General features: G+C 60.9%; 40 protein-coding genes and 1 pseudogene (2 of these 41 running past the window's edge). 13 read left to right on the top strand and 28 right to left on the bottom strand.

Features of this window, described 5'->3' with window-relative positions; genetic code table 11:
• Together msbA and BW43_RS04885 are read right to left on the bottom strand one after the other, a co-directional pair.
• On the bottom strand, window positions 1–720 hold the 5' end (the start) of the coding sequence (msbA, locus tag BW43_RS04880; RefSeq protein WP_032890412.1) for a lipid A export permease/ATP-binding protein MsbA. Its footprint begins 1,089 nt before the window's first position; only the first 720 of its 1,809 coding nucleotides appear in the window; its start codon is at window positions 718–720; the stop codon falls past the left edge of the window.
• Window positions 721–729: 9 nt separating this feature from the next.
• Complete coding sequence (locus BW43_RS04885) at window positions 730–1,908, bottom strand: O-antigen ligase (RefSeq protein ID WP_032890410.1); 1,179 nt, start codon at window positions 1,906–1,908, stop codon at window positions 730–732.
• A gap of 147 nt (window positions 1,909–2,055) precedes the next feature.
• Here BW43_RS04885 and BW43_RS04890 point away from each other — a divergent pair, with 147 nt between their 5' ends.
• A complete protein-coding gene (locus BW43_RS04890; protein WP_177326457.1) occupies window positions 2,056–2,622 on the top strand; it encodes a toluene tolerance protein in 567 nt (188 codons plus the stop codon).
• On the opposite strand, the gene BW43_RS04895 is transcribed toward BW43_RS04890, so the two are convergent.
• The 8 genes from BW43_RS04895 to BW43_RS04930 all read right to left on the bottom strand — a co-directional run bounded on the left by BW43_RS04895 (window position 2,611) and on the right by BW43_RS04930 (window position 11,172).
• On the bottom strand, window positions 2,611–3,708 hold the full coding sequence (locus BW43_RS04895) for a glycosyltransferase (protein ID WP_032890406.1): 1,098 nt from the start codon (window positions 3,706–3,708) through the stop codon (window positions 2,611–2,613). The two genes, BW43_RS04890 and BW43_RS04895, sit on opposite strands and share 12 nt — an antisense overlap.
• A 38-nt stretch (window positions 3,709–3,746) precedes the next feature.
• Window positions 3,747–4,511: a glycosyltransferase family 2 protein gene (locus BW43_RS04900; RefSeq protein ID WP_032890404.1), complete on the bottom strand. Its 765-nt coding sequence runs from the start codon at window positions 4,509–4,511 to the stop codon at window positions 3,747–3,749.
• Window positions 4,512–4,561: 50 nt separating this feature from the next.
• Window positions 4,562–5,518, bottom strand: coding sequence for a glycosyltransferase (locus tag BW43_RS04905; protein WP_032890401.1), 957 nt, complete (start codon window positions 5,516–5,518; stop codon window positions 4,562–4,564).
• A 23-nt stretch (window positions 5,519–5,541) separates the two neighbouring features.
• A complete protein-coding gene (locus tag BW43_RS04910) occupies window positions 5,542–6,939 on the bottom strand; it encodes a PIG-L deacetylase family protein (protein ID WP_032890399.1) in 1,398 nt (465 codons plus the stop codon).
• The gene (locus BW43_RS04915) at window positions 6,936–7,832 is read right to left on the bottom strand and encodes an antimicrobial resistance protein Mig-14 (protein WP_032890397.1); all 897 of its coding nucleotides are present in this window, start codon (window positions 7,830–7,832) and stop codon (window positions 6,936–6,938) included. The genes BW43_RS04910 and BW43_RS04915 overlap by 4 nt, the downstream gene beginning before the upstream one ends.
• Complete coding sequence (locus tag BW43_RS04920) at window positions 7,832–8,962, bottom strand: glycosyltransferase (RefSeq protein ID WP_032890395.1); 1,131 nt, start codon at window positions 8,960–8,962, stop codon at window positions 7,832–7,834. Before BW43_RS04920 ends, BW43_RS04915 begins: the two co-directional genes overlap by 1 nt.
• The gene (locus tag BW43_RS04925) at window positions 8,946–10,703 is read right to left on the bottom strand and encodes a carbamoyltransferase (RefSeq protein ID WP_032890393.1); all 1,758 of its coding nucleotides are present in this window, start codon (window positions 10,701–10,703) and stop codon (window positions 8,946–8,948) included. The genes BW43_RS04920 and BW43_RS04925 overlap by 17 nt, the downstream gene beginning before the upstream one ends.
• Before the next feature lie 133 nt (window positions 10,704–10,836).
• Window positions 10,837–11,172, bottom strand: a complete 336-nt coding sequence (locus BW43_RS04930) for a YceK/YidQ family lipoprotein (protein ID WP_032890391.1) — start codon at window positions 11,170–11,172, stop codon at window positions 10,837–10,839.
• Between the two features lie 205 nt (window positions 11,173–11,377).
• Here BW43_RS04930 and BW43_RS04935 point away from each other — a divergent pair, with 205 nt between their 5' ends.
• On the top strand, window positions 11,378–13,477 hold the full coding sequence (locus BW43_RS04935; protein WP_032890389.1) for a TonB-dependent receptor: 2,100 nt from the start codon (window positions 11,378–11,380) through the stop codon (window positions 13,475–13,477).
• Here the strand turns inward: BW43_RS04935 and BW43_RS04940 are convergent, their stop codons facing one another.
• The 12 genes from BW43_RS04940 to glnE form a co-directional block, all read right to left on the bottom strand.
• Window positions 13,478–14,404 (bottom strand): ABC transporter permease, encoded by a 927-nt coding sequence (locus BW43_RS04940; protein WP_032890387.1) that lies wholly within the window; start codon window positions 14,402–14,404, stop codon window positions 13,478–13,480.
• On the bottom strand, window positions 14,401–15,351 hold the full coding sequence (locus BW43_RS04945) for an ABC transporter permease (protein WP_081797839.1): 951 nt from the start codon (window positions 15,349–15,351) through the stop codon (window positions 14,401–14,403). Before BW43_RS04945 ends, BW43_RS04940 begins: the two co-directional genes overlap by 4 nt.
• Window positions 15,344–16,867 (bottom strand): sugar ABC transporter ATP-binding protein, encoded by a 1,524-nt coding sequence (locus BW43_RS04950; RefSeq protein ID WP_032890386.1) that lies wholly within the window; start codon window positions 16,865–16,867, stop codon window positions 15,344–15,346. Before BW43_RS04950 ends, BW43_RS04945 begins: the two co-directional genes overlap by 8 nt.
• Window positions 16,867–17,853: a sugar ABC transporter substrate-binding protein gene (locus BW43_RS04955; RefSeq protein WP_032890384.1), complete on the bottom strand. Its 987-nt coding sequence runs from the start codon at window positions 17,851–17,853 to the stop codon at window positions 16,867–16,869. Before BW43_RS04955 ends, BW43_RS04950 begins: the two co-directional genes overlap by 1 nt.
• Before the next feature lie 805 nt (window positions 17,854–18,658).
• The gene (locus tag BW43_RS04960; RefSeq protein ID WP_032890380.1) at window positions 18,659–20,101 is read right to left on the bottom strand and encodes a lipopolysaccharide kinase InaA family protein; all 1,443 of its coding nucleotides are present in this window, start codon (window positions 20,099–20,101) and stop codon (window positions 18,659–18,661) included.
• Complete coding sequence (locus BW43_RS04965) at window positions 20,101–20,853, bottom strand: lipopolysaccharide kinase InaA family protein (protein WP_032890379.1); 753 nt, start codon at window positions 20,851–20,853, stop codon at window positions 20,101–20,103. Before BW43_RS04965 ends, BW43_RS04960 begins: the two co-directional genes overlap by 1 nt.
• A complete protein-coding gene (locus BW43_RS04970) occupies window positions 20,850–21,584 on the bottom strand; it encodes a lipopolysaccharide kinase InaA family protein (protein ID WP_032890377.1) in 735 nt (244 codons plus the stop codon). Before BW43_RS04970 ends, BW43_RS04965 begins: the two co-directional genes overlap by 4 nt.
• The gene (rfaP, locus tag BW43_RS04975; RefSeq protein ID WP_032890375.1) at window positions 21,584–22,390 is read right to left on the bottom strand and encodes a lipopolysaccharide core heptose(I) kinase RfaP; all 807 of its coding nucleotides are present in this window, start codon (window positions 22,388–22,390) and stop codon (window positions 21,584–21,586) included. Before rfaP ends, BW43_RS04970 begins: the two co-directional genes overlap by 1 nt.
• The gene (locus BW43_RS04980; protein WP_032890373.1) at window positions 22,387–23,511 is read right to left on the bottom strand and encodes a glycosyltransferase family 4 protein; all 1,125 of its coding nucleotides are present in this window, start codon (window positions 23,509–23,511) and stop codon (window positions 22,387–22,389) included. The genes rfaP and BW43_RS04980 overlap by 4 nt, the downstream gene beginning before the upstream one ends.
• Entirely contained in the window at window positions 23,511–24,572 is a 1,062-nt protein-coding gene (gene waaC, locus BW43_RS04985) for a lipopolysaccharide heptosyltransferase I (RefSeq protein ID WP_032890371.1), read from the bottom strand. The genes BW43_RS04980 and waaC overlap by 1 nt, the downstream gene beginning before the upstream one ends.
• Before the next feature lies 1 nt (window position 24,573).
• Window positions 24,574–25,608, bottom strand: a complete 1,035-nt coding sequence (waaF, locus tag BW43_RS04990; RefSeq protein WP_032890370.1) for a lipopolysaccharide heptosyltransferase II — start codon at window positions 25,606–25,608, stop codon at window positions 24,574–24,576.
• A gap of 54 nt (window positions 25,609–25,662) precedes the next feature.
• Window positions 25,663–28,602 carry a bifunctional [glutamate--ammonia ligase]-adenylyl-L-tyrosine phosphorylase/[glutamate--ammonia-ligase] adenylyltransferase gene (gene glnE, locus BW43_RS04995; RefSeq protein ID WP_032890368.1) on the bottom strand — a complete coding sequence of 980 codons (2,940 nt, stop codon included), beginning with the start codon at window positions 28,600–28,602 and terminating at the stop codon, window positions 25,663–25,665.
• A gap of 383 nt (window positions 28,603–28,985) precedes the next feature.
• On the opposite strand from glnE, the gene aceE reads away from it, so the two are divergent.
• From aceE to msrA, 4 genes are all read left to right on the top strand, one after another.
• Window positions 28,986–31,631 (top strand): pyruvate dehydrogenase (acetyl-transferring), homodimeric type, encoded by a 2,646-nt coding sequence (gene aceE / locus BW43_RS05000; RefSeq protein ID WP_032890366.1) that lies wholly within the window; start codon window positions 28,986–28,988, stop codon window positions 31,629–31,631.
• A gap of 11 nt (window positions 31,632–31,642) precedes the next feature.
• Window positions 31,643–33,295: a dihydrolipoyllysine-residue acetyltransferase gene (aceF, locus tag BW43_RS05005; RefSeq protein ID WP_032890364.1), complete on the top strand. Its 1,653-nt coding sequence runs from the start codon at window positions 31,643–31,645 to the stop codon at window positions 33,293–33,295.
• A 303-nt stretch (window positions 33,296–33,598) separates the two neighbouring features.
• Entirely contained in the window at window positions 33,599–36,292 is a 2,694-nt protein-coding gene (locus BW43_RS05010; RefSeq protein WP_032890362.1) for a bifunctional diguanylate cyclase/phosphodiesterase, read from the top strand.
• Between the two features lie 72 nt (window positions 36,293–36,364).
• The gene (gene msrA, locus BW43_RS05015) at window positions 36,365–37,012 is read left to right on the top strand and encodes a peptide-methionine (S)-S-oxide reductase MsrA (RefSeq protein WP_032890360.1); all 648 of its coding nucleotides are present in this window, start codon (window positions 36,365–36,367) and stop codon (window positions 37,010–37,012) included.
• A gap of 125 nt (window positions 37,013–37,137) precedes the next feature.
• Here the strand turns inward: msrA and BW43_RS05020 are convergent, their stop codons facing one another.
• Window positions 37,138–37,974, bottom strand: a complete 837-nt coding sequence (locus BW43_RS05020) for a 23S rRNA (adenine(2030)-N(6))-methyltransferase RlmJ (RefSeq protein WP_016975658.1) — start codon at window positions 37,972–37,974, stop codon at window positions 37,138–37,140.
• A 174-nt stretch (window positions 37,975–38,148) separates the two neighbouring features.
• On the opposite strand from BW43_RS05020, the gene BW43_RS05025 reads away from it, so the two are divergent.
• The gene (locus tag BW43_RS05025; protein ID WP_032890357.1) at window positions 38,149–39,426 is read left to right on the top strand and encodes an O-acetylhomoserine aminocarboxypropyltransferase/cysteine synthase family protein; all 1,278 of its coding nucleotides are present in this window, start codon (window positions 38,149–38,151) and stop codon (window positions 39,424–39,426) included.
• Here the strand turns inward: BW43_RS05025 and BW43_RS05030 are convergent.
• From BW43_RS05030 to putP, 3 genes are all read right to left on the bottom strand, one after another.
• A complete protein-coding gene (locus BW43_RS05030; RefSeq protein WP_032890355.1) occupies window positions 39,412–40,137 on the bottom strand; it encodes a DUF4123 domain-containing protein in 726 nt (241 codons plus the stop codon). The genes BW43_RS05025 and BW43_RS05030 overlap by 15 nt on opposite strands.
• 15 nt (window positions 40,138–40,152) lie before the next feature.
• Window positions 40,153–42,168, bottom strand: a complete 2,016-nt coding sequence (locus tag BW43_RS05035) for a type VI secretion system tip protein VgrG (protein ID WP_032890353.1) — start codon at window positions 42,166–42,168, stop codon at window positions 40,153–40,155.
• A 169-nt stretch (window positions 42,169–42,337) separates the two neighbouring features.
• The gene (gene putP / locus BW43_RS05040; protein WP_032890351.1) at window positions 42,338–43,822 is read right to left on the bottom strand and encodes a sodium/proline symporter PutP; all 1,485 of its coding nucleotides are present in this window, start codon (window positions 43,820–43,822) and stop codon (window positions 42,338–42,340) included.
• 461 nt (window positions 43,823–44,283) lie between these two features.
• On the opposite strand from putP, the gene putA reads away from it, so the two are divergent.
• Complete coding sequence (gene putA, locus BW43_RS05045) at window positions 44,284–48,237, top strand: trifunctional transcriptional regulator/proline dehydrogenase/L-glutamate gamma-semialdehyde dehydrogenase (RefSeq protein ID WP_032890349.1); 3,954 nt, start codon at window positions 44,284–44,286, stop codon at window positions 48,235–48,237.
• Between the two features lie 228 nt (window positions 48,238–48,465).
• Window positions 48,466–50,268 (top strand): acyl-CoA dehydrogenase, encoded by a 1,803-nt coding sequence (locus BW43_RS05050; protein ID WP_032890347.1) that lies wholly within the window; start codon window positions 48,466–48,468, stop codon window positions 50,266–50,268.
• Here the strand turns inward: BW43_RS05050 and BW43_RS05055 are convergent.
• Window positions 50,265–50,555 (bottom strand): cell division protein ZapA, encoded by a 291-nt coding sequence (locus BW43_RS05055; RefSeq protein WP_032890345.1) that lies wholly within the window; start codon window positions 50,553–50,555, stop codon window positions 50,265–50,267. The genes BW43_RS05050 and BW43_RS05055 overlap by 4 nt on opposite strands.
• Window positions 50,552–50,782, bottom strand: coding sequence for a hypothetical protein (locus BW43_RS05060; protein WP_032890343.1), 231 nt, complete (start codon window positions 50,780–50,782; stop codon window positions 50,552–50,554). Before BW43_RS05060 ends, BW43_RS05055 begins: the two co-directional genes overlap by 4 nt.
• A gap of 278 nt (window positions 50,783–51,060) precedes the next feature.
• On the opposite strand from BW43_RS05060, the pseudogene BW43_RS29655 reads away from it, so the two are divergent.
• From BW43_RS29655 to mscK, 4 genes and pseudogenes are all read left to right on the top strand, one after another.
• Window positions 51,061–51,783: pseudogene (locus BW43_RS29655) on the top strand (MCP four helix bundle domain-containing protein); the annotation flags it as partial.
• 30 nt (window positions 51,784–51,813) lie between these two features.
• Window positions 51,814–52,686 carry a methyl-accepting chemotaxis protein gene (locus BW43_RS29650; protein ID WP_370694346.1) on the top strand — a complete coding sequence of 291 codons (873 nt, stop codon included), beginning with the start codon at window positions 51,814–51,816 and terminating at the stop codon, window positions 52,684–52,686.
• Window positions 52,687–52,920: 234 nt separating this feature from the next.
• On the top strand, window positions 52,921–54,663 hold the full coding sequence (locus BW43_RS05070; RefSeq protein WP_032890339.1) for a potassium/proton antiporter: 1,743 nt from the start codon (window positions 52,921–52,923) through the stop codon (window positions 54,661–54,663).
• Window positions 54,664–54,715: 52 nt separating this feature from the next.
• Window positions 54,716–57,671 carry the 5' portion of a mechanosensitive channel MscK gene (gene mscK, locus BW43_RS05075; protein ID WP_032890337.1) on the top strand. The gene runs 428 nt beyond the window's last position, so only the first 2,956 of its 3,384 coding nucleotides appear in the window; the start codon lies at window positions 54,716–54,718; the stop codon falls past the right edge of the window.

Here is a 57,671-nt window from a genome sequence, read left to right as displayed (position 1 = left end):
ATAGTCTTCGCCACCGAAGCTGCGCACCACACGGTAGCCCTGGATGGTCTCGGAGGCGACGTGGGTCACGTCACCCATCGCCACCTGGATCTTCTTGCTCTGCTTGCGGAATTTCTTGCTGGTGCTGCCGACCATGATTGCGATCAGCGGCAGGATCGCCAGCATCACCAGGGTCAGTTTCCAGTTCATCCACAGCAGGTAACCGAACAGGAACACCACCGTCAGGCCTTCGCGGATCACGACCTTGATCGCATCCGTGGCAGCGCCGGTGACCATGGTCACGTTGAAGGTGATGCGTGAGATCAGGTGCCCCGAGTTATGGGTATCGAAGTAGCGGTTAGGCAGCACCAATAGCTTGTTGAACAGCTGGACCCGCAGGTCATGCACCAGCCCCAAGGAAACCTTGGCCAGGTAGTAGTTGCCCAGGAAAGACCCGAGGCCTTGCCACGCGGCGATCAGGATGATCAGCAGCGGCACGGCCATCAGCAACTTCAGGTCCTTGAAAAACGGAACCTTGGGCAGGAACACCACATCGGGATTGCTCAAGCCATCCACGAAGTACTTGAGAATCCCGGCGAGCATTGGCTGGGTCGAAGCAAAGATCACGAAGCCCACGATACTCAGCAGGAACATGCCGAGGTACGGTTTCACATAGCCCAGCAGCCGGAAATAAATTTTCAGGCTGGATTCCTGGTCCGCTTTGGGCGGTGCGTCACTCATGTGTCGAGCTCACTGATTGGGTAGGACGCGAACTTTATCACACACGTCGGGTTTGGCCCGCGCCCAGACCAAAACACTGGCCAGCGCAACCGGCAACCAGGTGATGAACCACTCGGCCCGAGGAGTGCCTGTGAGGCTTGCCGCATCGAATTGCATCGCCAGGGACGAGAACACCCACATGCCGATAATGCCCTTGCCGTACGGGGTGTCGCGCATTTTCAAGGCTTGCCACAGCACGCCGAACCATACCGCCGACCACAGGATCAGGCCTGGCAGGCCCAACTCGATGCTCACATGGGTGAAGAGGTTGTGGGAGTGATCGAAACGGTAGTCCCCCCAGAACAGGTTGTAATCACCACCCAGGCCCAGGCCCGTCCAGGGACGCTCGCTAATCATCTGCACCGCTGCCATAAAAATCTGCGGCCGGAACGACGCGCCACGGGATAGCATCAACGACTGCATCGACAGGAATACCAGCACTGCCGCCACCACTGACGCAATGGCAATCAGGGTGCTGCGCCGGTCTCGGCACCACAGCGGCATGGCCACCACACTCAAAAACAGGGCCAATGCGGCGCCGCGGCTTTGGCTGGCTACTACAAACAGGCCGAGCAAGCCGATCGCCGCCATGCAGGCCACTTGCATCCAGCGCTCACGCGGCATCCAGTGCAGCAACCACACGGCAGCCAGACCAATCACATACGCGCCCAGGATCGGGTGAGACAACTGACCCAGCCCTTCAAGACGCGCGTACCAAACGTTCCCTTCCATGCCATAGAACTTGATCATGGCCAGCAGCGACGACAAGGCAAGACCAAAGCCTCCCCACTGCATCAAACGAATCACGCGCTGGGGCTGTGCTTCGGCGAGTATCGGAAAGAACAACAGGAACACGCCGATATAGAGCAGGCGCTTGGCCTCGCGGGAGCCGTCTTCGGCATTGGTCCACCACAGGCTGATCAAGCCCCATGCCGCCAGCGCGGCGAGTGCCAGACAGATCCAGCGCTGAGCGCGCCAGACTTGTTTGAGTTGCTCACGGGCAGACCAGGCAAACACCAGCGCCGGCAGCCACAGAAAGAGCGCCAGCCCCTGTTGATAAACTTTGTTGGTCGGCGCGAACGCTATCGCCAGCAAAAACCACAACAACCCAAAACACATCCATCCGCGCGCCCAACGACCTGCTTGCATCACCCGCTCCTAATACGGCCAACCTGCCAACCTGGCATGGTTAAAACTAAAAACTTTCGGCATCATTGCCGACCACTGTGCCCGTGACTCCAACAAGGCTTTCCGACGATGCAATGTTCAAGGCTCCCCCAAACCACGCTAAACACGATGATTGAAGGCGCCAGAATCCTGGAAAAGGACAGCTACGGGCCCAAAGTCTACCTGCTGACGGACGGGAACATTCTTAAACTGTTTCGTCGTAAACGTTTTTTTTCGTCGGCACTGTTGCGCCCCTACTCCAAGCGCTTCATCGATAACGCGGTCAAGCTGCAAGAACGCGGTATTCCAACCCTGACCGTCCTTGAGTACTTCCAACTGGACGCTGCAGGCATGACCGCTGTGCTGTATAGCCCGCTGCCGGGCGAGACACTGCGCCAGATTGCCAACAAAGAAGGCTTTGACTGGGAGCAGAACCTGGACCCGCTGGTGGCGCTGATTCGCCGCTTGCACACTGCCGGCATCTACTTTCGCTCCCTGCACCTGGGCAATATCGTCGTCACGCCGGACAACCAGATGGGCCTGATCGACGTAGCAGACATGCGCTTCCTGCGCGCGCCGTTGAGCCCGGCACTGGCGCGGCGCAACCTGCAGCATTTCGCCCGCTATATTGCGCGCGAGAAGCTGAACGAACGCTTTCCAATGCAGGCACTGGAGCAAGCGCTGCTAGGTGCATGAGAACAGACGCCGGGTGGTTTCACTGAATTCATTCCAGGCTTGCTCCGGCGCCAACGCCCGCGACTGAGCCTCGACAACCTCCTCACCCGAACTCGCGAACGCGCGGGTCAGGAGCTCGCCCCAAAACGCGGCATTGTCTGCCGGGGCGTACCAACCGGCATCCCCCAGTTGCTCGCGGAACACTGCCAGTTCACTGGTCAGTACGGGCACGCCGACCATCACCGCCTCTTGCAGAATCAACCCCAGGCCTTCTTCCGTCGAAGGGATGGCAACCCAGTCAAACGCCCGGTAAAGGCTGGCCGCATCAGGCAGATGCCCAGGCAGCGACACTTTGTCCTGCAAGCCAAGCGCTGCAATACGTGCCTCAAGCCCGGGCCTCGCTGGCCCTTCGCCGAGGATCACCAGGCGCGCATCGGGCTGATCAGCCGCCGCACGGGCAAAGGCCTCCAACAAGCAGGCAAACCCCTTGCCGTCTACCAGTCGACCAACCGCACCCACTACGGGAGTGGCAGACAACGGCAAGCCCAGACGGGATCGCGCCTGCTCACGGGAAAGCGCCGCAGCGCGAAAAGCGGCCGGGTCAAAGGCGCTGCGCAGCACCGTCACTGGCCGTTGCAGAGAACGCTCCAGCGAGTGTGCGAGGGTTTTCGAGACGGCCGTCAGCGTCAGTTGGGACGCCGGGAATTGATCGAACAACTGTTGATCTGCACGCCGCAAGCGCGTGGCACCATGAAAAATCACCACCGCACGCACGTTCGGTAAACGCTTGAGCACGGGCAAAAGCACCCGCGCAACACCGACCCCATCAAGAAGCACAACCTGTACATCCTCAGGCAGGGCCTTCTGGAAGCGTGCACGCATCAAGGGCATCAACCATTTCCAGAGGTGCCGCCCCTTGAGCCTGGCGGAAGAGAGGTTCCACTCCACGGCCTGTTCAACCAGGCCGTCACTCGAATCAGCACTGCCTTGAAGCAACCAAGTGTGAATCGGTACGCCGCTGTCGGCGCGGGACAGTATCTGCCGATGAACCTTCTGCACCGAAGCAAATGCAGAACCACCGGCCCACATGATGTTGAGAATACTCATCGCAAAACCTTATGAGGCGTTGTTGTCGCGTGTTGGAATTACCAGGGAATCGCCCACCCGATAACCAGCCCCAGGCTCAGCATGACTGCCAGCTTCACCCGCTCTCTGCGCTTACGCCGTGCTTTGGTCGCGCGCTCTTCTGATGTCGACACATGCAAGCCAAAGCCAGTGTGCAACACCGCATCGCCTTCCAGGGTAACGGCAGGCAGATTCAACTGGGCGTACCGCTTGGAAAGCCCCTTCTCACCCTCGAACCCGGAGTAAGGTGCGCACAACCAGTACTCCTTGATACGCCGCAGGCCGGGGTTGAGAGAAAACCCCTGCCATTCAGGTTTCTCAGACAACAACGGATAACACGGCACGCCACCAATCACCTCGCGTGGCCCACGGTGGATATAGGGGCTGTGCACCTGCAAATCGTAGACAAAGTTACGCAACCAGACTTGCAGGATATCGGGACGCTGCTCCAGCACCACCTTGGAATCTTCGACAAACCCAGGCCGGTAAAACGCCCAGTCATCTTCGCAATGGAAGATGTAGGGGGTTTTGACCGATCCATAGGCCAGGTCGATGGAAGCCAGTTGCCCAAGCTTCGGACGGTTGATCAAAAAAGTGCAATGACTGTGCCAGTGCTCGGGAATCGCGAGACGTACCGCTTCATCGCCAGAGTCTTCAGTAATGAAGACTTCGCGTATGTCTGCGGTATTGAACAGGTCGAAGCTCTCAAGCGTACGCTTCAACAAATCGAAGCGACCGCAACTGGTCACGACGAGGGTTATGTCGCTCTGATCGGAGAATTGCATTCAAGTCTCGATAGGTTGTTTAGCCATCATTGGCTGCCATGCGTCCGATGTCACACGCCCAGTTTCAGGCGCAGCGTTTCCAGCAAACTCAGTGGAGCACGCGGCCGCAACGGCGGCTTCAGGGCTTCGACAATACGCTGCCCGATGCGCGCAAAGCTGAACTGGCTGACGGCGAGGTCTTGCCCGTTGCGCGAAATCTCTGCAGCCAGTTGCGGGTTGGCGCGCAGTTGCGAGAGCTTTTGCTGCAACTGTGGAATGTCCTTGTAGAACACCACATTGACCATGTCCTTGAAGCCAAGGGCCTCGTTCTCCGCAGCCCCTTGGTCAAACGCCAGCAGCACACACCCGCAGGCCATGGCTTCGAAGTTCTTGATCATGTACTCGCCCATGCCCACGTCGGCGCTGACGAAAAAGCGAATCCGGTTGAGGGTCGCGCAGTACTCCTCACCCGACTTGGTGCGCGTGACCACCAAAGGCTCAACCCGTGCCAACTCATCGAGCAGTGCTTTGCGTCCGCTATAGGCCACGCTGTTGGTGCTGCCGACAAATGCCAGCTCGATGTCGCGCTCAAGTCCCTGGGGCTGCAACAGCGCCTGGTCGTAACCCTTGGGCACAAACACCGCATCAAAGCCTTCGGCACGCAGGCGCTCGGTCACCATGTGGCCCGAGCTGATCACCCGTGCCCAGGGCAAACGACGGTAGTGGGCACTGAATTTACCGGTGTACTTGCAGGGAATGTAGTTCTGGTAGGCATCGTGTTCGAGGATCACCAGATTCGGGATCGTACGGATGAACCCGGCCTGGCGGATTTCCTGCTTGAAGCGCAGGAAGAACACGATGCGGTCATAGCGCGTCACGTCGACTTCGCGCTTGAAGTAACCGCGCAGGTTGCGCTGCTCATCACTGCTCAGCCAGCGGGTATCACACTCGCAGTGCTCGGCAATGCCTTCGTACAAGCGATCCAGAATCGCACGCTGCTCTTTCTGCACCAGAAATAAAACTTTCATGACTTTCCCTTTCACAAATGCCTTCACAAACGCCAGAACAACTCATGCCGTCGTACGGCCTTGCGGAAAAATTCGTTCTCACCATAAGGCGACCGCGCCCGGCCCGCCAACACCCGCTGCAGCCAGCGGCGCATACGCCGCTTGAACGGCGGAGCGGGCTGCAGGTCATGCATCATGCCCAGCGCCATGGCTTTGTCACGCTGCTGCGCCAACGACAGTGGCAGGCTGCACGGGCGTAGCTCAAGCGTATCGTCGAACAGCGGCGGCAAGGCAATACCGGCGCCCGCGTCACCCATGGGCCAGCGGTCGTTGTCATGCAGATGGTTGGCGTAACCCAGTACGACGGTCGGCTGCCATTCCAAACCTTGCAACGCCTCGACCACCGCTTGCTGCGCGCAGATATGGTCTGGGTGAGGGTCGAGCACTGGATGCGGCAATACGATCACTTCGGGACGTGCCGTCAGCAGCAACTGGCGCAGATCGGCCAGCAGGTTGTTCCAGGTCGGCAGGCCGTCAACATCCGCCGGCAACGGGAACGGATTGAACTGGCGAAACAGGCGGATATCCGACAGCTCAGCTTCGCGCGAGGCCACTGGCTGATCAGGCGTTGCGCGCATCGCCGGCAGTTGCAGGCAGAAGTAGCCCAACTGCACGCAATGCGCCTGCGGTACACCGGCCCAAAGCGGCACGGCAATGCTGTCCCAGGCGCGCAGGCGGCCCTTGGTACGCGAGGCTTCGACCGGGTCCAGACCCATTTGCTGATAATGCTCGGCTTCGATTTCACCGGCGGTGAGGGTCACGATCCACGGTTTTTCAGCCTGGCTGTATAAGCCAAAAGCGGCCAGTTCGGCGTCGTCGGCATGGGGCGCGATGACCATCACCCGCTGTTTTGAATACTCCGGATTGCCCCAGGCCCACAACCGGGGCGCGCCGTGCAACGTGCAAAAGCGCCCGCGCAAACGCAGCTCGCCCGCCGCCAGGGCGGGCGCCAGATCACTGAGATTGAGATAACGAATGCCGTTCACACCGCGCTCGAAAGCCTGGCGATCAGTGCTGTCACCACCTGTAATCTCAACGGCCGGATCCAGAAAGCGACCTAACCAACCGCTCTTGATCTTGATGGCCAATACCAAGGTCGCATCGGCTTGCAGGGGTGAATCAACCCGCAGCTGCCCGCCTTCGAGGCGAACCCCAGCCACTTCGGCTTCCGCCGAAAAACGGTATTGATAGTCTTCGCTGGGGGCATAAAACAGATGGTCGGCAAACCACGCCTCATGGGCGATCCAGGCCAGCACTCCGAGTACCAGCGGCAGCCACCAGGCAACCCAGACACCGATCACCACCAGCAGCAACAGGCCGATCAATACGGCGACACGTTTGTTGCGCCGATGGCGCTTGAGCAATTGTTGTTTGCGGCTCATACGGTCAGCACCGGCACGGGGTTGCACCAACGGTCCTTGTACTCACGGTCGGCACGCCCGAAGGAAAAGCGCAGCGGCTTGCCGACTTCACGCGCCTGTTCCCAAGCGCTTTGGGTGTTGAGGAAACTCAGGACGCTGCCCGGGCTGAACGCGCGGGTTTCAGGGTCGACACCGCCGTTGACGTACTCCACGCTGATCCACTCGGGCGATTCGACCCGGTACACCAACTGGACAGCGATGGGCGCATCGTTGAGAAAAATAACCGAGCCGATCAGCCACTCGCGCAACAGCTCGATCACTTCAGCCATACGCTCGGCGCCCGTGGCGACAAATCCCCAGCGGCGCAGGAACAGATCGCAGTAGATCGCGGCCAATTCCTGACTGGAAAACTCACTGACAGGGCGCACGACACCGCCTGCCTCTTCGAGCAAACGCAGTTCGCGGCGCTGGTTGTAGCGGAATTTCTTCGACAGTTCTTCCGGGGTGCGGGCCATGGCCAGTTGCTCGGCCTGGGGCTTGAGGCCGCTGAAACGGCCTTCGTTCAGGACCGACAGGTAGCGTGCGCGGTGGCGCAACGGCGCCTGGGTGTTCGCGGCGGCCGGCAGGATCAACTCGGCGTTACCCAAGTCAAACAGGCCTTTCTTGCCCTTTTGTTTGAGCACGTCCTTGGACAACGCAAGGTCGCGGCCCCAGGTGGCGATGCACGCCTGCAGTTCACCACCCTGCTCCCAGGCCAGGTAACGCACCGGGATATCGGCCAACCCGGCCAGACGTTCGATCACTTGAGGATGGGTCGCGACACTGCCGCCAAAACGTTGCCAGGCGTCGTTGTACGCACGCGCGTCGACGACGGACCAGCCGCGCTCGCGCCAGCCTTGAAATCGATTGAGCATCAAGCCCCCGCGGTCAGTTCAATAACGTGCGGCAGTTGCCAGAAGGTATCGCGTACCGCCTGATCCGAGAAACGCGTACGCAGGCGTTCCAGCATCATCTCGGCACACTGCCGTTGCTGGTGCTGATCCATCCCGGCCAGGTGCCGCAGCCCCTGCGCGAGATGTTCGGCGTCGCCGAAGGGAAACAGAATACCGACGCCTTCGACCACTTCCTTCGCGCCGCCACAGGCCGTGGCCAGCAACGGTACGCCGGCTGCCATGGCCTCCAGCAGCACCATGCCGAACGGTTCGTGATCGGAGCTCAGGGCAAACACATCGAATGCGCGGAAATACCGACGCGCATCCGGCACCTGGCCGAGGAACAGCACCTTGTCGGCAATCCCCAGCTCACGAGCCTGATCCTTGAGCGCTTGTTCAAGGCGTCCGGTACCAAGGATCGCCAAGCGACTCTCGGCCGGTAAGTGCGGCAATGCCAGGGCAAAACCCTTGAGCAGCGTGGCCTGGTCTTTATCCGGGTGCAGGCGGCCGACATTGCCGACCACCCACTCATCCGGCGACAGGCCCAAGGCATCGCGCGCCTCATCCACAGGCACCTGGATGGCCTGCAAAGCGTCGACATCAATGCGGTTATACAACGTCTGGATGCGCGCAGCGGGCCAGGCCGGCAGGCAGCGGCGCATGTCGTCACGCACCGCGTCGGAAACCCCCAGCAAGCTCAGGCGCTTGCGAAAGATCCCGGCAAACAGTTTACGGCTGCCGCGCAGGTAATCACCGAACGCGTGATGCACGCCGATGACCGGCAACCGCGTGCCAAGCAAGGCGATATAGATCGGCTTGAACCGGTGGGCGATACAAAAGCTAAAATTGCGCGACGCGGCGATCTTGCGCAGTTCACGGATGGCACCCAGCTTCAAGCCACGAATGGCTTTGGAGCTGAACTCCATGAACAACACTTCATCGGACGCACACCCGGCCGCTACAGCAGGGTTAGCGACCCCGGTGAGAAACACCGTGGTCACTTTGTAGCCAGAGCCTGCGAACAGACTCGCGTACTGCCGTGCGCAGTCCAGGAACGGCCCGTCATAGCCATGGCAGAACTGCAGGACGTGGCGGTCAGCCGAGCGCGTCATAAGGGTCCACGCCGTCTTTGACGACCAGGATGTCTTCCATGATCAGGTACTGCAGGTCGGAGCCGAAGAACATGTCCAGCGCGTCTTTCGGCGAGCAGATCATTGCTTCGCCACGACGGTTGAGCGAGGTGTTCAGGGACACGCCGTTGCCGGTCAGCACTTCGAGCTCTTTCATCATGTCGTAGTAGCGCGGGTTGTATTCGCGCTTGAGGACCTGGGCGCGGGAAGTACCATCTTCATGGACCACTTCCGGCACGCGGGTTTTCCATTCTTCCGACACTTCAAAGGTGAAGGTCATGAACGGCGCCGGGTGATCGACCTTGATCATCTGTGGGGCCACGGTGTCGAGCATCGACGGGCAGAAAGGCCTCCAGCGCTCGCGGAACTTGATCTGGTGGTTGATGCGGTCAGCCACGCCGGTCGCGCTTGGGCAACCGATGATCGAACGACCACCCAACGCACGCGGGCCAAACTCCATGCGGCCCTGGAACCAGGCCACGGGGTTGCCATCGACCATGATCTTGGCAATGCGCTTAGGCATGTTTTCGATTTTGCGCCACACCGGTTTGCTCTCGTGCTTGGCGCACGCAGCAATCACCTCTTCGTTGCTGTAGGACGGGCCGAGGTAGACGTGCTCCATCTTCTCCACCGGCACACCACGGGCGTGAGACACATAGGCCGCCGCGCCAACCGCAGTGCCGGCATCGCCGGACGCAGGCTGCACGAACAGCTCTTTCACGTCGTCGCGGGCAATGATCTTCTGGTTCAGCTTGACGTTCAGTGCACAGCCGCCGGCGAAGGCAAGCTTGCCGGTGTCCTTGAGGATGTCGCCCAGATAGTGGTCGATCATCTGCAAGGCCAGTTTCTCGAACAGCGCTTGCATGCTCGCGGCGTAGTGGATGTAAGGCTCGTCGGCGATGTCGCCTTCGCGCTTCGGACCCAGCCACTCGATCAGTTTTGGCGAGAAGTAGAAGCCCTTGCCCTTCTCTTTATACCGGCGCATGCCGATGACGTTGGCGTAGTCGGTGTTGATCACCAGCTCGCCGTTCTCAAAGGAGGCCAGGCGCGAGAAGTCGTACTTGCTGGCGTCGCCGTACGGCGCCATGCCCATGACCTTGAACTCGCCGTCGAGCATCTCGAAACCGAGAAACTCGGTGATCGCGCCGTACAGGCCGCCGAGGGAGTCCGGATCGTAGAACTCCTTGATCTTGTGGATCTTGCCGTTTTCGCCGTAGCCGAAGAACGTGGTGGCGTACTCACCCTTGCCGTCGATCCCGAGGATCGCGGTCTTCTCCTGGAAGCCGGAGCAGTGGTAGGCGCTGGAAGCGTGGGCCAGGTGGTGTTCAACCGGTTCGATCTTGATTTTCTTCGGATCGAAGCCCAGTTGCTCCAGGCACCAGACGATCTTGTTGCGATAGCGTTTGTAGCGACGGTTGCCCATCAGGATCGCGTCGAGGGCGCGGTCCGGGGCGTACCAGTAACGCTTGGCGTAGTGCCAACGTGCCTCGCCGAACAGGCTGATCGGGGCGAACGGGATCGCTACCACGTCAACGTCGGAAGGCTTGATACCGGCCTGTTCCAAGCAGAACTTCGCCGATTCGTAGGGCATGCGGTTCTTTGCATGTTTGTCGCGTACGAAGCGCTCTTCTTCGGCGGCCGCGATCAGCTTGCCGTCGATATACAAGGCTGCGGAAGGATCATGGCTAAGGGCGCCGGACAGGCCAAGAATCGTCAATGCCACTGGGGTCTAGCCTCTTTTAGTCTGCATGCAGGCGGGTTGCGCCTGAAAAAAGTGTGCTTCCCACCTGGGCAGGAAACAGCTAAAGGGCGGGATTATAGCTTAAAAATGATGGGAAACTGCTAGCCGCAAGGGGTTAGCGAAGCTCAACACTCCCGTCAGCACGTTGCCGGTAGATCGTGTAGGGCAGGATGAGCGTATCGAGAACACCGGATACCGGCACATCGAGAACAGCCCAGGGAATTCCGTTCAGCGAAAGCCCATCGGCAGAATTCGCCGGCCCATGCAGCACGCACAAGTCATACGCCACGCCGCTGTAGACACGAGGGACAGACTGACAATAGGTTTTTTTCCCCTTGAGTTCCCGCACGGTGACGTCATCACCGCGAAACACCGTGGTGACCGTTCCGCAGCCGCCCACGATTAACGTCATGCCCACCAACACCAACAACCGCACGATAGGGGTCCGCATATCTAATTCTTCTTTTAAATTCAGGGAGCGAAAAGCTAGCACTGCGAAACCTGCGGCTCAGGCATCCGGAACCGACGCCTAGCGTAGGACGCTTCCGGTTCTGACCAGTTGCAACGAATTCGGCAAAACAAGGGTTGAATCGTTAAACTCGCACTTTTTACGCCTACGCCAATCACTCGCGTTGCGCCATAGACCCGGCCTCATCATGACCCCAATTATCCCCACTCGCCTTGCCGTTCTGCTGCTAGGCCTGTGCACCACCGCCCTGGCCGACGATGCGCCCTTGGTCCTCGATCCCAGCGTGGTCACCGGCTCGCGCAGCGCCAGCCCGACGTTCGACCTGCCGTATTCGGTGGACAGTGTCAGCCGCGAACAGATCAGCGACGGCCAATTGGGTATCAACGCCTCCGAAGCCCTGTCCCGCGTGCCCGGCCTGGTGGTGCAGAACCGCCAGAACTACGCCCAGGACCTGCAGATTTCCTCACGCGGCTTTGGCGCCCGGTCGGCCTTTGGCGTACGCGGCATCAAGTTGATCGCCGACGGCATCCCCGCCAGCACCCCGGATGGCCAGGGCCAGGCGGCCACATTCAACCTCGACACCGCCGAACGCATCGAAGTGCTGCGCGGACCGGCCGCCACCTTGTACGGCAGCAACGCCGGCGGCGTGATCCAGATGTTCTCCCGCGACGGCGAAGGCCCGCCACGTATCGGCGCCGAAACCCTGATCGGCAGCGACGGCCTGAACAAAAACCACCTGAGCGCCGAAGGCGCGACCAACGGCGCAGGTTTTGTGCTCGACGCGTCGCGCATGGACACCAACGGCTACCGCGACCACAGCAGCGCACGCCGGGACCAGACCTTTGCCAAGCTCAATGTCCAGCCCGATGACGACAGCAAACTGGCGCTGATCTACAGCAGCCTGGAACAGAACGGCACTCAGGACCCGCTGGGGCAAACGTGGGAAGCGTACAAAGCGGACCCGCGCTCTGTGAGCAGTAATGCGCTGACGTACAACACGCGCAAAAGCATCGATCACCAGCAATTGGGGATGAATTACGAGCGCTACATCGGCGATGCGACGTTGCAGGTAAATGCCTACACGGGCCGTAGGAGTGTGATTCAGTACTTGTCGATTCCGGACAGGTTCACCAGCGGCATTGCCAATCCCGCCAACGCTCGCGGCGGCGTGGTCGCCTTCGACCGAAAATTCTACGGTGGCTCCGTCCATTGGCTGCAACCCATTGCCAGCGCCCCTGGCGACCTGACCCTGATCACAGGTTTGGACTACGACCGCAGTGAGGATGATCGCCAGGGCTACTCCAACACCGTCAACGGCGTGCACGGCGTCAAAGGCGCCTTGGGCCGCGATGAAATCGACACCGCCACCAGCCTCGACCCGTTCGTGCAAGCCAACTGGTTGCTGGGCGACTGGACTCTGCAAGCCGGTTTGCGTCACAGCACCATGAAAATGGAGGTGGATGACCGCTTCCTCAGCGACGGAAACGACAGCGGCAGCAAGACTTACCAGAAGAACACGCCGTCAGTCAGTGTCATGTACGCCTTCACCCCCGACTTGCACGGCTATGTCAGCGCGGGCAAAGGCTTCGAAACCCCGACCCAGGCCGAATCGGCGTATTCCAGCACATCCAGAGGCTTCAACTTCGCGCTCAAGCCTTCAGTCAGCAAGCAATATGAAGTAGGCCTGAAGGCACGCATCGGCCAGGACACACGCCTCAACGCCGCCGTCTTCCAGATCACCACCGAAGACGAATTGGTGGTGCAGCAATCCAGCGGCGGTCGCACCACCTATCAAAACGCCGGCCGCACCCTGCGCCGCGGCTTCGAACTGGGCCTCGAAAGCCAACTCGCCGAACACTGGACCACCAGCCTCGCCTATACCCGCCTGCAAGCCACCTACGACAGCGACTTCGTCAGCGGCACCAGTACCGCCGTCGATAAGGGCAACTACCTCCCTGGCGTACCGCAAACCACGCTGTTCGCCGAACTCAACTGGAAACCCCGCGACTGGGTGAGCACCGCCATCGAGGGCATGTACCGCAGCAAGGTCTACGTCGAAGACACCAACAGCCAGCACGCCGCGCCGGGCTACAGCGTGTTCAACTGGCGCGCGCGCTTCGAACAGAAAGTCGAGCACTGGACCTTCCACCAGACCCTGCGCCTGGACAACCTGCTGGACCGCCAGTACGTCGGCTCAGTCATCGTCGGCGACAGCAACGGTCGCTACTACGAAGCGGCACCGGGCCGCTCGTGGTACGCCGGCGCAGGTGCCGAGTACCAGTTCTGATCAGCGGGATTCCAGCAACCGGCGACTGGCAAAGCTGAACGCCAGCACCATAAAAATCAGCACGCCGGTCGCCACTTGCTGCCAGTAGAAATTCCAGCCGATCAGCAGCAAGCCGTTGGCGATCACATTGATAAACAACACCCCCAGCAGGGTTCCGGGAACATTCGCCCGCCCCTGCCGGCTTAAGGTGGTGCCGATAAAGACCGCGCCGATGGCATTGAGCAAAAACGCATTGCCCGACAGCGGCACATAGGCGCTGACCGTCGAACTGAGCAACACCCCCGCCACGCCACAGGCCAAGGCAGTCGCCAAGGCCACGACGGTGACGATTCGCTGCACCGATAAGCCTGAGTAATACGCCAGCAGCGGCTGGGTGCCCTGGGCCAGGAGTTCGCGGCCCAGGCGTCCGCGCGCCAATACCAGGCCATAGAACAACGCCAGTCCCAGCACGATCAGCAAAGGCGTAAGGCCGATCAGTTCAGGCTTCACACCCTGGCTGATGTAGATAGGCTGGCCGCCGTCCGAGAGCAATTGCTGGGCACTGGTGCCGATAAACAGCGTGCCCAGGGTGGCAAGGAATGGACTGATCCGCAGGCCGGCGATCAACCCAGCATTCACCACACCGACCAACAGGGCCGCGACCAACGCCCCGGTCGCGGCAACTGCCCAGCCATGCCCACCATTGAGCAACACCACAAAACTGAAACTGGCGAAATCCAGTGCCGTGCCCACTGACAGGTCGATGCCACCGGCCGCCACGGCGTATGTCATGCCTATGGCGACAATCGCCAGCAGCACGAAGTTATTCAGCACCAGGCTTTTGAGGTTGCCGCCGCTCAGGAAGCCCGGCGCCTGCAAGGCAAACACCAACACGATCACCGCGAATACCAGCGGCAACGTCAACGGCAGTAAAACGCGTGGGTTCATGAGCCGGCTCCCCGGTTCAATGCGCTGGACGCGGCCACCACCAGCAGGATCAGCACGCCCTGCACACCGTTGACCCAGAAATTCGACAGGTTGAGCAGCTGAAATCCATTGATCAGAAAACCGATCAGCAACGCCGCCAACAACGTCCCAGGAATACTTGCCACCAGCCGCCGCGAAAACACCACGCCCAGAAAGGCAATCGCTACCACCGACAGCAACATGTCACCGGAGCCCGTAGTGCTGCCGCTGAAAAACGCTGCCGAACATAACGCCGCCACACCAGCGCACAGCCCCGACAGCGCGTAACTCGACACCCCATAAGCCCGTACGCGAATGCCCGCTGCTTGCGCCGCCTGGGGATATTCACCCACTGCATGCAGGCGCAGGCCGTAGGCCGAATGCTGGACCAACAGGGTCAGCAACCCGGCCGTCAGCAGCAACACCCAGGCCAGTGCCGGCACCGCCAGCCAACTGCCGCCGCTGAGCACGTCCAGCAACGGCGAGTCGGTGGAAACCACGGTATTTTCCGTCAGCACCAATTCCAGTCCCGCCAGCACATTCATGCTCGCCAGTGTGGCCAACAGCGGCGGCAAGCGCAGCAACACCACGGCCAAGCCGTTGACCAGACCGACTGCCAGGCCGCAGCCCAAGGTCAGCAGCAGGGTGAGCCAAAGCTCCAGCCCGGCATTGTTAAGGCGGCTGAACACGGCCGCGCACAACCCCAGATTGGCCGCCAGCGACAGGTCGAGCCCACCGGCCAGCACATTCGAGCCGCCGCCGATAATCACGCAGGTCAACCCGAAGGCCAGCACGCCGAGAATCGCTGATTGGCTGAACACATTGGCCACGTTGCCCAGCGACAGAAACCCCGGCGCCGCCAGGGCAAACCCCAGCAAAATCGCCAGGAATACACCCACCGAACCCCGTCTCAGTAGTACCTCAAGCATGCTCGACCTCCCGCACCGGCACAGCAGCAGCGGGCACGGCGCCTGTAGCACAGGCGAGCAACTGATCGCTGTCAGCCTCCCCCGCACGAAATTCACCCGCAATCTCGCCGCGATGCAGCACCAGGATTCGATCACTGATCCCCAGCAATTCCTGCAAATCCGATGACAGCACCAACACCGCTGCGCCCTCCTCTACCAGGCGCCCAATCAGGCGATAGATTTCCACCTTAGCGCCCACGTCCACGCCCACACAGGGCTCATCCAGCAGGTACACCGCCGAGCGGCGGCTGAGCCATTTACCCAGGGCGACTTTCTGCTGATTACCCCCACTCAGTTGGCTAACGGCGGCGTGAGGCCCAGACGTCTTGATCGCTAGCTCTTCAATCAACCGCGCGGTTTCCATCTGCTCGCTGCGCCGGCTCAGCAAGCCCCAGCGGCTGAACCGCGAGAGCCCCGCCAGTGTCAGGTTTTCCAGCACCGACAACACCGGCGAGATGCCCTGACTGCGCCGTTCCTCGGGCACCAGCGCGATGCCGTCGGCAATCGCCTGGCCCGGTGAACGCAGGCGCAGCAAGCGCCCGTCCAGATGCACACTGCCGCTGTCGGCCCGCTCGACACCAAACAGCGTCTTGAACAATTCCTTCGCGCCGGAACCGACCAATCCGGTGAGGCCGACGATTTCTCCGCGCCGCACCTCCAGGTCAATTTGCCGATAACGCCGTGCCAGACTCAGCCCGCGCACCTGCAACAGCGGCGCCCCCAACTCGACCTTGGCCTTGGGGTACATCTCCTGCACGTCGCGGTTGACCATCAGCCGTGCAATCTCTGCGCTCGACGTGTGCCGTGGCTGCACCACCGCCACATCCCGACCGTTGCGCAGCACCGTGACGTCATCGCACAGGCTGTCGATTTCCTGCAGGTAGTGGGAGATGTAGAGGATCGACAGCCCCTGGTCGCGCAGGCGCTTGACGATGCGCAGCAACTGGTCGACCTCGCGCTTGACCAGCGCCACGCTGGGCTCGTCGAACACCAGGATCTTCGGCTGGCGAATCAGCGCCCGGGTGATTTGCAGTACCTGGCGTTCGGCGCTGTTCAACTCGCCGACCAAGGCACCGGGCGGCAGTTGCAGGTCAAAGTATTCCGTCAGCAGGCGCTGCGCTTCACGCTGTTGCCGCCGCCGGTCCACAAACGGCCCCCGGCGCAACTCATGCCCAAAAAACAGCGCTTCGCCCACGGTAAAACTGGCGGGCAGCAGGCGTTCCTGATGGATGAACTGCACGCCCAATGCGTCCACTTGACGCGGCGACAGCGCTGCATAGGCCTGGCCGTCGATACTCACCTGCCCGGCGTCGGCCGTGTGGATACCAGCGAGTATCTTGATCAACGTCGACTTGCCCGCGCCGTTCTCGCCCACCAGCCCATGGATGCTGCCGCGCTCGACCTTAAGGCTCGCATCATCCAGCGCCTGGGTGGCGCCAAAGCGCTTGCGCAGGTGTTGCAGGTGCAATGCCGCCATCAGTCACCCCGCAACTGTTGAACCTGTGCCAGGTTGCCGGCGGTGGTCAGCAAGGTGGCGACATGGGTTTCCTTAGGCAGGTCACGTTGCCCGGCCAGGTAGCGCGCCACGTTCTGCACGGCCGTCTTGCCGATCAGCGCCGGTTGCTGCGCGACCACTGCGCCCACCGGCGAGTTCGCCTGACCGAGCAGCGCCAGCACTTCGGGGGTGCCATCGACGCCGTAGGTCTTGATCTCGGTGCGCTTGGCATCGATCAACGCTTTGCTCGCGCCCAACTGCGGAATATCCCAGGCCGACCAGATCGCCGACACGCTGCCCGCCGGGTACTTGTTGAGCAACGCCGACACTTGGGAGTAGGCGTCCTGCACGGTATTGGGGATCACATCGCGCAGCTCGGGCTGGATGATTTCCAGCTGCGGATAATCCTTGAGCGCCAGCTTCAACTGGTCATAACGAATCGCACACACCGGCACACCGTAGAAGCCGTTGAACACCAGAATCTTGCCCTTGCCGCCAGCGTCCTTGATCAGTTGATCGGCCAGGGCTTTGCCGGTGGCGACGTTGTCCGAAGTGGTGTTATTGAGGCTGTACTGCGACGGCGCATCGATGGTGAACAGCGGAATCCCGGCCTTGCTGATGCGCTTGAGCCACGGGTCGATCACGCTGAGGGTGCCGAGGGTCTGGATCACCGCGTCGGGCTTCTGGGTGACCACGGTTTGCAGTTGGGTCACCAGGTTCTTGTCATTGCGCCCGGCGTCGAGGGTGATCGGCGTCCCCCCCAGGCGCTTGATCTCATCCACCTGGGCCTGGAACGCCTTGATATCGAAATAATGACTGGTGCCGGTCATGCTCACCGCAATGCGCTTGCCGGCCAGGGACGGCACGGCATCATCGCCTTCGGCAGCGTGGACGACGGCAGCGTGGCCCAGCAGCACAGCAACGCCGAGGCAAATCAAACGGGTAAGCGAGGAAAGGCTGGAAGGCATACAAGGCTCCGCGGGCGGCTGGTGAAAGGGTTCACCAGGAGACTTTGCAGAGGCCATGCCATGTTTTTTATCTATAAAAATCAGTCGGATAGAAAATACTGAGTGCGTAAGCGCTGTCGTTCTTCACTCACAAATGCCCAAGCACTGTTGCTGACACAACACTTAAGGAGAGCACCATAACTGTGGTGAGCGGGCTTGCCCCGCGCTGGGCTGCGCAGCGGCTCCAAAACCAGCCGCTGCGATTTACCTGAAGCACTGCGGTGCTTCTAGTGGGCCTGCTGCGCAGCCCAGCGCGGGGCTGCGCAGCGGCCCCAAAACCAGCCGCTGCGATTTACCTGAAGCATTGCGGTGCTTCTAGTGGGGCTGCTGCGCAGCCCAGCGCGGGGCAAGCCCGCTCACCACAAGAAGACCGCTCACCACGTGTAAGCGCTGTCGTTCTTCACTCACAAATGCCCAAGCACTTTTGCTGACACAACACTTAAGGAGAGCACCATAACTGTGGTGAGCGGGCTTGCCCCGCGCTGGGCTGCGCAGCGGCCCCAAAACCAGCCGCTGCGATTTACCTGAAGCACTGCGGTGCTTCTAGTGGGGCTGCTGCGCAGCCCAGCGCGGGGCAAGCCCGCTCACCACAAGAAGCACACTCACCACAGGAAGACAGCTCACCACAAGAAGCACACTCACCACAAGAAGCACACTCACCACAGGAAGACAGCTCACCACAGGAAGCACACTCACCACAGGGAGACAGCTCACCACAGGAAGCCCATTCACCGCAGGAAGACCGCTCACCACGGGAAGCACGCGTTCAGTCGATGGTTTTGGGCAGTCGCTGATCAATCAGTTTGTACAACGCACTGTCCTGCGGCCAATTACGCATAAACCGCGCACGATCCTTCGCGTATGCCGTGGCGAAGCTGGCGGCGGAGGAGTGTTGGCACATCGCATCGAGGTCGATCAGCGACCAGCGGTCCTTGTCCCAGAACAGGTTATGGCCCTTGAAATCGCCATGACTGATGCGTTCGCGGATCAGTTCGGCAAACAGCTTGTCGAGTGCCAGCAGCTCACCTTCCGGTGCATCACCGTGTTCAATAAAGGGCGCGAAACGCTCGATGATGTCCGGGCCCGGCAGGTATTCAGTGATCAGATAAGCCCGACTGCGCAGCCACAAAAAGCGCTTTTCCAACACAGCCAAAGGCTTCGGCGTGGCGATACCAAGGAACGCCAGGCGATTGCCTTCGCGCCAGGAATGCCAGGCGCGACTTGGGCGCCAGAAGCGCTTGAGCCAGTGGGCAAAGCCCTTGATGTTGTAGCGCTTGATAACCAGCGGGCGACCGGCTACCTCGACCTTGGCCACGCTCGCGGCACCACCGGTCTTGTACAAGTGGCCCTGATCGAGCAGCGCATCGGCCTGTTCCAGCACCGGCAGCATTGAGGCCTCTTCTTCGCGACGAATCGCGCGCAAACCAAAGGCGCCGCGTACCACGCTGAACAACGTGCATTCGCGGCCGACCTTGTTCAAAAAGTCCTTCAAGCGCCAAGCGCTGACCTTGCGCACCTGCTTCTCCAGGGCTTCCAGCGGCAATGCGTGTTCGCCGTTGCTCAGCAGGTAATACACCAGCAACTCTTCGGTAAACGGCTCAAGGTTTTTCGGCAACTGGGCGAAAAACACGCCGAGGTTTTCCAGCACGCGGTTACGCGACAGCGGCTTGCCGGCCTCTTCGACGCGGATACCGGCACCGTCGATCAGGTACAGCTTGCCGTCCTGGCGCAGCAGGTTGTCCAGGTGCAGGTCTTCCTGCCACAAGCCTTTGGTGTGCATCTGGGCAATCGCGCCCAGTGCTTCGGCGAGCACGGCGGTTTGCTCGTCAGCCAACGGTGGCAGGCCTTCGACGGCATGCCAGGCATCGGCCAGGCTTTCGGCGCCTTCGATAAACTCAAACAGCAGCCAGCCGCCTTCGCCTTCCTGCAGGCCATCGGCGAGCAACAGCGGCGTGGTCAGGCCTTGTTCGGCCAGTAGTCGTACGCCACTCAGTTCACGCTGAAAGTGCCGCGCGGCCTTGCTGCCCACCAACAACTTGGCCAGCACCGGACGCCCGCGCCAGACTGCCGCGCCCACGTAACGCTCGCCCGGTAACACGCGCAAAAGGCTCAGCAGTTGCAGTCGGCCGGGGCCAGCGGCATCCGCCAGGTCAAGGGTCAGGGGCAGGCTCGGTGTGCGGCCGGCGCTTTTCAGCTCGGACAGGCGCATCAGCGGTTCTCCTTGTGGCTACGCCGAACCGTCAGGCGTTGCAGCCAGGTCGCGACCAGCGCGCTGTCTTCGGGCTGATCGAGGTAGGCCGCCAGCAGTTGACGCACCTGCACGTCCGACCACTGCCGTGCACGACGCAACAACGGCTCCAGGTCTTTGACCCGATCACGCCAGCCGAACAGCAGCGGACGGGTTTTTTCCAGGTCGATCAGCTGCGCGGCATAACCGTCGCCGGTCGCCTGCAGGAAAATATGCTTGGGGTAAAAGCAGCCATGGACCTGGCCGAGGCTGTGCAACCGGCGCGCCAATTGGCCGCACGCCAGCAGGATCGCGCGGTGCTGGGCGTCGCTCAGTTGCGGCCACTGCTCCAGCAATGAATCCAAGTCATTCCAGCCGTCGAGGGCGCGGGTCAGCAGCATTGCGCGGTGTTCACCGGCGACCTTGCGCTCCCCGTAAAACGCCGCCTGCAAGGCCGGGATACCCAGCGAGCGGTAACGACTGATATTGCGAAACTCACGGGAGAAACTCGGCTCGCCCAGCGGTCGGTGCAAGCTGCGCGTGAGGTAGTTGCTCTGGCGCTTTAGGTAATACCCGTGGCCATCGAGCTCCAGACGAAACACGCTACTCCAGCCGCCACGGCTGGTGTTGGGCTCGTCCACCGCGTCCAGTTGCTTGGCCCACAGCGCGTCGAATGTCGCGAGGCCGTGGCGCTCCAGCAACGCACGGTCTTCAGCCGCCAGAAAATCACTCATTCGCGCCCCTCGAAAAACTTCACTACGTGGCGGATCCGCCGCTTGTCCGAATCGCTCAGGTGCCGACACCCACGGTACTGCATATAGAAACGCAGACGCTGGGTAGCCGACAGGTGATACTTGGCCACCTTGTCGAGGCAGGCCAAGTCCTTGGTGATGCGGTACTTGAGCCAGAAACCGCGCCAGAAATCGCCGTTGGGGCAATCGATCAGGTACAGGGTCTGCTGGTCGTCGATCAGCAGGTTGCGCCACTTCAAATCGTTATGGGTAAAGCGCTGGTCGTGCATCGTGCGCGTGTACTCGGCGAGTTGGCGGCTGACGACATCGACCCACTTGGGGTCGCGCAGGCGCGCATCTTTACGCTCGGCCACCACCGAAAGATCTTCGGTATTAGGCAACTCACGAGTGATCATCGCACCACGGTCGTAGGCCAGGCCACTGCGCTCCAGGCCCCAAGCCACCACATCGGCGGTGGGAATGCCCCACTTGGCGAAGCGCTTGAGGTTCTGCCATTCGGACTTTACCCGCGGCTTGCCCAGATAACGCCGCAGGCCCTTGCCGGCGCCGGTGTAGCGCTTGACGTAGTAATTGACCCCGCCGCGCTGCACCCGGATCACTTCCGATAACGGATCGCGGGTCAGCCGCTCGCCTTGCAGGGCGAACACCGCGTCGAGGCTTCCAAAATCATCCGCCAGGGCCGCATAAGCAGGTTCCAGGTTCCAACCCGCCATCAGATCGCATCCCCGTAGCGTTGCTTGCGTGCGTACAGCTTGTCGGCCTTGCGCTGCATCAGGCTCAGGGACGCCGATTGCTCGGTCAGGATCTGGCGCAGCGGCTGGCGGAAATAGCCCTTGAGGAAGCGCAGTTTGTCGCGACGGGTCAGGCCGATGTCCAGCGCTGAGTAATACAGTGCCGACAGGTCCTTGTCGCGCCAGCGCAGCGGCAAATGGGCCCGCATTTGGGCGCGGTGCAGGTCGATCACCGAGAGTTTGATGTCACGCGCGTCGATCGGCTTGGACGTGTCCAGCAGGAAGTGGCACAGGTAGCAGTCGCGATGGTTCACGCCGCCCCGATGCATGTCGCCGACCATGCGCGCCAGCTCTGCGGTGAGGGCATGACGCAAGGCAGGTGCAGGCGGCTCGGCGGCCCAGTTGAGGGTCACGTCTTCAAGGCTGAGGGTCGGCGCCAGTTCTTCGGTGATGATGAACGAGTGTTGGTCCGCCGGGTTGCTGCCTTTTTCGCCGAAGGCCACGCCGGTCATGGTCGGTACGCCGATCTCCTGCAAGCGGTGAATGGCATCCCATTCCAGGCCGGCGCCCAGTACCGGCAACTTGGCGGTGATCAGGTTCTTGAAGATTTCTGCCCAGCCAATACCGCGATGAATCTTCACGAAATACGGGCGGCCATCCACCTCGGTGCGCAGCGTGCGACGCGCTGCCAGTTCACGGAATACCTGGCCTTGCAGTTTCTCGACTTCGGCGAAAGCATCACGCCCGGCCCATAACGTCTTGAACGGTTCGGCAAGAATCAACTTCATCGTTTTGGCTCCGCCAGAATCACATCCGCAGCGTGCTGCGGCATGCTGTAGAGGTCGGCCGTCTCGGCGAAGGCCAACCCATTGCGGCCCCAGGCCGCGCGCTGTGCAGAATCGGTCAACATTTGCGCCAGGTACTGGTTCAACTGAGCCTGTTCAAAGGGCTCGTCCAGCACCAGCCCACTGTCGGCTTCAGCGATGTAGTGAGCGTAGCCACACACGGCAGAAACCAGCACCGGCAACCCGGCCACCAGGGCTTCGAGCAACACGGTGCCGGTGTTTTCGTTGTACGCCGGGTGGATCAGCAGGTCGGCGCCCAGCAGGAAACGCGGGATATCGCTGCGCCCCTTGAGGAACTGCACGTTGTCGCCCAGCCCAAGAGTGGCGCTTTGCAGTTGGAATACTTTGGGGTCGTCCTGGCCGATTACAAACAGGCGCGTACGTTTCTTCAGTTCAGAGGGCAACGCGGCCAAGGCTTTCAGGCTGCGGTCGACGCCCTTGGTCTTGAATCCAGAGCCGATCTGCACCAGCAGCAGGTCGTCATCGCCGAGGTTGAATTCCTTGCGGAAACCTTCGCGGATTTCAGCCGCGTTCGGCGGCGCGCGACGGTCCTGGGCAATGCCCGGCGGCAGCAGATGGAAGCGTTCCAGCGGGGTGTCGTAATGCTTGATGAACAGCGGCTGCTGCACCTCGGAGATCATCAGGACTTCAGTCTTGGCGTCCTTGGCGAACACCGCACGCTCGTATTCGGCAAAGTGCTTGTAGCGACCAAAGCTGCGGTACAGCGAATGGCGCAGGTTTTGCGCCTTGTCTTCAAAGCAGCCATCGGCGGCGTAGTACACGTCCAGGCCTGGCATCTTGTTGAAGCCGATCAGACGGTCCACCGGGCGCTTGGCGAGGTCGGCCTCCATCCACGCACTGAGCTTCTCGTTGCGCTTATGGTTGAAGAACGCTTTGACTGGCGCCACCAGCACTTCGAAGCCGGGCGGGATGTCGCCTTCCCAGATCAGCGTGTAGACACGAATCTGATGGCCGCGCTGCTGGCACTCCAGGGCGATGCGCATGAAGTCGCGCTGCAGGCCACCGAAGGGGAAGTATTTGTACAGAACAAAAGCCAGTTGCATCAGTGCAGCTCCTCAGCCAATAACAACGTGCTCAGCCGGCTTGCCACACGCTCAGGGTTCAGGCGCGTAAAGCACAGGGGCGACTCGCGCTTGATGTCGAACCGACGCAGGTCGTCGGCCGTGGGTTGATAGGTACATTGCTTTTGCAGACACGGTGCGCACGACCAGTCGCTGCCCAAGTGAATCTGGCCCTTGCCGTAAGCGCCGGTCAGGCCGGGGTTGGTGGGGCCGAACAGGGAAATGGTCGGCACGTCCAACGCGGCAGCCAAGTGGCCGAGACCGGTGTCCACCGCGACGCAGGCACGGGCGCCAGCCAATACCCGAGCGACGCCGGCCAGGTTGAGTTTGGGCAGCACTTCGGCGTTGCCCAGGCCTTGGGCCAGGCGTTCGGCGCGGGCTTTTTCGGCGGCATTGCCCCAAGGTAATTTCACGTCCACACCCAAGCGGCCCATGCGCTCAGCCAGCTCGCGCCAATAGGCTTCGGGCCAGTGTTTGGTGTCCCAGGTGGTGCCGTGCAACAGCAGCACAAACGGTTTTTTCGGCGGCAGGCCGAGCAGTTTTTCGGTGCTCAGGCCGTAGTCGCCCAAGCCTTTGGGCAAGTCATAACCCAGCGCCACGGCGAACAGCTGGCGCAGACGCTCCACCGCGTGTTGCCCACGGGCCACGGCCAGGCGTCGCGAGTAGAAGCGCGCCGCAATGGGTTCACGGGCGGAGTTCTTATCGAAGCCCGCTACCGGAGCGCGCACATAGCGGGTCAGCCAGGCACTTTTGAGCAGGCCTTGGGCGTCGATCACCAGGTCGTATTTGGTCGACTGGATCTGCTGCTTGAAACGCCGCCACTCGCCGCTTTTGATGGTCTGCCAGAGGTTCTTGCGCCAGCGGCGGATCGCCACCGGGATCACTTTGTCTACGGCCGGGTGCCAGGTCGGGATCTCGGCGAAGCCTTCTTCCACCACCCAGTCGAATTGAATGCCGGGGATCGCGCGCGCCGCGTCGGTGAGTGCCGGCAACGCATGAATCACGTCGCCCAGGGATGAGGTCTTGATTACCAGTACCCGCAACTCAGTGAACCTCGACCGCAGTGCCCTGCAACCGCTGCAAAGCCTCGTTCACCGGCTGTGGCAGCAACTGGCGCATGCAGTTGTAGTGGCCGAAACGGCAAGTACGGTCAAAGCAAGGGCTGCATTCAAGGCCCAGGCGCACCACTTCAACCTTGTCGGCCAGGGGCGGGGTAAACCCTGGAGACGTCGAACCGTACACGGCCACCAATGGGCGGTTCAGCGCTGCAGCCACGTGCATCAGGCCGGAGTCGTTGGACACCACCGAATCCGCGCAAGACAGCAGGTCAATCGCCTCGGCCAGCGATGTGTCGCCACTCAGGTTCACCGACTCTTCGCGCAGGCCAGGAATCAGGCGCTGGCGAATCTCTTCACCCACCGGATGATCTTTTTTCGAGCCGAACAACCACACCTGCCAGCCTTCGCGAATCTTCATCTCGGCGACTTTGGCGTAGTGCTCCGCCGGCCAGCGCTTGGACTCGCCAAACTCGGCGCCAGGGCACAGGGCAAGCACCGGGCGATCAAGCGTCAGGCCGAACTTGGCCAGGGCCGCGTCGCGGGTTACTGGGTCGATCTGCAGGCTCGGGCGCGGGTACGGCTTGGGCAGCTCCGCGCCTGGCTCATATGCCAACGCCATGAAGCGTTCGATCATCAGCGGATAGCGCGCCTTATCCAACGTGCGCACATCGTTAAGCAATACGTAGCGAAACTCACCGCGCCAGCCGGTGCGCTTGGGGATGCCAGCAAAAAACGGCACCAGCGCCGACTTCAGCGAGTTGGGCAACAGGATCGCCTGGTCATACTGGCCGGCCAGGGATTTGCCGATGCGACGGCGGGTTGCCAGCTCCAGGGCGCCGTGGCCGAGCGGGAAGCTCAAGGCGTTGCGCACTTCGGGCATGCGCTCAAGGATCGGCCGGCTCCACTCAGGAGCGAGCACGTCGATCTGGCAGTCTGGGTGGCGCTGGCGCAAGCACTGGAACAGTGTCTGTGCCATCACCATGTCACCGACCCAACTGGGCCCAACGATCAGAATATTCATGTAGTTTCCACAAACGATGCGGGGAGGCTTATGCCTCCCCGCCCTAATAGTGTTTCAGCTCAACCCCAGCTCCTGCCAGATGCGCATCACCTGTCGCCGTTCGTCGGCGAACTGATCCCCCGCCACCGTACCGGCCTCGTTTTGCAAGGCCTGGCGATGCGCAGCGGAACGGTAGGCCTTATACACCTCGCGCAGCAGGTGGGCATCGGCGGCGGGCATCAACCCCACCTGCTCCAGGCCTTCCAGAATGCGGATATTGTCGGTGTAGCGCAGCAACGATGGGTGCTGGGCAGACCACGCCAAAGCCGCGTATTGCACCATAAATTCAATATCGACGATACCTCCGGCGTCCTGCTTGAGGTCGAACACGGCCGCGGCGTCGAAGGCATTGGCGCCCGTACCGGCTGTGGTGGCCTTGGTGCCCAGGTTGTCACGCATCTTGGTGCGCATCTCGCTGACCTCCTGGCGCAGTTTCGCCAGATCCCGCTCACGCCCCAACACTTTAGCCCGTACCTGCTCGAACGCACGGCCCACATCCTGACTGCCAACCAGCACCCGCGCGCGGATCAGGGCCTGATGCTCCCAGGTCCACGCTTCATTTTGTTGATAGCGATCAAATGCACCCAGCGAACTGACCAGCAAACCGGACGCACCGGAAGGTCGCAGGCGCATATCCACTTCGTACAACTGACCGGAGTTGGTCTGGGTGGTCAGCAGGTGAATGATGCGCTGGCCAAGGCGCGTGAAGAACTGCGCGCCGTCAATCGGCTTGGCGCCATCGGTTTCGGCTTGCGGATCGCCATCATGGATAAACACCAGATCCAGGTCCGAACCATGCCCCAGTTCGATCCCGCCGACTTTCCCATAACCGACAATAATGAACCCAGGATCGCACAGGGTGCCGTCCAGACGCTGCGGCGAGCCGTGGCGCGCCACGGTCTGGCGCCAGGCCAGGGCCAGCACTTGTTCGAGGATGGCTTCGGCGAGCCAGGTCAGGTAGTCGCTGACTTTCATCAACGGCAGGCTGCCGGCGATTTCCGAAGCGGCCACGCGTAGGCGGTGGGCGAGCTTGAAGTGACGCAGCGCTTCCATCTGCTGCTCAAGGTCGTCCTCGGGGATACGCGTGAGGCGCTCGCGCAATTCGGCGGCCAACTCCGGCGCCAGCGGCGGCTTGAACAGGCGGCCTTCGTTGAGCAACTCGTCCAGCAACAGCGGGAAACGGGTGATCTGCTCAGCAATCCACGGGCTGGCGGCGCACAGGGTCAACAGGCGGCGCAGGGCGTCGGGGTTTTCCGTGAGCAGCACCAGGTAAGCGGAGCGACGGGCGACGGCCTCCACCAGCGGCAGCACGCGCTCCAACACCAGGTCCGGGTTGGCGTGTTCGACCGCCTGGGCCAACAGGCGCGGGATAAACGCATCCAGCCGTTCGCGACCGAGGCGTTGCATCGCACGTAACTGCGGGCTGCCGCGCAAACCAGCCAGGGCCTTGAGCGCCCTGGGCGCGTCAGTGAAGCCGCCTTCGGTCAATTGGCGGCAGGCGGCGTCTTCATCCTGGGACTCTTCCCAGAGCGGCAACCACTCACCGCCCACTACCAACTCGCTTTCTTCGCCCTCTTCTTCATCGGGGTCGGCAATCACTTGGCGGAAGTGCCAGTCCACCCGACCACGCCAGTGCATCAGGCGCTCATGGAATGCGGCCCAGTCGGCAAAGCCCAGCATAAAGGCAATGCGCGCCTGATCTTCCGGAGTGCTCGGAAGCATTTGGGTCTGGCGGTCAGCTATTGCCTGGATGGCATGCTCGGTGTAGCGCAGGAACTCGTAGCCATTGCGCAACTCCGCGATCACCGCCGGCGGCAGGTAACCCTGGCCCTCCAGGGTACCGAGCACTTTGAGCAGCGGGCGTTGTTGCAGGCTGAGGTCGCGACCGCCGTGAATCAGCTGGAAGGCCTGAGCGATGAATTCCACCTCGCGGATACCGCCCGAGCCGAGCTTGATATTGTCGGCCATGCCTTTGCGCCGCACTTCCTGCTGGATCAACTGCTTCATGGTGCGCAGCGCTTCGATGGCGGAGAAGTCCAGGTAGCGGCGGTACACAAACGGTCGCAGCATATCGAGCAATTGCGCACCGGCCACCTGGTCGCCTGCCACTACGCGCGCCTTGATCATGGCGTAGCGTTCCCAGTCGCGGCCCTGATCCTGGTAGTACTGCTCCAGCGCATTGAAGCTGAGCACCAGCGCTCCGGCCGAACCGTAGGGACGCAGGCGCATATCAACGCGGAACACAAAACCGTCGACGGTCATGGGGTCGAGGGCCTTGATCAGTTTTTGACCAAGGCGAATGAAGAACTCCTGGTTATCCAGTGAACGCTTCACGCCCACTGTTTCGCCGCCTTCGGGGTAGGCGAAGATCAGGTCGATATCCGACGAGAGGTTCAGCTCCACCGCGCCGAGCTTGCCCATGCCAAGGATGACCATGTGCTGCGGCTCGCCGCTGCGCCGGCCGGTGGGCGTGCCGAACTGTACGCAGTGGCGTTGGTACAGCCATTGGTAGGCTTGGTCGATGCAGGCGTCAGCCATGTCGGACAGATCTCGACAGGTCTGCACCAGATCAGCCTGACGGGTCAGGTCGCGCCAAATAATCCGTACTTGCTGGCGCGTGCGCTGGCGACGCAATACGCGGCCCAGTTCGTCTTCGGTTTCGGCCTGTTGCACAGCGCCTGCAATTTGCCCGCACAGCTCGCCCGGCGCAAAGCCGCGGTCCAGCTCACCCCAGGCCACCAGCTCCAGCAACATCAAAGGGTCACGAACACTCTGTTCAATGACGAAATCACTGGCGGCGCACACCCGGGCGAAGTCGGCCCAGCGTTGCGGCGTCCACGTACAAAGTCCATGATCGTCGTCCAGCGCGGCCACTGCGTCACGAAATGACTGCTCGGCCCGCTGGGCAATTGGGAGGAGAATGGCCGGCAATTCGGCCAGCATTGGAAGGCTCATGGTCTATCCTTGATCGGCGCGTAATGGGCTTGTTGCTGCGAACGCAAGAAGCACGCTCGATGAAGGACTGTCGAACAAAGGTTATAAATAGCTGAAAATTTATAGTTTTTGGCAGACAACATTAAACTTCTACCTTTTCTTGTTCGCAAAAGATCAACAATAACGATTATGCTCACCAGCCAGACCGAGCCATACGCTCGGTCTTGTGTAGTTTTACTACTCGTATATACATTCGAAAGGCTGAAATGGCCGACGATTTGTAGTAAAACTACAGGACGCCGAAGCAACCTTCGGCCATCCAAGAATTTATGTCGTCTGCCCACAAGGCCAGTCGCAAACTTCAGGCAACCGATTCTGGTAGCCTTTCCGCCCTGGAGCAAGCCATGCAAGACCTCGATCCCGTCGAAACCCAGGAATGGCTGGACGCCCTGGAATCGGTTCTCGACAAAGAAGGCGAAGACCGTGCTCACTACCTGATGACCCGTATGGGCGAACTCGCGACCCGCAGCGGCTCGCAACTGCCCTACGCCATCACCACGCCATACCGCAACACCATCCCCGTTACCCACGAAGCACGCATGCCTGGCGACCTGTTCATGGAACGCCGCATTCGCTCGCTGGTACGTTGGAACGCCATGGCGATGGTAATGCGCACGAACTTGAAAGATTCGGACCTGGGCGGTCACATCTCCAGCTTCGCTTCCAGCGCAACCCTGTATGACATTGGCTTCAACTACTTCTTCCAGGCCCCGACCGACGAACACGGCGGCGACCTGATCTACTTCCAGGGTCACACCTCGCCAGGCGTTTATGCCCGCGCGTTCATGGAAGGTCGCATCACCGAAGACCAGATGAACAACTTCCGCCAGGAAGTCGACGGTGGCGGCTTGTCGTCCTACCCGCACCCTTGGCTGATGCCTGATTTCTGGCAGTTCCCGACCGTTTCCATGGGTCTGGGTCCAATTCAAGCGATCTACCAGGCACGTTTCATGAAGTACCTGGAAGCCCGTGGTTTCATCCCTGAAGGCAAGCAGAAAGTCTGGTGCTTCCTGGGCGACGGCGAGTGCGACGAGCCGGAATCCCTGGGCGCCATCTCCCTGGCCGGCCGCGAGAAGCTGGACAACCTGATCTTCGTCATCAACTGCAACCTGCAGCGCCTCGACGGCCCGGTTCGCGGCAACGGCAAGATCATCCAGGAACTCGAAGGCGTGTTCCGCGGTGCTCAGTGGAACGTGACCAAAGTCATCTGGGGCCGTTTCTGGGACCCACTGCTGGCCAAGGACGTTGACGGTATCCTGCAACGTCGCATGGACGAAGTCATCGACGGCGAGTACCAGAACTACAAAGCCAAAGACGGCGCGTTCGTACGTGAACACTTCTTCAACACGCCTGAACTCAAGGCAATGGTTGCAGACCTGTCCGACGACGAGATCTGGAAACTCAACCGTGGCGGCCACGACCCGTACAAGGTCTACGCGGCGTACCACGAAGCGGTCAACCACAAAGAACAACCAACCGTCATCCTGGCCAAGACCATCAAGGGTTATGGCACCGGTGCTGGCGAAGCGAAGAACACTGCGCACAACACCAAGAAAGTCGACGTCGACAGCCTGAAGTTGTTCCGCGACCGCTTCGACATCCCGGTCAAGGACGAAGAGCTGGAAAACCTGCCGTTCTTCAAGCCAGAGCCAAACAGCGCCGAAGCCCGCTACCTGAGCGAGCGCCGCACTGCACTGGGCGGTTTCGTACCACAGCGCCGCGCCAACAGTTTCTCCGTACCGACCCCGGACCTGAGCACCCTCAAGGCTATCCTGGACGGTTCGGGCGACCGTGAAATTTCCACCACCATGGCCTTCGTGCGGATCCTCGCGCAGTTGGTCAAGGACAAGGAAATCGGTCCACGCATCGTTCCGATTATCCCGGACGAAGCCCGTACCTTCGGTATGGAAGGCATGTTCCGTCAGTTGGGCATCTACTCCTCCGTCGGCCAGCTCTATGAGCCAGTCGATAAAGACCAGGTGATGTTCTACAAGGAAGACAAGAAGGGTCAGATCCTCGAAGAAGGCATCAACGAAGCGGGCGCCATGAGCTCCTTCATCGCTGCCGGTACTTCGTACTCCAGCCACAACCAGCCGATGCTGCCGTTCTACATCTTCTACTCGATGTTCGGCTTCCAGCGTATCGGCGACCTGGCTTGGGCAGCAGGCGACAGCCGTACCCGTGGCTTCCTGATCGGCGGCACCGCCGGCCGGACCACGCTGAACGGCGAAGGCCTGCAACACGAAGACGGTCACAGCCACATCCTGGCTGCCACCATCCCGAACTGCCGCACCTTTGATCCAACCTACGGCTATGAGCTGGCGGTGATCATCCAGGACGGCATGAAGAAGATGACCGAAGAGCAGCAGGACGTTTTCTACTACATCACCGTGATGAACGAGTCCTACCAGCAGCCAGCCATGCCGGCCGGTGTCGAGGAAGGCATCATCAAGGGCATGTACCTGCTCGAAGAAGACACCAAGGAAGCAGCGCACCACGTACAGCTGATGGGCTCCGGCACCATCCTGCGTGAAGTGCGTGAAGCAGCGAAGATCCTGCGTGACGAATTCAACGTCGGCGCCGACGTGTGGAGCGTTACCAGCTTCAACGAACTGCGTCGCGACGGCCTGGCCGTAGAGCGCAGCAACCGCCTGCATCCTGGTCAGAAACCCGCGAAGAGCTACGTCGAAGAGTGCCTGGCCGGCCGTAAAGGTCCAGTCATTGCCTCTACCGACTACATGAAGCTGTTCGCTGAACAAATTCGCCAGTGGGTCCCATCCAAGGAATTCAAAGTCCTGGGTACCGACGGTTTCGGCCGCAGTGACAGCCGTAAGAAGCTGCGTCACTTCTTCGAAGTCGACCGTCACTTCGTGGTGTTGGCAGCCCTGGAAGCCTTGGCTGACCGTGGTGAGATCGAACCTAAGGTGGTGGCTGACGCTATCGTCAAGTTCGGGATCAACCCGGAAAAACGCAACCCACTGGACTGCTGAGGAGATTTTTTGTGAGCGAACTCATTCGCGTACCTGACATCGGCAGCGGTGAAGGTGAAGTAATCGAGCTGTTTGTGAAGGTCGGCGACAAAGTCGAAGCCGACCAGAGCGTCCTGACCCTGGAGTCGGACAAGGCGAGCATGGAAATCCCTGCTCCCAAGGCCGGCGTGGTCAAGAGCCTGAAAGTAAAGCTGGGCGACCGCCTGAAAGAAGGCGACGAACTGCTGGAGCTGGAAATCGAAGGTGCCGCTGATGCTGCACCTGCGGCGGCTCCTGCTGCCGCTGCTGCACCAGCGCCTGCCGCTGAAAAGCCTGCCGCTGCAGCCGAGGCCCCTGCGGCCCCGGCTGCTGCACCGGCCGCCGCCTCTGTTCAGGACATTCATGTTCCGGACATCGGCTCGTCGGGGAAGGCCAAGATCATCGAGCTGTTGGTCAAGGTTGGCGACACCGTCGAAGCCGACCAATCGCTGATAACCCTGGAATCCGACAAGGCTTCCATGGAAATCCCTTCGCCGGCTGCCGGCGTGGTGGAAAGCATCGCAGTCAAACTGGAAGACGAAGTCGGCACCGGTGACTTCATCCTCAAGCTGAAAGTACAAGGCGCCGCACCGGCTGCCGCTCCAGCCCCCGCCGCCGCCGCTCCGGCTGCTGCCAAAGCTGAAGCTGCACCGGCCGCTGCACCCGCACCTGCTGCAAAAGCCGAGGCCGCACCGGCTCCAGCTGCTGCTGCACCTGCGCCAAGCGGTGCCAAGGTTCACGCTGGCCCGGCGGTACGCCAACTGGCCCGTGAATTCGGCGTCGAGCTGAACGCTGTGTCGGCCACTGGCCCACATGGCCGCGTGCTGAAGGAAGATGTGCAGGTTTACGTCAAAGCCATGATGCAGAAAGCCAAGGAAGCTCCGGCTGCCGGCGCTGCTACCGGCGGCTCAGGCATTCCACCGATCCCGGTCGTGGACTTCAGCCGCTTCGGCGAGACCGAAGAAGTGCCAATGACTCGCCTGATGCAAATCGGCGCGTCGAGCCTGCACCGCAGCTGGCTGAACATTCCGCACGTTACCCAGTTCGACCAGGCCGACATCACCGACCTGGAAGCTTTCCGCGTTGCGCAGAAAGCCGTGGCCGAGAAGGCTGGCGTGAAACTGACCGTGCTGCCACTACTGCTCAAGGCGTGTGCACACCTGCTCAAGGAACTGCCGGACTTCAACAGCTCACTGGCGCCAAGCGGCAAAGCGATCATTCGCAAGAAATACGTCAACGTGGGCTTCGCTGTAGACACCCCTGACGGCCTGCTGGTACCGGTCATCAAGAACGTCGACCAGAAGAGCCTGCTGCAACTCGCTGCCGAAGCGGCTGCGCTGGCTGCCAAAGCCCGCGACAAGAAGCTGACCGCAGACGACATGCAAGGCGCCTGCTTCACGATCTCCAGCCTCGGTCACATTGGCGGCACTGGCTTCACGCCAATCGTCAACGCGCCGGAAGTGGCGATCCTGGGTGTTTCCAAGGCAACCATCCAGCCGGTCTGGGACGGTAAAGCGTTCCAGCCGAAGCTGATGCTGCCACTGTCGCTGTCCTACGATCACCGTGTGATCAACGGCGCGGCCGCTGCACGCTTTACCCAGCGTCTGAGCCAGCTGCTGAACGACATCCGCACCATCTTGCTGTAAGCCAGATCAGGTCTCCCCTTCACCGGGGAGACTTGGTTGCACCGATTTCCGAGCGCCACGCTCGTACCTCAACCCCGTCAATTTGGCGGGGCTTTTTTTGCTTTTCGATACAGACAGAACAGGTTTGTACACCTTCTGTCATCTCGATTGAAGAAATCCCTCGCCCGGCCGATAACCCCCTTATAGCACTTAGCCTTCATCCTCTCTTGTCAGTCTGTGCCGCATGATGCAACCTTGCCACAGGCAACAAAAAAAGAGGGCGTGAGCCCTGCGCCGTGCGCGTTTTCTGAAGTGAGTCTCCCCATGAAAAGCCAACCCGATGTCGCCCGTATGGCGGCCGAGGTAGTGACGCAGTTACCGGTGCCTTCGCGCCTCGGTATGCTGCGTTTCGAGCGGCTTAATGAGGCAAGCTGGGCTCTCCTGTACCTTGACCCCAACTGCGAGCGCCAATTCGGCCTGCCTGCGGTCGAGTTGTGTGCCCTGCTCGGCACGCCCTACGCCAGCCTGATGGAACCCCAGGCCCGCTATCAACTGCACGACATCATCCAGCAGCAATTGACCCAGAGCCCTCATTACCTGGTGCGCTACACCCTGCACACCAGTGACGGCCCTCTGAGCCTGCTGGAAATGGGCGAAGCCTACAAACAACACAATCGCCATCTGCTGCGCGGCTACCTGATGGTGGTTGATGGTCTGTTCAGCGAGCTTCCCTTACCCGTCCCGACCGAGGATCTGGAAAGCCAGAACAGCCGCCTGCAAATCGCCCTGGAGCTGAACCAGCGCGCCCAGCAAGAGCAATTGCAGCACCTGGAACGAGTGCGCGCCCAGCAGGAACTGATCCTGTTGCTGGCCCGCCAGCGCTACACCGCCAACAATTCGCTTCAGGAAGCCGCCGAGCTGATCACGCGCAGCGCCTGCGATATCTACCAGATCGACTGCGCCAGCATCTGGAACCTCGAAGACCAGCGCCTGGTGCCAATCTCGGCTTACCACCGCGACAACCAACAGCACCATCTGCCCGAACCCATCGATGCCAGCCGCTTCCCGGATTATCTGGAAGCCTTGCAAAGCAGCCGCGCCATCGACGCCACCAACGCCATGCGCGATCCGCGCACCCGCGAAATGGCCGAGAATCTACGCAACAGAGACATCCACGCCATGCTCGATGCGAGCATCCGCGTCGACGGCCAAGTGGTCGGCGTATTGTGCCTGGAGCAGTGCGGCAGCCCGCGTGACTGGCAGGCTGACGAGATCGCCTTCGCCGGCGAGCTCGCTGACCAGTTCGCGCAAGTGATCAACAACCACAACCGCCGTACTGCCACCAGCGCCCTGCATTTGTTCCAGCGTGCGGTGGAGCAAAGCGCCAACGCCTTTCTGCTGGTCAATTGCGACGGCGTGGTGGAGTACGTGAACCCAAGCTTTACCGCGATCACCCAGTACAGCGCCGAAGAAGTCCACGGCCACCGCCTGGCGCAATTGCCCGCCCTGGAAAACCTCAGCGAATTGCTGTTCGACGCCCCATCGAGCCTGGCCAAGAGCAACAGCTGGCAGGGCGAGTTCAAGAGCCGGCGCAAGAACCTCGAACCCTACTGGGGCCAGTTGTCGATTTCCAAGGTGTATGGCGACAACCGTGAGCTGACGCACTACATCGGCATCTACGAAGACATCACCCAGACCAAGCTCGCCCAGCAGCGCATCGAGCGTCTGGCGTATACCGACAACCTGACCAACCTGGGCAACCGCCCGGCGTTTATCCGCAACCTCGATGAACGCTTTGCACGCGACAGCGATAGCCCGATCAGCCTGTTGCTGGTAGACATCGACAACTTCAAACGCATCAACGACAGCCTTGGCCACCAGACCGGCGACAAGCTGTTGATCAGCCTGGCCCGCCGCCTGCGCAACAGCCTGAGTGCCAGCGGCAGCCTGGCGCGCTTTGCCAGTAACGAGTTTGCGGTGTTGCTGGACGACACCGACCTGGAAAGCGGCCAGCAGGTCGCCAGCCAATTGCTGGCGACGCTCGACAAACCGATGTTCGTCGACAACCAATTGATCAGCGTCACCGGTTCCGTGGGCCTGGCCTGCGCGCCGCTGCACGGGCGCGACCCGCAGACCCTGATGCGCAACGCCGGCCTGGCCCTGCACAAGGCCAAGGCCAACGGCAAACACCAGGTTCAGGTGTTTACAGAGGCGCTGAACGCCGAGGCTAGCTACAAGCTGTTCGTGGAAAACAACCTGCGTCGCGCCCTGACCCAGAACGAACTGGACGTGTTCTACCAGCCCAAGCTGTGCCTGCGCAGCGGCCGGTTGCTGGGCATGGAAGCGCTGCTGCGCTGGAATCACCCGGAAAAGGGCATGATCCGTCCCGATCAGTTCATCAGCGTGGCCGAAGAGACGGGTCTGATTATTCCCATCGGCAAATGGATCGCCCGCCAGGCCTGCCGCATGAGCAAGCAACTGAGCGCCGCCGGCATGGGCAACCTGCAGGTGGCGATCAACCTGTCACCCAAGCAGTTCTCCGACCCGGACCTGGTGGCCTCGATTGCCACAATCCTCAAGGAAGAAGAGCTGCCGGCCAACCTGCTGGAGCTGGAGCTGACCGAAGGCCTGCTGCTGGAAGCCACTGAAGACACGCGCCTGCAACTGGATCAGTTGAAGAGTTTTGGCCTGACCCTGGCCATGGACGACTTCGGTACCGGTTACTCGTCGCTGAGCTACCTGAAAAAATTCCCCATCGACATCATTAAGATCGATCGCAGCTTTATCCATGAAATTCCGGACAACCAGGACGACATGGAAATCACCTCGGCCGTGATCGCCATGGCTCACAACCTCAAGCTCAAGGTCGTGGCCGAAGGCATCGAGACCGCCGAGCAACTGGCGTTCCTGCGTCGGCATCGCTGCGACGTGGGCCAGGGCTACCTGTTCGACCGGCCAATCCCCGGCGCAGAGCTGCTTGAGAAGCTCAAACGCTACCCGCGCGGGCCAATCGCCTGACAGCGCGGTAACACTCGGGCACACTGGCTGTCTGAATTCTTACCTTACTCAATCTGACTGAGAGGACTGATCATGGTCTTGCGCTCGGAAATTCTGGTGAACAAAAACGTGTTGCCTACTCAAGAACAAGCGTTGCCTGGTCGTGAAACCCCGATGAATCTGCCGGAGACGCACTTCGTCAACGGCAACCCACTGCTCGGCCCGTTCGTCGATGACGTGGGTTTTGCCATCTTCGGCCTGGGCTGCTTTTGGGGTGCGGAGCGCAGGTTCTGGCAGCGCGAGGGCGTGGTCAGCACCGTGGTCGGCTACGCGGGCGGCTACACGCCGAACCCGACTTACGAAGAAGTCTGCTCCGGCCTGACCGGTCACAGTGAAGTGGTGCTGGTGGTTTATGACCAGGCCAAAGTGAAATACGAAGACCTGTTGAAGATGTTCTGGGAATTGCACAACCCAACTCAGGGCATGCGCCAGGGCAACGATATCGGCAGCCAGTACCGTTCGGTGGTCTATGCGACCACGCCTGAGCAATTGGCGGCGGCGAAGGCCAGTGCCGAGACTTATCAGCAAGAGCTGACCAAATCCGGCCTGGGTGCTATCACCACGGAAATCGAAGAAGCCCCAACGGTGTACTTCGCCGAGGCGTATCACCAGCAGTACTTGGCGAAGAACCCGCAGGGCTACTGTGGGATCGGCGGGACCGGCGTGACCTGCCCGATCTAAAGCCGACGTAGATCAAAATGTGGGAGGGGGCTTGCCCCCGATAGCTGAATGTCAGTCAGTACATCTGTAGCTGACCCACCGCTATCGGAGGCAAGCCCCCCCCCACACTTGATCAGCGCCGAGGATTATTCGGCGATAAGCCAATCCATCTGCCACCCACCCTGGGTCTGGCCAAGCTTCTTGGACAGCCACGGCAGCAGTTCACGCAATTCCTCTTCCAGACCCCAAGGCGGGTTGGCAATCGCCAGGCCCGAGCCCGTCAAGGTGTTGGGCGTGTCCAGCGGATGCACCAGCAATTCCACACGCAGCAACTTCGGCGCACCGGTGCCGGCCAGGTCCTGGTAGAAGCGACGCAGCATGCGTTGATCCTTCACCGGGTACCAGATCGCCGCGACGGTTTGGCGCATGCGGCTGACGGCTTCCTTGAGGGAGGCGGCGCAGCGTTGCATCTCGTCGAGCTTTTCAAACGGCGGGTCGATCAGCATCAGCGCGCGTTTTTCCGGCACAGGCAGCAAGGCACGCGGCACATGCCAGCCTTCGCCCAAGTGCACTTTGACGCGGCGATCACCCTTCATATTGTCTTTGAGCAGCACGCCGTCCTCCGGGTGCTTTTCATTGAGCAACACGCGGTCCTGTGGGCGCGTGAGGCGCCGCGCCAATTCCGGCGAGCCAGGGTAGTAGCGTAACTGACCGTCAGGATTCATCTCGTGCAGCACGCGCATGTAATCGGCAGTCAGCGGCGGCAGGTCGCTTTCGCCCCATAGGCGCGCGATGCCTTCCAGATACTCACCCGTGCGATTGGCCTGGTCGCCTTGCAGGTCGTACAGACCAATCCCTGCGTGGGTGTCGAGGTAGGCGAACGGCTGCTCCTTGCGCGACATCAGGGCGATGAGGCGGGTCAAGGTCAGGTGTTTGAAGACATCGGCGTGGTTGCCGGCGTGAAAGGCGTGACGATAATTCATGGTTGCTCCTGCGCAGGGGGCGAAGTTTACCTTCTACGGGCGCAAAGGTGCAGGGCTGCATGCCAGGCGGTGCTTATGTCGTAAAAGCAGGACGGGGACTGAAAAAAATCTAAATGCTGGCGCCAAGGCGGATTTATTGTGGCCATCCACCATCCAGGGAGGTCAATAACAATCATGAAAGACGCAACCATCGCACTGCACCACGCCTTCAAGTCGGACCCGACCACCAAGGCCGTGGCCGTGCCGATCTACCAGAACGTCGCTTTCGAATTCGATAACGCCCAGCACGGTGCCGACCTGTTCAACCTCGACGTGCCCGGCAATATCTACACGCGCATCATGAACCCCACCAATGATGTGTTGGAGCAACGCATCGCCGCCCTCGAAGGCGGTATTGCGGCACTGGCCGTGTCGGCCGGCAGCGCGGCCATTCACTATGCGATCCAGACCCTCACTCGCGCCGGCGACAATATCGTCACCACGCCACAGCTCTACGGCGGCACCTACACCCTGTTCGCCCACTTGCTGCCCAGCTTTGGCGTCGACGTACGCTTCGCCCGCGACGACAGTGCCGCGGCCATCGCCGAACTGATCGACGACAACACCAAGCTGGTGTATTGCGAAAGCATCGGCAACCCGGCGGGCAATATCATCGACATCGAAGCCCTGGCAGAGGTCGCCCATGCCCGCGGCGTGCCGCTAATGGTGGACAACACCGTGGCCACACCGATCCTGTGCAAGCCGATCCAGTTCGGCGCCGACATTGTGGTGCACTCGCTGACCAAATACATCGGCGGCCATGGCAACTCCCTCGGCGGTGCGATCGTCGACAGCGGCACCTTCCCCTGGACCCAATACCCGGAAAAATTCCCCGGCCTCAACCAGCCCGAGCCGGCTTACCACGGCGTGGTCTACACCGAAAAGTTCGGCCCCGCCGCCTTCATCGCTCGCGCGCGCACCGTACCGTTGCGTAACACCGGCGCAGCACTGGCGCCCATGAACGCCTTCCTGCTGCTCCAGGGCCTGGAAACCCTGGCCCTGCGCATGGAACGCCATACGGAAAATGCCCTCAAGGTCGCGCAATTCCTCCAAGGCCATGCCGATGTCGAATGGGTCAGCTATGCGGGGCTGCCGGATCACCCCCATCACGCATTGGCGCAGAAATACCTGCAAGGCAAACCCTCGGCGATCCTTTCCTTCGGCCTGAAGGGCGGGTACGCGGCAGGTGTGCGCTTCTACGACGCCCTGCAAATCTTCAAACGCTTGGTGAATATCGGCGACGCCAAGTCCCTGGCCTGCCACCCCGCGTCCACCACCCATCGACAAATGAACGAACAGGAACAGGCCAAGGCCGGCGTGAAGCCGGAGATGATTCGCCTGTCGGTAGGCATCGAGGCGATTGAAGATTTGATCGAGGACCTGCAACAGGCACTGGGCTCAACTCAACTCTAAGGCCAGATATTCGGCCAACGCCCCATGGGTGATATCCGACCGACGAGCGAAATAGGCGACCTTGTGCTGCAAGGTCGCCAACGTGAAGGCGGTGTACAGGTCGGGCCGCTGCTCTTGCAGCCACTGCAAGAGGTTGTCGATCAAGGTTTGCGGTGCTTGCTCTGCCAGGTGTGCCAAGAGCGATGCGGGGACTCGCCACCAAGGGCTGGTGTTGGCCTCGGTCGCAGGCCCCGTCGCGACCGTCAGCGGCTGGCCGTTGATCAAGTAGCGCTGGAACACCGGCAATACTTTTGCCGCCTCATCGCCTAGCCCCTGCAACATCGGCAGACACTGGGTGCCATCCCAGAATCGCAAAAACACTTCCTGGCCATCCGGCAGATAGACCTTGGTCAAACTTTGGAGGTGCGCGATGACGACGTCTAACGGACTGGAAGATACCGCCAGCCACCCCCAATCCATTGTTTCAGTGGTTGCAGCCCATTCAAGAAAGGCGCTGTCAGGTTCGACGATGCCCAAGTAAGGCATGACCTCCTCCCATTCGGCGTAAGCCGTGCCTGTCCAAATTGATTGGGGCAGCGATGCGGCTGAGGTGGCTCGCCAGGCAGCAAGCGGATTGGCGTCGCTGGCAGCGCCCAACACCACGAAGAGCTGCTCATTGGGAAGCAGAGGGAATTGTGTAAGCCAAGCGCTGGGGATCAACCGTTCAGACATGGGGATAACTTCCTTTTAAGGCTGAGCTGAATGAGCGATATCGCACTGCCCTCTCTTGCAGCGCTCACACTCTTCGCAAAAGGGAGCGCTACGCTTGAGGCTAGCCACCTGCACCAGGCTCAGGGGCGCGGGGATAACCGCCAACAGCTTCTCCTTCACTCCAGGCATCAACGGCGCTGCCACAGGAGCAGGACCACTTCCCAACTGAATCGGCACACTGCTGAAAATACCGCCCGCAGACAACGTGATCGACTGCCCTCCCGCCTGGATCGTCACGATGGCCCCCGCATCAATAACAACGCTTTGGCCTGCACCGATCTGAATGGTCAGCCCAGCCTTTACCTGCTGCGAGCCGCCGATCACCAGGTGATCATCCTGCTTGAGTTCGGTGAGCCGATTGCCGTGAGTGATGCGCAGCTCTTCGCCTTGAAGCTCATGGTGCGACTCGCCCGCCACCCTGATACGACGTTGATTGTCGACCTCCACCCGCTGGTCATGCAGCACATGCTGGGTCCAATCTCGCTGGGCGCGCAGGTAAATTTCCTCGGCGCCCTTGCGGTCTTCGATGCGCAGTTCGTTGTAGCCACCGCCACCGGGGCTGCTCCGACTGCGCAAGATGCTGCGGGTTTTGTCGGCCGGCAGGTCGAGGGGCAGCGATGTCGCAGCGTTGGGCAGGCAACCCACCACCAGCGGCATGTCCATATCACCATTGACGAACCCCACCAGCACTTCCATACCCACTCGCGGAATAAGCACCGCACCATAGCGGTCATGGGCCCAACCGCTGGCGACACGCAGCCAGCAGCTGGAATGATCGTTGTGCTCCCCGGCTCGATCCCAGGCCAGTTGCACCTTGACCCGCCCGAATTCATCGCAGTGGATTTCACTGTCGGCGGGGCCAGTCACCACTGCGTTTTGATAACCCGCCAATGTCGGCCGCGGTTGCTCGGGCAAAGGCGGTCGGAAAATCACGTCCCACGGCGCAGCAACAAACTCGTTGCGATAACCCTGACGAAAATCGCCACCGGCGACCTCGGTCACCGCCTCCTCCAACACCTGGGGTTGCTTGCCTTCATGAGTGACGTGAGTCACCAACCACAAGTCATTCCATGGATCGCGCGGGTGACCGGTCAACGTAAGGAAATGGCCGCTGACCAATGCCGGCTCATCACCGCTGCCGCGGGCAATTCGATAGTCGCTACGGTTCCGCTCCAACCCCCGTTGCGCGAGGTACTTGCCATGGGACCGGTCGCAAAAGTGGCCGGGATAGCCCTGCGCCTCAAGACGTGGCAGCTGTTCGCTGGCCACGTCACTCTCCAGCACCAGGCTAGGTTTACGGAAATCGTAGTCACGCAGGTTGACCGCCGTGGTGCGGGTTTCCAGTTGCACGGCAAAGCGCTTGATCGCGGGTGTATCCGCCACCATCCCTGAGCCTGGCATGTAGGGCGTTGGCTGATTGGGTTGGGCGAATACTGTTTGATCATCGCCAAATACCAGCAAGTGCCGTTCAGGCGAGTGCTGGAAGTGATAGTGAATGCCCTCCTCAGCACACAGCCGCTGAATGAACGCCAAGTCGCTTTCAGCAAACTGCACGCAATACTCGCGCTCGGGGTAAACACCGCTCAGGTGAAATTCGAATTGATCGGCAGGGACCCCCTGCTCTACCAGCACCTGCGCAACAATCTGCGACACTGTTTGATGCTGGAAAATACGCTGGTGACTGCTGTGGGCCAGGTAGGCCAATTGCGGCACGAGCTTGATCTGATAACGCGTCAGGCGCCGCCCGGAGTCGCCCTGCGCCACCCGATAGACCAGGCCGTGGACGCCATGGCCGAGCTCATCGAAACGCAGAAAAACCTGGCGATGCAGCAAACTTTCCAGGTCGAGGTCAGGCTGCTCACTGACCAGTTCAAGGTCAAAACAATACGGCTGGCTGATGGCTTCCGCACCGTGAAACTCAAAGACGTTGAGTTCACTAGGCTCCCCGTCGAGGGTCAGGGTAAAAGCACTTTGATTGGCAGGAGCGAACATCCGGTGTTTCTCTGCGAGGAGTAGGCGGTGGATTCTGCACCACTGTTTTGCACGGCAGAGCGCACGCCCGATAAATCAGCAACTCCCTACACACACGCGCAAAAAAAGGCCCGCCATCCGTAGGACGCGGGCCTTTTTTCAATTCGTAGAGCGCTTAACGCCCGGCGAATTACTTGTTGAGGTTGTAGTCTTTTTCCGCCGCATCAAAGCGCTCGACCATACCGGCGGTCGGGGCGCCCATCTTGCTCACGAAGAAGATCGCGAGGCTGGCGAAGATGAAGCCTGGGATGATTTCGTACAGGCCCAGCAGTTCGAAGTGCTTCCACACGATCACGGTGATCGCGCCGACCAGGATGCCGGCCAGTGCGCCGTTGCGGGTCATGTTTTTCCAGATCACCGAGATCAGTACCACAGGACCAAACGCCGCGCCGAAACCGGCCCAGGCGTAGCTGACCAGGCCAAGGACGCGGTTGTTTGGATTGGCAGCCATGGCGATGGCGATCAGCGCCACCAGCAGCACCATCAGACGGCCGACCCAGACCAGTTCAACCTGGGAGGCGGTCTTGCGCAGGAAGGTTTTGTAGAAGTCTTCGGTCAGGGCGCTGGAGCACACCAGCAGTTGGCAGCTCAGGGTACTCATCACGGCCGCGAGGATGGCCGACAGCAGTACGCCCGCGATCCATGGGTTGAACAGCAGCTTGGCCAGTTCGATAAACACACGTTCGTGGTTCTCGTTGACCGGGCCAGCCACTTCCGGGTGCGCCGAGAAGTAAGCGATACCGAAGAAGCCCACGGCCACAGTGCCGCCCAGGCACAGGATCATCCAGGTCATGGAGATACGGCGCGCGTTGGCAATCGACTTCACCGAATCCGCCGCCATGAAACGCGCGAGGATGTGCGGCTGGCCGAAGTAGCCCAGGCCCCAGCCCATCAGCGAAATGATGCCGATGAAGGTGGTGTTTTTCAGCATGTTGAAGTTGTCAGGGTTCTTCGCTTCGATCGCCAGGAAGGTCGTATCGACACCACCGGTGGCCAGCAGCACGATGATCGGCGTGAGGATCAGCGCGAAGATCATCAGCGTGGCTTGTACGGTGTCAGTCCAGCTCACTGCCAGGAAACCACCGACGAAGGTGTAGGCAATTGTCGCCGCAGCGCCGGCCCACAGCGCGGTCTCGTAGGACATGCCGAAGGTGCTTTCGAACAGACGGGCACCGGCCACGATGCCGGAGGCGCAGTAGATGGTGAAGAACACCAGGATGACCACGGCGGAGATGATCCGCAGCAGGCCGCTTTTATCTTCGAAACGGCTGGAGAAGTAATCCGGCAGCGTCAGGGCGTCGCCGTTGTGTTCGGTCTGTACCCGCAGGCGACCGGCCACGAACAGCCAGTTGAGGTAGGCACCGACGATCAGGCCAATGGCGATCCAGCTTTCCGACAGACCGGACATGTAGATTGCGCCCGGCAGGCCCATCAACAACCAGCCGCTCATATCGGAAGCACCGGCGGACAACGCTGTCACCACGCTACCGAGGCTGCGACCGCCAAGGATGTAATCGGAAAGGTTGTTGGTGGAGCGATAGGCCATGAAGCCGATCAGCACCATTGCTGCGATGTAGATCACGAATGTGATCAGAGTTGGATTACTTACGCTCATTTGAGTGACGCCCTGGCTTTGTTTTTATGTAGCGGCGGTCTGTCAGACGGCCACCCACTGGTCAGTGGGTAAACGTAGCTGCATGCCGCGCATTTATGACTGACGTTTCCCCAGGAAAGCCGTCAGCCGATGAACCCCGGTTTACGGATGGTTGCACCTTGGCCGCGAATGCTATTCAACAAAGCAAATAAGGTGCAACCAGTTTCTGGGGAATAAGTTGCACCTGAGTACAAAATCCGCAAAACACCCTGTTTTTGCTCCCTTTCGGAGCAAGAACAGCCGATCTAAGAAGTAAAAGCACCAAGACAAAGCGCATTCTGCTGGCGTCAAAATTAATTCGGATGAAGCGTCGAAAATTTCATGGATAAAAAGGGTTGCACCCGGTTGCACCTCTGCATGCGCAAAGCTAATCTTGCCGCCAGCTAATGCCACTCGGTAGTGGCACCCATGAGGATAAGAAAATGGCGACGACCACCCTTGGGGTCAAACTTGACGACCCGACCCGCGAACGCCTGAAGGCAGCCGCGACCTCCATTGATCGCACGCCGCACTGGCTGATCAAGCAGGCGATTTTCAATTACCTGGAGAAACTGGAGGGTGGTGCAACCCTGACCGAACTCAACGGTTTGAGCAGCAAGGATGCCGATGACGCGGGTGAGGTCCAGGCCGACCATGCGCACCAGTGCTTCCTTGAATTCGCCGAGAGCATCCTGCCGCAGTCCGTACTGCGCGCGTCCATCACTGCCGCTTACCGTCGCCCAGAGCCGGAAGTGGTGCCGATGCTGATCGAGCAGGCGCGTCTGCCGGCTCCAATGGCTGAAGCCACCAACAAGCTCGCCGCCTCGATTGCCGAAAAACTGCGCAATCAGAAAAGTGCTGGCGGTCGTGCCGGCATTGTTCAGGGCCTGCTGCAGGAATTTTCCCTGTCATCCCAGGAAGGCGTGGCCCTGATGTGCCTGGCCGAGGCGCTGCTGCGCATCCCGGACAAGGGCACCCGTGACGCGCTGATCCGCGACAAGATCAGCACCGGCAACTGGCATCCGCACCTGGGCAACAGCCCGTCGCTGTTCGTCAACGCTGCCACCTGGGGTCTGCTGCTGACCGGTAAACTGGTCGCCACCCATAATGAGGCCGGCTTGACCTCGTCCCTGAGCCGCATCATCGGCAAAAGCGGCGAGCCGATGATCCGCAAGGGCGTCGACATGGCCATGCGCCTGATGGGCGAGCAGTTCGTCACCGGCGAAACCATCGCCGAAGCCTTGGCCAACGCCAGCAAGTTCGAAGCCAAAGGTTTCCGCTATTCCTACGATATGCTCGGTGAAGCCGCACTCACCGAACACGATGCCCAGAAATACCTGGCGTCGTACGAACAAGCGATTCATTCCATCGGCAAAGCGTCTCACGGCCGTGGGATTTATGAAGGCCCGGGCATTTCCATCAAGCTGTCGGCACTTCACCCGCGTTACAGCCGTGCGCAGTACGAGCGCGTGATGGACGAGCTGTACCCGCGCCTGCTGTCCCTGACCTTGCTGGCCAAGCAATACGACATCGGCCTGAACATCGACGCCGAAGAGGCCGACCGCCTGGAGCTGTCCCTCGACCTGCTGGAGCGCCTGTGCTTCGAGCCGCAACTGACCGGCTGGAACGGCATCGGTTTCGTGATCCAGGCCTACCAAAAGCGTTGCCCCTATGTAATCGACTACGTCATCGACCTGGCGCGCCGCAGCCGCCATCGCCTGATGATCCGCCTGGTAAAAGGCGCGTACTGGGACAGCGAGATCAAACGCGCCCAAGTCGAAGGCCTGGAAGGCTACCCTGTGTATACCCGCAAGGTGTACACCGACGTTTCCTACATTGCCTGTGCACGCAAGCTGCTGTCGGTGCCGGAAGTCATCTACCCGCAGTTCGCCACGCACAACGCCCACACCCTGTCCGCCATTTACCATATCGCCGGTCAGAACTATTACCCCGGCCAGTACGAGTTCCAATGCCTGCACGGCATGGGTGAGCCGCTGTACGAGCAGGTCGTAGGCAAGGTTTCCGACGGCAAACTGAACCGTCCGTGCCGCGTGTACGCACCGGTCGGCACCCACGAAACGTTACTGGCTTACCTGGTGCGTCGCCTGCTGGAAAACGGCGCCAACACCTCGTTCGTTAACCGCATCGCCGACCAGTCCATCTCCATTCAGGAGCTGGTGGCTGATCCAGTGGCCAGCATCGAGCAAATGGCCACGCAGGAAGGCGGCTTCGGCTTGCCGCACCCGCGTATTCCATTGCCGCGCGACCTGTACGGCAGCGACCGCGCCAACTCGGCCGGTATCGACTTGGCCAACGAACACCGCCTGGCGTCGCTGTCCTGCGCCTTGCTGGCAACCGCACACAACAACTGGAAAGCCGCGCCGATGCTGGGTTGCGCCACCAGTGATCAACCGGCTGCGCCAGTACTGAACCCGTCTGACCTGCGTGATGTGGTTGGTCAGGTTCAAGAAGCTACCGTCGAAGACGTCGACAACGCGATTCAATGCGCCATCAACGCTGGCCCGATCTGGCAGGCCACCCCGCCCGCCGAGCGTGCCGCGATTCTGGAACGTGCCGCCGACCTGATGGAAGGCGAGATCCAACCGCTGATGGGACTGCTGGCTCGCGAAGCCGGCAAAACCTTCGCCAACGCCATCGCCGAAGTGCGTGAAGCCGTGGACTTCCTGCGTTACTACGCCGTACAGGCCCGTAACGACTTCACCAATGATGCCCACCGCCCGCTGGGCCCAGTGGTCTGCATCAGCCCTTGGAACTTCCCGCTGGCGATTTTCAGTGGTCAAGTCGCAGCCGCATTGGCCGCCGGCAACCCGGTATTGGCCAAACCTGCCGAGCAAACCCCGCTGGTAGCCGCACAAGCCGTGCGCATCCTGCTGGAAGCCGGTATTCCGGAAGGCGTGCTGCAACTGCTGCCGGGCCAGGGCGAAAGCGTGGGTGCCCGCCTGGTCGGTGATGATCGCGTCAAAGGCGTGATGTTCACCGGTTCCACCGAAGTCGCGCGCCTGCTGCAACGCAATGTCGCCGGCCGCCTGGATGCCCAGGGCCGTCCGATCCCGCTGATCGCCGAAACCGGTGGCCAGAACGCGATGATCGTGGATTCTTCGGCACTGACCGAACAAGTGGTCATAGACGTGGTGTCCTCGGCCTTCGACAGCGCCGGCCAGCGTTGCTCGGCCCTGCGGGTACTGTGCCTGCAGGAAGATTCGGCAGACCGCGTCATCGAAATGCTTAAGGGCGCCATGGCTGAATGCCGCCTTGGCAACCCGGAGCGCTTGTCGGTAGACATCGGCCCGGTGATCGACGCCGAAGCCAAGGCCGGCATCGAGAAACACATCCAGGCCATGCGCGACAAAGGCCGCAATGTGTACCAGGTGGCAATTGCCGACGGTGAAGAAATCAAGCGCGGCACCTTCGTGATGCCAACCCTGATCGAACTGGAAAGCTTTGACGAACTGCAACGCGAGATCTTCGGCCCGGTACTGCACGTGGTGCGCTACAAGCGCAAAGAGATCGACCAGCTCATCGGCCAGATCAACGCCTCCGGCTACGGCCTGACCCTGGGCGTGCACACCCGTATCGACGAGACCATCGCCAAGGTGATCGACAACGTCAATGCCGGTAACGTCTACGTGAACCGTAACATCGTGGGTGCCGTGGTCGGCGTGCAACCGTTCGGCGGCGAAGGCTTGTCGGGCACAGGCCCGAAAGCCGGTGGTCCGCTGTACCTGTACCGCTTGCTGTCGACCCGTCCTACCGATGCGATCGAGCAATCCTTCGTACGTGGCGACACGTTGACTGCACCGGATGTACGTCTGCGCGACGCCATGAGCCAACCGCTGACCGCCCTGAAAACCTGGGCCGACAGCAATTCGTTCAGCGAGCTGAGTGCTCTGTGCAGCCAGTTCGCCGCGCAATCCCAAAGCGGGATCACCCGTCAGTTGGCGGGTCCGACCGGCGAGCGCAACAGCTACGCCATCCTGCCCCGCGAGCACGTACTGTGCCTGGCGGAAGTGGAAGGCGATCTGTTGACTCAACTGGCGGCGGTATTGGCCGTCGGCGGTTCGGCGGTATGGCCGGAAACTGACCTGACCAAGGCCGTGTTCCTACGCTTGCCGAAGGAAATTCAAGCGAAGATCAAGCGCGTGGCGGATTGGACCAAGGACGAGGTGGTGTTTGACGCCGTCCTGCATCACGGTGATTCAGACCAACTGCGTGCGGTGTGCCAGCAAGTGGCGCAGCGCGGTGGGGCGATTGTCGGGGTGCATGGCTTGTCTCAGGGCGAAACATCCATTGCCTTGGAGCGCCTGGTGATCGAACGGGCGTTGAGCGTTAACACCGCTGCAGCGGGCGGTAACGCCAGCCTGATGACCATCGGCTAACTGACGAAACGCGGTAAACATGTGGGAGGGGGCTTGCCCCCGATTGTGGTGGATCAGTCAACTTATCTCTGGCTGACCCATCGCTATCGGGGACAAGCTCCCTCCCACATTTGATCGCACTTCAAATGATCATCTGTGTTTTGCCACTCCATCACTTAGATCAATCTTGCTGTTCACCCTTAATTCGCGCACTTAGACTCAGGCCAATTCCTCCAAAGGTAAGCCGCCATGTCCGAGATGCTGCTCAGTTCCCGCAATCTGGCTTTCGAGCTGTACGAAGTCCTCGATGCCGAGGGCCTGACCCAGCGCGAGCGGTTTGCCGAGCACAATCGCGAAACCTTCGATGCGGCCATCAGCACCGCGCGCTCCATCGCCGAAAAATATTTCGCGCCGCATAACCGCAAAAACGACGAAAACGAACCGCGCTACGAAGACGGCAAGGCGATCCTGATTCCGGAAGTCAAACCGGCCGTGGATGCGTTCCTGGAAGCCGGCTTCCTCAATGCCGCCCGCAGTTTCGAAGCCGGTGGCATGCAGTTGCCGACCTTGCTGTCCCAGGCCTGCTTTGCGCACTTCCAGTCCGCCAACGCGGCATCCACTTCCTACCCATTCCTGACCATGGGCGCGGCCAACCTGATCGAAAGCTTCGGCACCGAGGAGCAAAAACAGCGCTTCCTGCAACCGATGATCGACGGGCGTTTCTTCGGCACCATGGCCCTGACAGAACCCCACGCGGGCTCATCGCTGTCGGATATTCGTACCCGCGCCGAACCTGCGGCTGACGGCAGCTATCGACTCAAGGGCAACAAGATCTTTATCTCCGGAGGCGACCACCCGCTGTCGGAAAACATCGTGCATATGGTGCTGGCCAAGCTGCCGGATGCACCGGCCGGGGTGAAGGGCATTTCGCTGTTCATCGTGCCCAAATTCCTGGTTAACGATGACGGCAGTCTCGGTGCACGCAACGACGTGCTGTTGGCCGGGCTGTTTCACAAGATGGGCTGGCGCGGCACCACGTCGACCGCGCTTAACTTCGGCGATAACGGCAACTGCGTCGGCTATCTGGTGGGTAAACCACACCAGGGCTTGAGCTGCATGTTTCAGATGATGAACGAGGCACGCATCGGCGTCGGCATGGGCGCGGTCATGCTCGGTTACGCCGGCTACCTGTATTCCCTGGAATACGCTCGCGAACGCCCGCAAGGTCGTCTGCCCGACAGCAAAGACCCAAGCACCGCGCCGGTCTCGATCATCCAGCACGCGGATATCAAGCGCATGCTGCTGACCCAAAAAGCTTACGTAGAAGGCGCGTTCGACCTGGGCCTGTACGCCGCGCGCCTGTTCGATGACACCACGACGCTGGAAACCGAGAGCGAACGCAAACAGGCCCACGAACTGCTGGACCTGCTCACGCCCATCGTTAAATCCTGGCCGTCGGAGTTTTGCCTCAAGGCCAACGAACTGGCGATCCAGATCCTCGGCGGCCACGGCTACACCCGTGAATACCCGGTGGAGCAGTACTACCGCGACAACCGCCTGAACCCGATCCATGAAGGCACCCATGGCATCCAGTCTCTGGATTTGCTGGGCCGCAAGCTGGCACAGAACGGCGGCGCGGGGCTCAAGCAACTGATCCGCCTGATCGCCGACACGGGCTCGCGGGCGCAGGAATATCCAGGCCTGACGGCATTAAGAGAGCCGCTGGAACACCTGGTCACCCGCCTGCAAAGCGTGACCATCGGCCTGCTGACGGATCTCGCCCACGGCAAGGTCAACAGCAGCCTGGCGAACTCGGCGCTGTACCTGAAGGTATTCGGGCATATGGTAATTGGCTGGCGCTGGCTGGAACAGGCGATTCGCGCCGAAGAAGGGCTGGCCAAGGGCAATGCGGCGGATGCTGCCTTCTATAAAGGCAAGCTCCAGGCCGCCCGTTACTTCCTGACCTGGGAAGTACCGGGCTGCCATCATGAACTGGCGATTCTGGAGGCGCGGGATGATACGTGCCTGGGGATGCAGGATGCGTGGTTCTAAGGCTGGATCGCCTTGGAAATCACCTCGACCGTGGCGCTGACTTGCTCTTGGTAACGGTCGAGTTCCTGCTGATGAGCCTGCTGCAGTTCAATCTGCTCGGCGCACAGGTTCAGCGCCGCCAGCACCAGTAATTTGTCACCGATCAGGGTCGGGTACTTTTTCTTGGTGGTGGCCAGGGAGGCCTTGAGCATGGTCACGGCGTGCATCAGGGTCTTGTCTTCCCCGGCTGGCGCCTTGATCGAGTAATCCTCTCCGAGAATCGAAACGACCTTTATCCCTTCATTCATGCGCCGACAGGCCCTGCGCTCACACGCTCAACCAACGCCTGGATACGGGCAGCGGTGGCGCCGTGTTTTTCTTCCTGCTCCATCAAGCTCAGTTGCAGGCTGTCGTTCTCATCCTTGGCGTTGGCCAGTTCGGCCTTGAGGGATTCGTTGCTGCTCAGCAGGTCTTGATTCTGCTGTACGAGGTCGTTGACCAGTTGTTCCAATTGGCTGAGGGATGCTTCTAACATTTTGATTTCTCGGGCTTTTTCAAAGGGCGGTGACGATAAAGAAAATTCACCTCGGATGCCAGGGTTATCCCCGGCGCGCAGCCCGATTTTTAGGGGCCGGGCCGCACTTTCGAGCCTTAGTGACTGCATTTACCCGATCTGGTTCCTGAATCGGCCAAACCCCTCGTCAGATGCGACAAAAACGCACACGCCCCTTTAGACTTTAGTCGTACGACCGATAGAGATGCACACTCCGTCTCACCCCTCGCACGGATCGCGCTTCTCCCCAGGATTCCCGCATGTCGCTTCGTAATATGAATATCGCTCCGAGGGCCTTCCTCGGTTTTGCGTTGATTGGTGCACTCATGCTGTTTCTCGGTGTATTCGCCCTCAACCAGATGAGCAAAATCCGTGCTGCCACCGAAGACATCACCTTGTCCAGCGTGCCAAGCATTCGTGCCCTTGATGAATTCACCCAACTGACCTTGCGCCTGCGAGTGCTGTCATACCGCTTGCTGACCAACCGCGAGCCGGACGTGCAGCAAAAGACCCTGGAAGCCTTCGAACTGCGTAACCAGCAGATCCGCACAGCCCAGGGCATTTACGAAAAACTGATTGAAGGCAGCGAGGAGCGCGCCACCTACAACGAGTACGTGCGCTTGCTTGGCCAGTACCATCAAATTGAAGAGCGCATGAAGAGCCTGTCACGGGCCAACCAGGTGGACGAGCTGCGCAGCCTGCTCAACACCGAGTTGCTGAGCAACTCCGAGCAGGTCAACGCCGTGTTGACGCGCCTGCTGGACCTCAATAACAAGATGGCCCTGGCCACAAATCAGGAGGCCGAAGACCAATACAACTTGGCGTTCAATCTGGTCGTGGGGCTGCTGGTGATCGCCACGGCGCTGACGATGTTGTTCGCCTGGCTGCTGACCCGCAGCATCACCCTGCCGATTTCCCAAGCGCTCGAAGCGGCGGAAGAAGTCGCCGAAGGCAACCTGACACGGCCGATCAAGGTCGACGGCAACGACGAAGCCGGACGCTTGCTGGCCGCCATGGCCAAGATGCAGGACAAGCTGCGCGACACCCTGCAACGCATCGCCGGCTCCGCCACCCAACTGGCCTCCGCCGCCGAGGAGCTGAATGCCGTCACCGACGAAAGCGCCCGTGGCCTGACCCAGCAGAACAACGAGATCGAGCAAGCCGCCACTGCCGTCAACGAGATGACCAGCGCCGTCGAAGAAGTCGCGCGCAATGCGGTGAGCACCTCCGAGGCCTCGCGCAACGCCACCACCTCAGCCGGTGACGGCCGTGACCTGGTGCAGGAAACTGTCAGCGCCATCGAGCGCATGAGCGGCGATGTACAAGCCACCGCCACCCTGATTGGCGACCTGGCCAATGAGTCGCGTGATATTGGCAAAGTGCTGGACGTGATTCGCGGCCTGGCTGACCAGACCAATCTGCTGGCCCTGAACGCGGCGATTGAAGCCGCGCGTGCCGGCGAAGCCGGGCGTGGTTTCGCGGTGGTTGCCGATGAAGTACGGGCGTTGGCCCATCGCACCCAGCAGTCCACCAGCGAGATCGAGCGGATGATCGGCAGTATCCAGGCCGGCACCGAGCACGCGGTGGATTCGATGCGCAACAGCACCGAGCGCGCTGAGTCGACGCTGAACATCGCCAAAGGTGCCGGGATGTCGCTGGACACCATCAACACGGCGATTGTCGAGATCAACGAGCGCAACCTGGTGATCGCCAGCGCGGCGGAAGAGCAGGCGCAGGTGGCGCGGGAAGTGGACCGCAACCTGGTGAACATTCGTGACCTGTCGGTGCAGTCGGCGACCGGCGCCAGCCAGACCAGTGCGGCCAGCAGTGAGCTGTCGCGCCTGGCGGTGGATTTGAATGGGATGGTCGGCCGCTTTCGCCTCTAACTGCCTGCACTGGCTTGAAATGTGGGAGGGGGCTTGCCCCCCGATAGCGGTGGGTCAGTTACAGATAAGCTGACTGACATACCGCCATCGGGGGCAAGCCCCCTCCCACATTCAGATCTGCGCCCGGCGTTAAAAGCTTTTTGACAGCACAGCAATTCAACAGGTTAGAATCCCTGGCACGCAGACTGCATGGTCAGTTTGCGTCCCGTCTTATTTGCTCATGGAGTACTGCCTTTGAATGCGACGACCATCAACAGCCTGTTCTTGATCGGCGCGTTGCTGGTGAGTGCGAGCATTCTGGTGAGTTCTCTTTCGTCGCGCCTGGGCATCCCGATCCTGGTGATCATCCTGGCCGTGGGCATGGTCGCCGGCGTCGATGGCGGCGGCATCATTTTCGATAACTACCCAACCGCCTACCTGGTGGGCAACCTCGCACTGGCCGTAATCCTGCTCGACGGCGGGTTGCGCACGCGGGTGGCGAGTTTCCGAGTGGCGCTTTGGCCAGCACTGTCCCTGGCCACGGTGGGGGTGTTGATTACCACCGGCCTCACGGGCATGGCGGCGGCCTGGTTGTTTGACCTCAATATTATTCAAGGCTTGCTGATTGGCGCGATTGTCGGCTCCACAGACGCTGCGGCGGTGTTCTCGCTGCTCGGCGGCAAGGGCCTGAACGAACGGGTCACCGCCACTCTGGAAATCGAATCCGGCAGCAACGACCCAATGGCGGTGTTCCTCACCGTCACCCTGATTGACATGCTCGCCAGCGGTCAGACTGGCCTGCACTGGAGCCTGCTGACTCATCTGGTACGCGAATTCGGTATCGGCGGCATCGTCGGCCTGGGCGGCGGTTGGCTGATGCTGCAGATGGTCAACCGTATCAATCTGGCGACCGGCCTTTATCCGATCCTGGTGATCGCTGGCGGCCTGTTCGTCTTCGCCCTGACCAACGCCTTGCACGGCAGCGGCTTCCTTGCCGTGTACCTGTGCGGCCTGGTAATCGGCAACCGCCCGGTGCGCAGTCGGCATGGCATTTTGCACATGCTCGACGGCATGGCCTGGCTCGCGCAAATCGGCATGTTCCTGGTGCTTGGCCTGCTGGTCACGCCCCATGATTTGCTGCCAATCGCTCTGCCGGCCCTGGGCCTGGCGCTGTGGATGATCCTGTTTGCGCGTCCACTGTCGGTAATCGTCGGCCTGCTGCCGTTCAAAGCGTTCCACGGTCGCGAAAAAGGCTTTATCGCCTGGGTCGGTCTGCGCGGCGCAGTCCCGATCATTCTCGCGGTATTCCCGCTGATGGCCGGACTGCCCCACGCACAGCTGTACTTCAACCTGGCGTTCTTTATCGTGCTGGTCTCGCTGCTGGTGCAGGGCACGAGCCTGCCGTGGGTGGCCAAGTTGCTGAAAGTGACCGTACCGCCGGACCCCGCTCCGATCTCTCGCGCCGCCCTGGAAGTACACGTCACCAGCGAGTGGGAGCTTTTCGTCTACCGCCTGGGCGCCGAAAAATGGTGCATCGGGGCAGCGCTGCGCGAACTGAAAATGCCTGAAGGCACGCGGATTGCTGCGCTGTTCCGGGGCCAGCAACTGCTCCATCCGTCGGGTAGTACGGTGCTGGAAGTCGACGATCTGCTCTGTGTGATCGGCCATGAACACAACCTGCCAGCCCTCGGCAAACTGTTCAGCCAGGCACCACAACGCGGCCTCGATCTGCGCTTCTTCGGCGACTTCGTGCTGGAAGGCGACGCCCAACTGGGCGCGGTTTCGGCCCTTTACGGCCTGAAGCTGGAAGGTATCGACCCGGACATGCCACTGAGCAGCTTCATCAACCAGAAAGTCGGCGGCGCCCCTATCGTCGGCGACCAGGTGGAGTGGAACAACACCATCTGGACCGTCGCGGTCATGGACGGGAACAAGATCGGCAAAGTGGGCGTCAGATTCCCCGAAGGAAGTCGCCCGGGCCCCGGACTCTTCCTCTAAACTGCGGAGCGACAGCACGCTCCCGATTCTTCACCTTGCAAGACCGGTCTCTATGCCAACCCTGCGCACTTTTCTCGCCACTGCCCTGCTGGGCCTGACCCTTTGTGTCGGCAGCGTCTACGCCGCCGAGCCGCCCAGCGCCGACGCCATTCAGCAAACCCTGGACAAGCTGCCTGATCGCAAACTGCCCGACGCCGACATGAAGGCGCTGCAGTCGATCCTGCAACAGACCCTGACCTACCTGGGCAACCAGCAGGATTATGAGCAGCGCCTCACTGACCTCAAGCGCCAGCTGGAAGACGCGCCGCGCCAGACCAGCGAAAACCAGCGCGAGCTGACCCGGCTCAAGGCCACCAAAATCATTCCGGTGGCCCAACGCTATGCCACGCTGCCCGTGCCACAGCTTGAGCAATTGCTGGTGCAACGCACCACCCAGCAAGGCGACCTGCAAAAAGACCTGGCCGAAGCCAACAGCCTGACCATCGCTGCCCAAACACGCCCCGAACGCGCGCAGACCGAAATCAGCAGCAGCCAGACGCGCATCCAGCAGATCAACGCGACCCTCAAGGCCGGTAAAGACAATGGCAAAGCCCTCAGCGGCGACCAGCGCAACCAACTGAATGCCGAACTCGCTGCGCTCAATGCCCTGATCCCCCTGCGCCGCCAGGAACTGGCCGGCAACAGCCAACTGCAAGACCTGGGCAACAGCCAGCACGACCTCGTGGTGGAAAAGACCGCGCGCCTGGAACAAGAAATCCAGGACCTGCAAACCCTGATCAACCAGAAACGCCTGGCCCAGTCCCAACAGACCGTCACCCAGCAGTCCATCGAAGCGCAAAAGGCCGGTGGCAGCAGCCTGTTGGCCACCGAAAGCGCGGCCAACCTGAAGCTGTCCGACTACCTGCTCAAAAGCACCGACCGCCTCAACGACCTGACCCAGAAGAACCTGCAGACCAAGCAGCAACTGGACACCGTGACCCAGAGCGACTCGGCCCTGGACGAGCAGATCAACGTGCTCAAGGGCAGCCTGCTGCTGTCGAAGATTCTGTATAAGCAAAAACAAGCGCTGCCACGCCTGACGGTGGACCGCGACCTGGCGGACGACATCGCCAACATTCGCCTGTACCAGTTTGAGGTCAACCAACAGCGTGAGCTGATCAGTTCCCCCAGCACCTATGTGGACAATCTGCTGGCCAACCAGCCACCGGATGACATCACCCCACAACTGCGCCGAACCCTGCTGGAGCTTGCGATTACCCGCAGCGACCTGCTGGAGCGCCTGAGTCGTGAGTTGAGCGCGCTGCTCAATGAGTCCATCACCTTGCAACTGAACCAGAAACAACTGCTCAGCACCGCCACCACCCTGCGCGCGACGCTGGATGAACAGATGTTCTGGATCCCCAGTAACAAGCCGCTGGACACCGAGTGGCTGGAAACCGTGCCGGCGCACTTGAGCAAGCAAGTCACCACCCTGCCCTGGGCGTCCAGCGTCAGTGAGCTGTACGACGGCCTGACCCAGCGCCCGCTACTGTTCCTGCCATTGCTGCTATTGATCGGCGCACTGCTGTGGCGACGCAAGGCCCTGTACCAACGCCTGAACAAGGTCCATCTGGACATCGGGCACTTCAAGCGCGACAGCCAGTGGCACACGCCGCAAGCCATCTTGATCAATATCCTGCTGGCCATGCCCGTATCGCTGGGACTGGCGCTGTGCGGCTACGCACTGCAGATCGACGCCCGTGGGCAAAACGCCAACCTGGGTTCAGCCCTGCTGCAACTGGCCCAGGCGTGGCTGGTGTTCTACACCGCCTACCGCATCCTGGCGCCGGGCGGCGTGGCGGAACTGCACTTCCGCTGGGAAAAACCCCAGGTCGAATTCCTCCAGGGTTGGGTGCGCAAACTCGGGCTGGTGGTATTGGCTCTGGTGGCCGTGGTGGCGATTGCCGAGCATCAACCGGCGGCACTGGCCGACGACGTGCTGGGCATCGCCGTGGTCCTGACCTGCTACGCCCTGATGGCCTGGCTGCTCGGGCGCCTGCTGCTGCACAGCCCGACCCACGAAAAAGCCTCGCTGTTCCGCAAGTCCGTGGGCCTGGTATTCACCGCGCTGCCGATCGCCCTGTTTATTGCCGTGTGCTTTGGCTACTACTACACCGCCCTCAAGCTCAGCGACCGACTGATCAACACCTTGTACCTGTTGATGTTTTGGCTGGTCATCGAAGCCACCTTCGTCCGCGGCCTAGGCGTTGCCGCCCGGCGCCTGGCTTATTCCCGCGCCTTGGCCAAACGCCAGGCCGCCAAGGAAGCAGGTGACGGCGAAGCGGTAATCGAAGAGCCGACCCTGGACATCGAGCAGGTCAACGAACAGTCCATGCGCCTGATTCGCCTGGCCCTGCTGGGCGGCTTTATCGCCGCGTTGTACTGGGTGTGGTCGGACCTGATCTCGGTGTTTTCGTACCTGGATAACGTCACGCTGTACGAATACACCAGCGGCACCGGTGCCAATATCAGCATGGTGCCCATCAGCATCGGCGACTTGCTCGGCGCGCTGATCATCATCGGTATCACCTTCGCCCTGGCGCGCAACCTGCCCGGTCTGCTGGAGGTGTTGGTGCTGTCAAAACTGGATCTGGCCCAGGGCAGCGCCTACGCCACCACCACGCTGCTGTCCTATGTGATTGCCGGCGTCGGCTTCGTGTCCACCCTGTCTACCCTCGGCGTGAGCTGGGACAAGCTGCAGTGGCTGGTCGCCGCGCTGTCGGTGGGCTTGGGCTTCGGCATGCAGGAGATCTTCGCCAACTTTATCTCCGGCATCATGATCCTGTTCGAACGCCCGGTGCGTATCGGCGACACCATCACCATCGGCAACCTGTCGGGCACGGTGAGCAAGATTCGCATCCGCGCCACCACCATCACCGACTTCGACCGCAAGGACATCATTGTCCCGAACAAGACGTTCATTACCGGGCAACTGATTAACTGGTCGCTGACCGACACCATCACCCGCG

It is taken from the genome of Pseudomonas sp. RIT357 (assembly GCF_000632245.1).
GTDB lineage: Bacteria > Pseudomonadota > Gammaproteobacteria > Pseudomonadales > Pseudomonadaceae > Aquipseudomonas > Aquipseudomonas sivasensis.
The sequence above is the reverse complement of the archived record's forward strand: the minus strand, read 5'-3'. Positions and strand labels throughout refer to the sequence as shown.

Excerpts from the sequence above, each read along its gene's own strand:
- BW43_RS04980 (WP_032890373.1), bottom strand. The coding sequence starts at position 23,511 with ATGCAACTGGCTTTTGTTCTGTACAAATACTTCCCCTTCGGTGGCCTG.
- aceE (WP_032890366.1), top strand. The coding sequence starts at position 28,986 with ATGCAAGACCTCGATCCCGTCGAAACCCAGGAATGGCTGGACGCCCTG.
- BW43_RS04970 (WP_032890377.1), bottom strand. The coding sequence starts at position 21,584 with ATGGCGGGTTGGAACCTGGAACCTGCTTATGCGGCCCTGGCGGATGAT.
- glnE (WP_032890368.1), bottom strand. The coding sequence starts at position 28,602 with ATGAGCCTTCCAATGCTGGCCGAATTGCCGGCCATTCTCCTCCCAATT.
- BW43_RS04910 (WP_032890399.1), bottom strand. The coding sequence starts at position 6,939 with ATGAGCCGCAAACAACAATTGCTCAAGCGCCATCGGCGCAACAAACGT.
- BW43_RS05010 (WP_032890362.1), top strand. The coding sequence starts at position 33,599 with ATGAAAAGCCAACCCGATGTCGCCCGTATGGCGGCCGAGGTAGTGACG.
- BW43_RS04960 (WP_032890380.1), bottom strand. The coding sequence starts at position 20,101 with ATGCGCCTGTCCGAGCTGAAAAGCGCCGGCCGCACACCGAGCCTGCCC.
- BW43_RS05020 (WP_016975658.1), bottom strand. The coding sequence starts at position 37,974 with ATGAATTATCGTCACGCCTTTCACGCCGGCAACCACGCCGATGTCTTC.
- putP (WP_032890351.1), bottom strand. The coding sequence starts at position 43,822 with ATGAGCGTAAGTAATCCAACTCTGATCACATTCGTGATCTACATCGCA.
- BW43_RS05060 (WP_032890343.1), bottom strand. The coding sequence starts at position 50,782 with ATGTTAGAAGCATCCCTCAGCCAATTGGAACAACTGGTCAACGACCTC.
- BW43_RS05050 (WP_032890347.1), top strand. The coding sequence starts at position 48,466 with ATGTCCGAGATGCTGCTCAGTTCCCGCAATCTGGCTTTCGAGCTGTAC.
- BW43_RS04935 (WP_032890389.1), top strand. The coding sequence starts at position 11,378 with ATGACCCCAATTATCCCCACTCGCCTTGCCGTTCTGCTGCTAGGCCTG.
- BW43_RS04895 (WP_032890406.1), bottom strand. The coding sequence starts at position 3,708 with ATGAGTATTCTCAACATCATGTGGGCCGGTGGTTCTGCATTTGCTTCG.
- BW43_RS04955 (WP_032890384.1), bottom strand. The coding sequence starts at position 17,853 with ATGCCTTCCAGCCTTTCCTCGCTTACCCGTTTGATTTGCCTCGGCGTT.
- waaF (WP_032890370.1), bottom strand. The coding sequence starts at position 25,608 with ATGAATATTCTGATCGTTGGGCCCAGTTGGGTCGGTGACATGGTGATG.
- BW43_RS04900 (WP_032890404.1), bottom strand. The coding sequence starts at position 4,511 with ATGCAATTCTCCGATCAGAGCGACATAACCCTCGTCGTGACCAGTTGC.
- BW43_RS05025 (WP_032890357.1), top strand. The coding sequence starts at position 38,149 with ATGAAAGACGCAACCATCGCACTGCACCACGCCTTCAAGTCGGACCCG.
- BW43_RS04920 (WP_032890395.1), bottom strand. The coding sequence starts at position 8,962 with ATGACGCGCTCGGCTGACCGCCACGTCCTGCAGTTCTGCCATGGCTAT.
- BW43_RS05055 (WP_032890345.1), bottom strand. The coding sequence starts at position 50,555 with ATGAATGAAGGGATAAAGGTCGTTTCGATTCTCGGAGAGGATTACTCG.
- BW43_RS04885 (WP_032890410.1), bottom strand. The coding sequence starts at position 1,908 with ATGCAAGCAGGTCGTTGGGCGCGCGGATGGATGTGTTTTGGGTTGTTG.
- BW43_RS04965 (WP_032890379.1), bottom strand. The coding sequence starts at position 20,853 with ATGAGTGATTTTCTGGCGGCTGAAGACCGTGCGTTGCTGGAGCGCCAC.
- BW43_RS05035 (WP_032890353.1), bottom strand. The coding sequence starts at position 42,168 with ATGTTCGCTCCTGCCAATCAAAGTGCTTTTACCCTGACCCTCGACGGG.
- BW43_RS04915 (WP_032890397.1), bottom strand. The coding sequence starts at position 7,832 with ATGCTCAATCGATTTCAAGGCTGGCGCGAGCGCGGCTGGTCCGTCGTC.
- putA (WP_032890349.1), top strand. The coding sequence starts at position 44,284 with ATGGCGACGACCACCCTTGGGGTCAAACTTGACGACCCGACCCGCGAA.
- BW43_RS04950 (WP_032890386.1), bottom strand. The coding sequence starts at position 16,867 with ATGGCGGCATTGCACCTGCAACACCTGCGCAAGCGCTTTGGCGCCACC.
- BW43_RS04905 (WP_032890401.1), bottom strand. The coding sequence starts at position 5,518 with ATGAAAGTTTTATTTCTGGTGCAGAAAGAGCAGCGTGCGATTCTGGAT.
- msrA (WP_032890360.1), top strand. The coding sequence starts at position 36,365 with ATGGTCTTGCGCTCGGAAATTCTGGTGAACAAAAACGTGTTGCCTACT.
- BW43_RS04890 (WP_177326457.1), top strand. The coding sequence starts at position 2,056 with ATGATTGAAGGCGCCAGAATCCTGGAAAAGGACAGCTACGGGCCCAAA.
- rfaP (WP_032890375.1), bottom strand. The coding sequence starts at position 22,390 with ATGAAGTTGATTCTTGCCGAACCGTTCAAGACGTTATGGGCCGGGCGT.
- BW43_RS04945 (WP_081797839.1), bottom strand. The coding sequence starts at position 15,351 with ATGCTTGAGGTACTACTGAGACGGGGTTCGGTGGGTGTATTCCTGGCG.
- BW43_RS04930 (WP_032890391.1), bottom strand. The coding sequence starts at position 11,172 with ATGCGGACCCCTATCGTGCGGTTGTTGGTGTTGGTGGGCATGACGTTA.
- BW43_RS05030 (WP_032890355.1), bottom strand. The coding sequence starts at position 40,137 with ATGTCTGAACGGTTGATCCCCAGCGCTTGGCTTACACAATTCCCTCTG.
- BW43_RS04940 (WP_032890387.1), bottom strand. The coding sequence starts at position 14,404 with ATGAACCCACGCGTTTTACTGCCGTTGACGTTGCCGCTGGTATTCGCG.
- BW43_RS29650 (WP_370694346.1), top strand. The coding sequence starts at position 51,814 with ATGGCCAAGATGCAGGACAAGCTGCGCGACACCCTGCAACGCATCGCC.